General features: G+C 64.8%; 54 protein-coding genes (1 of these 54 running past the window's edge). 18 read left to right on the top strand and 36 right to left on the bottom strand.

Annotated elements, in window-relative coordinates:
* Both CT676_RS34660 and glpD read right to left on the bottom strand, forming a co-directional pair.
* Positions 1–753: the 5' portion of an ABC transporter ATP-binding protein gene (locus tag CT676_RS34660; RefSeq protein ID WP_135216340.1), read on the bottom strand. 324 nt of this gene lie to the left of the window's left edge; only the first 753 of its 1,077 coding nucleotides appear in the window; its start codon is at positions 751–753; its stop codon lies beyond the left edge, outside the window.
* Positions 750–2,300 carry a glycerol-3-phosphate dehydrogenase gene (glpD, locus tag CT676_RS34655; RefSeq protein WP_135216339.1) on the bottom strand — a complete coding sequence of 517 codons (1,551 nt, stop codon included), beginning with the start codon at positions 2,298–2,300 and terminating at the stop codon, positions 750–752. The genes CT676_RS34660 and glpD overlap by 4 nt, the downstream gene beginning before the upstream one ends.
* A gap of 229 nt (positions 2,301–2,529) precedes the next feature.
* Here glpD and CT676_RS34650 point away from each other — a divergent pair, with 229 nt between their 5' ends.
* Both CT676_RS34650 and CT676_RS34645 read left to right on the top strand, forming a co-directional pair.
* The gene (locus tag CT676_RS34650) at positions 2,530–2,811 is read left to right on the top strand and encodes a type II toxin-antitoxin system Phd/YefM family antitoxin (RefSeq protein ID WP_135216338.1); all 282 of its coding nucleotides are present in this window, start codon (positions 2,530–2,532) and stop codon (positions 2,809–2,811) included.
* A complete protein-coding gene (locus CT676_RS34645) occupies positions 2,808–3,233 on the top strand; it encodes a type II toxin-antitoxin system VapC family toxin (RefSeq protein ID WP_135216337.1) in 426 nt (141 codons plus the stop codon). Before CT676_RS34650 ends, CT676_RS34645 begins: the two co-directional genes overlap by 4 nt.
* A 4-nt stretch (positions 3,234–3,237) precedes the next feature.
* Here CT676_RS34645 and CT676_RS34640 read toward each other — a convergent pair whose 3' ends face one another.
* Both CT676_RS34640 and CT676_RS34635 read right to left on the bottom strand, forming a co-directional pair.
* Complete coding sequence (locus CT676_RS34640) at positions 3,238–4,086, bottom strand: DeoR/GlpR family DNA-binding transcription regulator (RefSeq protein ID WP_135216336.1); 849 nt, start codon at positions 4,084–4,086, stop codon at positions 3,238–3,240.
* Positions 4,087–4,177: 91 nt separating this feature from the next.
* A complete protein-coding gene (locus CT676_RS34635) occupies positions 4,178–4,876 on the bottom strand; it encodes an HAD-IA family hydrolase (RefSeq protein WP_167768262.1) in 699 nt (232 codons plus the stop codon).
* Positions 4,877–5,030: 154 nt separating this feature from the next.
* On the opposite strand from CT676_RS34635, the gene CT676_RS34630 reads away from it, so the two are divergent.
* Positions 5,031–5,498: a nuclear transport factor 2 family protein gene (locus tag CT676_RS34630; protein WP_085398540.1), complete on the top strand. Its 468-nt coding sequence runs from the start codon at positions 5,031–5,033 to the stop codon at positions 5,496–5,498.
* A 327-nt stretch (positions 5,499–5,825) separates the two neighbouring features.
* Positions 5,826–6,221 (top strand): nuclear transport factor 2 family protein, encoded by a 396-nt coding sequence (locus CT676_RS34625; protein ID WP_135216334.1) that lies wholly within the window; start codon positions 5,826–5,828, stop codon positions 6,219–6,221.
* A 267-nt stretch (positions 6,222–6,488) separates the two neighbouring features.
* Here the strand turns inward: CT676_RS34625 and CT676_RS34620 are convergent, their stop codons facing one another.
* The 10 genes from CT676_RS34620 to CT676_RS34575 form a co-directional block, all read right to left on the bottom strand.
* Entirely contained in the window at positions 6,489–6,680 is a 192-nt protein-coding gene (locus CT676_RS34620) for a hypothetical protein (protein ID WP_028134810.1), read from the bottom strand.
* 220 nt (positions 6,681–6,900) lie between these two features.
* Positions 6,901–7,311 (bottom strand): acyl-CoA thioesterase, encoded by a 411-nt coding sequence (locus CT676_RS34615; RefSeq protein WP_063985193.1) that lies wholly within the window; start codon positions 7,309–7,311, stop codon positions 6,901–6,903.
* A gap of 7 nt (positions 7,312–7,318) precedes the next feature.
* Entirely contained in the window at positions 7,319–9,415 is a 2,097-nt protein-coding gene (locus CT676_RS34610) for a 3-hydroxyacyl-CoA dehydrogenase NAD-binding domain-containing protein (RefSeq protein WP_167768261.1), read from the bottom strand.
* 2 nt (positions 9,416–9,417) lie between these two features.
* Positions 9,418–10,701, bottom strand: coding sequence for an acetyl-CoA C-acetyltransferase (locus tag CT676_RS34605; protein WP_135216332.1), 1,284 nt, complete (start codon positions 10,699–10,701; stop codon positions 9,418–9,420).
* On the bottom strand, positions 10,701–12,968 hold the full coding sequence (locus CT676_RS34600) for an acyl-CoA dehydrogenase (protein WP_167768260.1): 2,268 nt from the start codon (positions 12,966–12,968) through the stop codon (positions 10,701–10,703). Before CT676_RS34600 ends, CT676_RS34605 begins: the two co-directional genes overlap by 1 nt.
* A gap of 309 nt (positions 12,969–13,277) precedes the next feature.
* Positions 13,278–13,901 carry a flavin reductase family protein gene (locus tag CT676_RS34595; protein WP_071916221.1) on the bottom strand — a complete coding sequence of 208 codons (624 nt, stop codon included), beginning with the start codon at positions 13,899–13,901 and terminating at the stop codon, positions 13,278–13,280.
* Between the two features lie 176 nt (positions 13,902–14,077).
* Positions 14,078–14,677 (bottom strand): TetR family transcriptional regulator, encoded by a 600-nt coding sequence (locus tag CT676_RS34590; protein ID WP_071916222.1) that lies wholly within the window; start codon positions 14,675–14,677, stop codon positions 14,078–14,080.
* Positions 14,678–14,710: 33 nt separating this feature from the next.
* Positions 14,711–17,848: an efflux RND transporter permease subunit gene (locus CT676_RS34585; protein ID WP_071916223.1), complete on the bottom strand. Its 3,138-nt coding sequence runs from the start codon at positions 17,846–17,848 to the stop codon at positions 14,711–14,713.
* Between the two features lie 176 nt (positions 17,849–18,024).
* Entirely contained in the window at positions 18,025–19,131 is a 1,107-nt protein-coding gene (locus CT676_RS34580; RefSeq protein WP_135216330.1) for an efflux RND transporter periplasmic adaptor subunit, read from the bottom strand.
* Positions 19,132–19,472: 341 nt separating this feature from the next.
* Entirely contained in the window at positions 19,473–20,804 is a 1,332-nt protein-coding gene (locus tag CT676_RS34575; RefSeq protein WP_135216329.1) for an MFS transporter, read from the bottom strand.
* Between the two features lie 77 nt (positions 20,805–20,881).
* On the opposite strand from CT676_RS34575, the gene CT676_RS34570 reads away from it, so the two are divergent.
* On the top strand, positions 20,882–21,310 hold the full coding sequence (locus CT676_RS34570; protein WP_167768263.1) for a DUF2809 domain-containing protein: 429 nt from the start codon (positions 20,882–20,884) through the stop codon (positions 21,308–21,310).
* Positions 21,311–21,400: 90 nt separating this feature from the next.
* Here CT676_RS34570 and CT676_RS34565 read toward each other — a convergent pair whose 3' ends face one another.
* The 3 genes from CT676_RS34565 to CT676_RS34555 form a co-directional block, all read right to left on the bottom strand.
* A complete protein-coding gene (locus tag CT676_RS34565) occupies positions 21,401–22,564 on the bottom strand; it encodes a crosslink repair DNA glycosylase YcaQ family protein (protein WP_135216327.1) in 1,164 nt (387 codons plus the stop codon).
* A gap of 233 nt (positions 22,565–22,797) precedes the next feature.
* Positions 22,798–23,043: a hypothetical protein gene (locus CT676_RS34560; RefSeq protein ID WP_071916227.1), complete on the bottom strand. Its 246-nt coding sequence runs from the start codon at positions 23,041–23,043 to the stop codon at positions 22,798–22,800.
* 252 nt (positions 23,044–23,295) lie between these two features.
* Positions 23,296–24,708: a caspase family protein gene (locus CT676_RS34555; protein WP_167768259.1), complete on the bottom strand. Its 1,413-nt coding sequence runs from the start codon at positions 24,706–24,708 to the stop codon at positions 23,296–23,298.
* Between the two features lie 460 nt (positions 24,709–25,168).
* On the opposite strand from CT676_RS34555, the gene CT676_RS34550 reads away from it, so the two are divergent.
* Complete coding sequence (locus tag CT676_RS34550) at positions 25,169–25,810, top strand: OmpA family protein (RefSeq protein ID WP_135216325.1); 642 nt, start codon at positions 25,169–25,171, stop codon at positions 25,808–25,810.
* Positions 25,811–25,893: 83 nt separating this feature from the next.
* On the opposite strand, the gene CT676_RS34545 is transcribed toward CT676_RS34550, so the two are convergent.
* Positions 25,894–27,324, bottom strand: a complete 1,431-nt coding sequence (locus CT676_RS34545) for a phospholipid carrier-dependent glycosyltransferase (protein WP_135216324.1) — start codon at positions 27,322–27,324, stop codon at positions 25,894–25,896.
* Positions 27,325–27,375: 51 nt separating this feature from the next.
* On the opposite strand from CT676_RS34545, the gene CT676_RS34540 reads away from it, so the two are divergent.
* Both CT676_RS34540 and CT676_RS34535 read left to right on the top strand, forming a co-directional pair.
* Positions 27,376–28,077 (top strand): FecR family protein, encoded by a 702-nt coding sequence (locus CT676_RS34540; protein WP_167768257.1) that lies wholly within the window; start codon positions 27,376–27,378, stop codon positions 28,075–28,077.
* Positions 28,078–28,079: 2 nt separating this feature from the next.
* Complete coding sequence (locus CT676_RS34535) at positions 28,080–29,231, top strand: hypothetical protein (protein ID WP_167768256.1); 1,152 nt, start codon at positions 28,080–28,082, stop codon at positions 29,229–29,231.
* Positions 29,232–29,386: 155 nt separating this feature from the next.
* On the opposite strand, the gene CT676_RS34530 is transcribed toward CT676_RS34535, so the two are convergent.
* The 3 genes from CT676_RS34530 to CT676_RS34520 all read right to left on the bottom strand — a co-directional run bounded on the left by CT676_RS34530 (position 29,387) and on the right by CT676_RS34520 (position 30,990).
* Complete coding sequence (locus CT676_RS34530) at positions 29,387–29,875, bottom strand: VOC family protein (RefSeq protein WP_071916231.1); 489 nt, start codon at positions 29,873–29,875, stop codon at positions 29,387–29,389.
* A gap of 43 nt (positions 29,876–29,918) precedes the next feature.
* Positions 29,919–30,347 (bottom strand): VOC family protein, encoded by a 429-nt coding sequence (locus tag CT676_RS34525; protein ID WP_085399112.1) that lies wholly within the window; start codon positions 30,345–30,347, stop codon positions 29,919–29,921.
* A gap of 130 nt (positions 30,348–30,477) precedes the next feature.
* Complete coding sequence (locus CT676_RS34520; protein WP_028148584.1) at positions 30,478–30,990, bottom strand: cupin domain-containing protein; 513 nt, start codon at positions 30,988–30,990, stop codon at positions 30,478–30,480.
* 128 nt (positions 30,991–31,118) lie between these two features.
* On the opposite strand from CT676_RS34520, the gene CT676_RS34515 reads away from it, so the two are divergent.
* The gene (locus tag CT676_RS34515) at positions 31,119–31,337 is read left to right on the top strand and encodes a CsbD family protein (protein ID WP_028148583.1); all 219 of its coding nucleotides are present in this window, start codon (positions 31,119–31,121) and stop codon (positions 31,335–31,337) included.
* A 164-nt stretch (positions 31,338–31,501) separates the two neighbouring features.
* Here CT676_RS34515 and CT676_RS34510 read toward each other — a convergent pair whose 3' ends face one another.
* The gene (locus tag CT676_RS34510; protein WP_028148582.1) at positions 31,502–31,966 is read right to left on the bottom strand and encodes an FKBP-type peptidyl-prolyl cis-trans isomerase; all 465 of its coding nucleotides are present in this window, start codon (positions 31,964–31,966) and stop codon (positions 31,502–31,504) included.
* 67 nt (positions 31,967–32,033) lie between these two features.
* The gene (gene ggt / locus CT676_RS34505) at positions 32,034–33,620 is read right to left on the bottom strand and encodes a gamma-glutamyltransferase (RefSeq protein WP_135216321.1); all 1,587 of its coding nucleotides are present in this window, start codon (positions 33,618–33,620) and stop codon (positions 32,034–32,036) included.
* Positions 33,621–33,842: 222 nt separating this feature from the next.
* Here ggt and CT676_RS34500 point away from each other — a divergent pair, with 222 nt between their 5' ends.
* Positions 33,843–34,610: a rhodanese-related sulfurtransferase gene (locus tag CT676_RS34500; RefSeq protein WP_135216320.1), complete on the top strand. Its 768-nt coding sequence runs from the start codon at positions 33,843–33,845 to the stop codon at positions 34,608–34,610.
* Complete coding sequence (locus tag CT676_RS34495; RefSeq protein WP_063985210.1) at positions 34,600–34,818, top strand: SlyX family protein; 219 nt, start codon at positions 34,600–34,602, stop codon at positions 34,816–34,818. Before CT676_RS34500 ends, CT676_RS34495 begins: the two co-directional genes overlap by 11 nt.
* 10 nt (positions 34,819–34,828) lie before the next feature.
* On the opposite strand, the gene CT676_RS34490 is transcribed toward CT676_RS34495, so the two are convergent.
* Positions 34,829–36,733 (bottom strand): diguanylate cyclase, encoded by a 1,905-nt coding sequence (locus CT676_RS34490; protein WP_135216319.1) that lies wholly within the window; start codon positions 36,731–36,733, stop codon positions 34,829–34,831.
* 188 nt (positions 36,734–36,921) lie between these two features.
* Positions 36,922–37,137, bottom strand: a complete 216-nt coding sequence (locus CT676_RS34485) for a hypothetical protein (protein WP_014497480.1) — start codon at positions 37,135–37,137, stop codon at positions 36,922–36,924.
* A 108-nt stretch (positions 37,138–37,245) separates the two neighbouring features.
* Between CT676_RS34485 and hemE the strand changes: the two genes are divergently transcribed.
* Positions 37,246–38,280, top strand: coding sequence for a uroporphyrinogen decarboxylase (gene hemE, locus CT676_RS34480; protein ID WP_135216318.1), 1,035 nt, complete (start codon positions 37,246–37,248; stop codon positions 38,278–38,280).
* Between the two features lie 118 nt (positions 38,281–38,398).
* Here the strand turns inward: hemE and hemC are convergent, their stop codons facing one another.
* The 3 genes from hemC to CT676_RS34465 are packed head-to-tail and all read right to left on the bottom strand — an operon-like array spanning position 38,399 to position 41,672.
* Entirely contained in the window at positions 38,399–39,379 is a 981-nt protein-coding gene (gene hemC, locus CT676_RS34475) for a hydroxymethylbilane synthase (RefSeq protein WP_135216317.1), read from the bottom strand.
* 25 nt (positions 39,380–39,404) lie between these two features.
* Positions 39,405–41,030, bottom strand: coding sequence for a choline dehydrogenase (locus CT676_RS34470; protein ID WP_135216316.1), 1,626 nt, complete (start codon positions 41,028–41,030; stop codon positions 39,405–39,407).
* Between the two features lie 51 nt (positions 41,031–41,081).
* Positions 41,082–41,672 carry a TetR/AcrR family transcriptional regulator gene (locus tag CT676_RS34465; RefSeq protein ID WP_135216315.1) on the bottom strand — a complete coding sequence of 197 codons (591 nt, stop codon included), beginning with the start codon at positions 41,670–41,672 and terminating at the stop codon, positions 41,082–41,084.
* A 100-nt stretch (positions 41,673–41,772) separates the two neighbouring features.
* On the opposite strand from CT676_RS34465, the gene CT676_RS34460 reads away from it, so the two are divergent.
* The 3 genes from CT676_RS34460 (at position 41,773) to CT676_RS44470 (ending at position 44,913) form a co-directional block, all read left to right on the top strand.
* Positions 41,773–42,138 carry a nuclear transport factor 2 family protein gene (locus CT676_RS34460; RefSeq protein ID WP_135216314.1) on the top strand — a complete coding sequence of 122 codons (366 nt, stop codon included), beginning with the start codon at positions 41,773–41,775 and terminating at the stop codon, positions 42,136–42,138.
* 370 nt (positions 42,139–42,508) lie between these two features.
* Entirely contained in the window at positions 42,509–44,470 is a 1,962-nt protein-coding gene (locus CT676_RS34455) for an EAL domain-containing protein (protein ID WP_135216313.1), read from the top strand.
* A gap of 293 nt (positions 44,471–44,763) precedes the next feature.
* Positions 44,764–44,913, top strand: coding sequence for a hypothetical protein (locus CT676_RS44470; RefSeq protein ID WP_167768255.1), 150 nt, complete (start codon positions 44,764–44,766; stop codon positions 44,911–44,913).
* 6 nt (positions 44,914–44,919) lie between these two features.
* On the opposite strand, the gene CT676_RS34450 is transcribed toward CT676_RS44470, so the two are convergent.
* The 5 genes from CT676_RS34450 to pgm form a co-directional block, all read right to left on the bottom strand.
* A complete protein-coding gene (locus CT676_RS34450) occupies positions 44,920–45,363 on the bottom strand; it encodes a DoxX family protein (protein WP_071917677.1) in 444 nt (147 codons plus the stop codon).
* Positions 45,364–45,603: 240 nt separating this feature from the next.
* Positions 45,604–46,584, bottom strand: coding sequence for a PDR/VanB family oxidoreductase (locus tag CT676_RS34445; protein WP_135216311.1), 981 nt, complete (start codon positions 46,582–46,584; stop codon positions 45,604–45,606).
* A gap of 9 nt (positions 46,585–46,593) precedes the next feature.
* Positions 46,594–47,355 carry a GntR family transcriptional regulator gene (locus CT676_RS34440; RefSeq protein WP_028148569.1) on the bottom strand — a complete coding sequence of 254 codons (762 nt, stop codon included), beginning with the start codon at positions 47,353–47,355 and terminating at the stop codon, positions 46,594–46,596.
* Between the two features lie 5 nt (positions 47,356–47,360).
* Positions 47,361–48,410: an aromatic ring-hydroxylating dioxygenase subunit alpha gene (locus CT676_RS34435; protein ID WP_167768254.1), complete on the bottom strand. Its 1,050-nt coding sequence runs from the start codon at positions 48,408–48,410 to the stop codon at positions 47,361–47,363.
* Positions 48,411–48,698: 288 nt separating this feature from the next.
* Positions 48,699–50,345 (bottom strand): phosphoglucomutase (alpha-D-glucose-1,6-bisphosphate-dependent), encoded by a 1,647-nt coding sequence (pgm, locus tag CT676_RS34430; protein WP_167768253.1) that lies wholly within the window; start codon positions 50,343–50,345, stop codon positions 48,699–48,701.
* A gap of 146 nt (positions 50,346–50,491) precedes the next feature.
* On the opposite strand from pgm, the gene CT676_RS34425 reads away from it, so the two are divergent.
* Positions 50,492–51,634 carry an alpha/beta hydrolase gene (locus CT676_RS34425; RefSeq protein WP_135216308.1) on the top strand — a complete coding sequence of 381 codons (1,143 nt, stop codon included), beginning with the start codon at positions 50,492–50,494 and terminating at the stop codon, positions 51,632–51,634.
* A gap of 35 nt (positions 51,635–51,669) precedes the next feature.
* On the opposite strand, the gene CT676_RS34420 is transcribed toward CT676_RS34425, so the two are convergent.
* Positions 51,670–52,485 carry a response regulator transcription factor gene (locus tag CT676_RS34420; protein ID WP_063979731.1) on the bottom strand — a complete coding sequence of 272 codons (816 nt, stop codon included), beginning with the start codon at positions 52,483–52,485 and terminating at the stop codon, positions 51,670–51,672.
* Between the two features lie 297 nt (positions 52,486–52,782).
* Here CT676_RS34420 and CT676_RS34415 point away from each other — a divergent pair, with 297 nt between their 5' ends.
* Entirely contained in the window at positions 52,783–53,940 is a 1,158-nt protein-coding gene (locus tag CT676_RS34415) for an acyltransferase (RefSeq protein ID WP_135216307.1), read from the top strand.
* Positions 53,941–54,051: 111 nt separating this feature from the next.
* Positions 54,052–54,900 carry an MBL fold metallo-hydrolase gene (locus tag CT676_RS34410; protein WP_135216306.1) on the top strand — a complete coding sequence of 283 codons (849 nt, stop codon included), beginning with the start codon at positions 54,052–54,054 and terminating at the stop codon, positions 54,898–54,900.
* A 25-nt stretch (positions 54,901–54,925) separates the two neighbouring features.
* Here the strand turns inward: CT676_RS34410 and CT676_RS34405 are convergent, their stop codons facing one another.
* The gene (locus CT676_RS34405) at positions 54,926–55,810 is read right to left on the bottom strand and encodes an aldose 1-epimerase family protein (protein WP_167768252.1); all 885 of its coding nucleotides are present in this window, start codon (positions 55,808–55,810) and stop codon (positions 54,926–54,928) included.
* A 124-nt stretch (positions 55,811–55,934) separates the two neighbouring features.
* Positions 55,935–56,141 (bottom strand): UDP binding domain-containing protein (locus CT676_RS34400; RefSeq protein ID WP_244623358.1); only part of this gene is annotated, 207 nt, incomplete at its 5' end.

The following is a 56,141-nucleotide window of genomic DNA, read 5'->3' as shown; positions in this document are numbered from 1 at the left end:
TTGCACAGAGCCGTTCTTCTTCTCGATGCCGACGAGGTTGAGCGGCGGATCGGAGAACACCTGGGCGACCCGCAGCGTCTGCGGACGGCGGTAGACGTTCGGCGTCTCGCCGATCTGGAGCGCCTGCCCCTCCCACATGCAGACCGTGTTGCCGCCAAGCAGCAGCGCCTCGGTCGGCTCGGTGGTGGCATAGACGAAGATCGCGCCGGACGCCTCGAAGATGCGCGGCAGCTCGGTACGCAGCTCCTCGCGCAGCTTGTAGTCGAGATTGGCGAGCGGCTCGTCGAGCAGCACGAGATCGGCGCCCTTGACCAGCGCGCGCGCCATCGCAGTGCGCTGCTGCTGGCCACCGGAGAGCTGGAGCGGCGTGCGTTTCAGGAACGGCTCGAGCCGGAGCAGCCGCGCGGCTTCCGCGACACGCTTCTCGATCTCCTCGCGCGGCTTGCCCTGCACGCGCAGCGGCGAGGCGATGTTCTCGTAGACCGTCAGCGAGGGATAGTTGATGAACTGCTGATAGACCATCGCGACCGAACGCTTGCGCACGTCGACGCCGGTGACGTCCTTGCCGTTGACCAGCACCTTGCCCGTCGTCGGCTTGTCGAGGCCGGCGAGCAGCCGCATGATCGAGGTCTTGCCTGACAGCGTCGGCCCGAGCAGCACGTTGAGCGTGCCGCTCTCGAGCGTCAGCGAGACGTCGCGGATGTGCGATATCCCCTCGACGGTCCGGGTCACATGATCGAGCGTCACGGTCATGAGCGTCCTCCCGCTTCCAGCAGGGGACTTTGCGGCACAGCGTGGGTTGCAATCCAGTCGTTCAATGCAGCAACCTCGTCGGCAGATAGTCGCAGGCCAAGTTTGGAGCGGCGCCAGACGATGTCTTCCGCCGTGACCGCCCATTCATTGGCCATGAGGTAGCGGACCTCGCGTTCGGTCAGTGTCGCGCCGAAGGCCTGGCCGAGATCGGCGGCCGACTTGGCATCGCCAAGCAGCTTGATGGCGCGGGTACCATAGGCGCGCGCGAGGCGCCGCGCATGCTCATGGCTGAGGAAGGGATAGCCGCGCTGGAGTTCGGCGATCAGGCCGTCGACGTCGGACACGCCCATGTCGCCGCCGGGCAGCGGCCATTTGCCGGTCCAGCCTTCGCGCGCTTTCGCACTGCGAAGATAGGGTGCGAGCCGTTCCAACGCCTCTTCGGCGAGCCGGCGGTAGGTCGTGATCTTGCCGCCATAGATCGAGAGCAGCGGCACGCCGCCGGGTGTGTCGAGCTCAAACACGTAGTCGCGCGTCGCGGCCTTGGCTTCGCTGGCGCCGTCGTCATAGAGCGGTCGCACGCCGGAATAGGTCCAGACCACGTCCGCTGAAGTCACCGGCTTGGCCAGATACTCGCTCGCGGCGGCGCAAAGGTACTCGATCTCTTCGGGCGTCGCCTTCACCTTGGCGGGATCGCCGTCATAATCGCGATCGGTGGTGCCGATTAGCGTGAAATCGTCCTGGTACGGAATCACGAAGATGATGCGGCCGTCGGCGTTCTGGAACATGTAGGCGCGGTCGTGGTCGTAGAGCTTTTTGACTACGATGTGCGACCCCTGCACCAGGCGCACCTTGGCCTTCGCGTTCACGCCGGCGCCGCGGCCGAGCACATCCTCGACCCAGGGGCCGCCGGCATTGACCACCGCGCGGGCCTGGACCTGCGAACGCTCGCCGGTCAGCGTGTTGAGCATGCTGACGGTCCAGATGCCGCCGGACTGCTTGATATCCGTCGCGCGGGTGCGGGTGCGGATCTCGGCGCCCTTGTCCGCGGCATCGCGCGCGTTGAGCACGACGAGACGGGCGTCGTCGACGAAGCAGTCGGAATATTCGAACGCGCGGCTGTAGCGGTTCGGGATCAGCGGACGGCCGACCTCGTCGCGCCTGAGATCGACCGAACGCGTCGCCGGCAACAGGTGCCGGCCGCCGATATGGTCATAGAGGAAGAGGCCGAGGCGCAGCAGCCAGGCCGGGCGCAGGCCGGCGTGATGCGGCAAAACGAAACGCAGGGGACGGATGATATGGGGCGCGATGCCCCAGAGGATCTCGCGCTCGATCAGCGCCTCGCGGACCAGACGAAACTCATAATATTCGAGATAGCGCAGGCCGCCATGCACCAGCTTGGTCGACCAGGACGAGGTCCCGCTCGCCAAATCGTTCATTTCGCACAGGAAAACCGTGTTGCCCCGGCCCACCGCGTCGCGCGCGATGCCGCAGCCGTTAACACCGCCTCCGATAATGGCGAGGTCGAAAATACGCTCCAACAGACGCATCCCCCGGCGACCGCTCGTTCCTTCGAGCGACTACTTTCGTTTTTGATTAGATCACACCGAAAAACGAAAGCAAGATGAAAGAGAGGCGAAAGGAAGTGAAAGAGGAACTTTCTGGTGGGCAATCAGCCGTGGAAATGGGCAGTTCGGACGCCAATCGAAACCGCAATACGATCTTGAATAGTCACGTAGAGCCAATATAGTCATAATAGTCACATTAGTTATATTCGGCATGACAGACCGCAGCACCGCCCCCGATTCGCCCCCGGCTGACACGTGGACGCTCGCCAATGCCAAGGCACGCCTGTCCGAGGTGGTCGATCGCGCCCAAACTGGCCCCCAGATCATCACCCGACACGGCAGGCCCAATGCCGTGGTCGTTTCCGCGGATGAATGGGCGCGAAAGACGGCGCGCAAAGGCACGCTGGCCGAATTCCTGCTGGCGTCGCCGCTGCGCGGTGCCGACCTCGAACTTGAACGGGTGCAGGATGAACCGCGCGACGAGATGCCGTGAACCTGCTCCTCGACACCAACGTGCTGTCGGAGGTTCAGCGGCCGGCGCCTTCCCCGAAAGTCCTGGCATGGCTCGATACGGTCGATGAGGATCGCGCGTTCATCAGCGTTGCCTCGATCGCCGAGCTTCGCCGCGGTATCGCCCTGCTGGATGACGGCCGTCGGCGCGCCGCGCTGGCCGCTTGGCTCGCCCACGACCTGCCGGCTCGGTTCGCGCAGCGCATCCTGCCGATCGACCACGCGGTCGCCGAGCGCTGGGGCGACCTGATGGCGCAGAGCCGTCGCAATGGCGTCGCGTTGTCCGTGATGGACGGCTTCTTTGCGGCCACCGCGCTCGCCAACGATCTCACGCTCGTCACACGCAATGTGAAAGATTTTGCGGCCTTCGGCGTTCCGCTGCTCGACCCATGGAGCGACGCCTAAGCCGCTATCTCAGCCGGACCACCGGCGCGGCTTCGGGCGCGGCATCCTGCGCTTCGGCCTGCGCATCATCGATATCCGCCGCATCCTTCGGCATCGCCGCCATCACCTCGATGCCCTTGCTGTGGCAGATGGTGGCGAGGCGCTCGGGCAGCTCCTGGTCGGTCACGAAGGTCTGGATCTGGGTGATATGGGCGATGCGCACCGGCGCGCTGCGGCGCAGCTTGGTGGAGTCGGCAACCAGCATGACGCTGCGGGCATTGGCGATGATGGCTTGCGCCACCTGCACCTCGCGATAGTCGAAGTCGAGCAGCGCGCCCTCCTCGTCGATCGCGGACGCCCCGATGATGGCATAGTCGACCTTGAACTGGCCGATGAGCTGCGTCGCGGTCGAGCCGACCACGGCACCGTCGGCCCGCCGCACCGTGCCGCCGGCGACCACCACCTCGATGCGGGGATGGCGGTAGAGCAGCATCGCGACGTTGAGATTGTTGGTGATGACGAGGAGGTCCTCGTGCGAGGTCAGCGCGCTCGCCACCTCCTCGGTCGTGGTACCGATATTGATGAAGAGCGAGCAGCCGTTCGGGATCAGCGAGGCCGCCGCGACCCCGATCGCCTTCTTTTCGTCGGCGGCGACGAACCGCCTCGCCTCGTAGGCGAGGTTTTCGACGCCGGAGGCGATGATGGCGCCGCCGTGGATACGGGTCAGCGAGCGGCGCTCGCAGAGATCGTTGAGATCCTTGCGGATCGTCTGCGCCGAGACCTCGAACCGGCGCGCGAGCTCCTCGACCATGACGCGCCCCGAGGCGCGCGCGATGTTGAGGATTTCGGCTTGGCGATGGGTCAATCCGGTCACGGCGATGGCCTCAAATCAGGAAAGCGCATGGTGCGGCGGTTCGCACGTTCGGTCAATGCGCTCAGCGATCACGGTTAACGGACAAAGCCTCTCACCATGCCATCGCGGCGGCGAGACGCGCGAGCAGTTCCGGATCGTCGAACGCGCTGGCGGAGGCAACCGCGCCGGCGCCAACAAGGTCGGCATGGCTGAGGCTCGTCCGGATGCCGATGGTCGGAATGCCGGCGGCCGTCGCCGACTGCACGCCGGAGCGGGAATCCTCGAACGCGATCGAAGCCGTCGCGCTGCCGCCGACGAAACGCAGCCCCTCCTGATAGGGCAGTGGGTGCGGCTTGCCGTGCGCCAGCTCGTCGCCGATCACAAGCGCCCTGAAGCGGTGCGTGATGCCGAGACCGGAGAGCAACAGCTCGGCATTCAGACGCGGCGCGTTGGTCACCGCGACCATGGGAATGCCGGCGGCATCCGCGCGGTCGAGCAGCGCCATCAGACCCGGAAGCGGCTCGATCTGTCCGGCGACAAGTGTGCGGAAGACGACCTCCTTCTCTCCGAGGATCACGGCGCGCCGTTCCACGGTTTCGTCGGGCAGAAAGCGCTCGCCGATCGACGCATTGGCGAAGCCTTGCAGCTCCCTCGAAAAGCGCGCGTGATCGAACACATGGCCGCGCGGCCCAAGCACCTGGTTGAACGCCTTGGGGTGCAGCGGGTCGGTGTTGGCCAGCGTGCCGTCGATGTCGAACAGCAGCGCCCTGCCCGTCACTTGCCCCCGCGCCTGCCCTTTGGCCTCGATCATTTCCGTACTTTCCCGAATGCACGATGCATCAATGCGAAACACGTATCAATGCAGCCCCGATCGCGCAATGACGCATCGACATGACCGCCACGCGACACTCGACAAAGTCGCGCGCGGCTGCAACACTCCGCGCAAGACCAAAAAGGAGGAAACGATGACGATCAACCGACGCGATCTGGCTCTCTCGACTCTTGCCGTCTCAACCCTTGCCGTCTCCGCGCTTGCTCTCACAGCACCGGCGTTGGCGGCCGCGGCGGATGAGGAAGCCGTGGCGAAAAAGGTCGAGGCCTTCCGCCTTGCCCAGATCGCGGCCGATCCCAAGGCGCTCGGCGCGCTCTGCGCCGACGAGGTGAGCTACAGCCATTCCAACGGCAAGGTCGAGGACAAGGCGACCTTCGTCACCAACGCCACCGACGGCAAATCAAAATTCCTGTCGATCGAGTACAAGGACCCGACCATCAAGGTCGTCGGCCCCGCCGCGATCGTGCGCTTCCACTGGATGGGCGAACAGGAAATGGCGGCCGATGGGAAAAAAGTATCGACCAATCTTCACATCCTGATGAACTGGCAGAAGCAGGGCGACGATTGGAAGCTGCTGTCCCGGGCGGCAACGAAGTTGTGATGGCGACTCTTACCCTCTCCCCCTGTGGGAGAGGGTGGCTCGCCGCGCAGCGGCGAGACGGGTGAGGGGTATGCTTCGGCGAGTAACTCTCTCGCTTCCGAATGCGCCGATAGAACCCCTCATCCGGCGCTTCGCGCCACCTTCTCCCACAAGGGGAGAAGGAAAAGGCAGCGGCATCAAGGGCTGCAAAAAATTCCGACCACGCTTTGCGCGTCAGAAATCGCGCCGCCTGGCGCAATGCAGCGTATTGCGACGACGATTGCGACCTGGCGCTCGACACAATCAAGTGCGGCTGCAACAGTGGGCGCAAGATCAAGGACGGAGGATATGATGACACTCAATCACGACCATGCTGCCACGACGGACCACGAGGCGGTGGCAAAGAACGTCGAGGCATTTCGCCTCGCCCAGATCGCGGCCGATCCGAAGGCCCTCGGCGCGCTGTGCGCGGACGATCTGAGCTACAGCCATTCCAGCGGCTTCCTCGAGGATAAGGCGGCCTTTATCGCCAACGCCACCGACGGCAAGACGGAGTTCCTGTCGATTACGTACAAGGACCCGACCATCAAGATCGTCGGCCCCGTCGCGATCGTGCGCTTCCATTGGCTGGCCGAGATGATGACCGGCGGACAGAAAGTGGCAAACAGCCTTCATATCCTGATGAACTGGCTGAAGCAGGGCGACGATTGGAAGCTGTTGTCACGCTCCGCGACGAAGTTGTGATCGACGCTCTTACCCCCTCCCCCTGTGGGAGAGGGTGGCTCGCCGCGACAACGGCGAGACGGATGAGGGGTTGCCCCCGCGGGCGACCCTCTCACGATTGAATTCGCGGAAACAACCCCTCATCCGGCGCTTCGCGCCACCTTCTCCCACATCCGCCTTCGCCAAGGCTTCGGCGGACATGAAGGGAGAAGGAAAAGGCAGCGGCATCAAGGGCTGCAAAAAATTCCGACCACGCTTTGCGCGTCAGAAATCACCAGCGGAAGGCGCCTACGCCGCTTCCTTCACATCGCCATTAACCAGCTTGCGCGCGGCACGCTCGGCTTCGCGTGCGTTGCGGAAGAGCTGGCCTTCAAGGCGATTGAAGCGGTGGGACGAGGCGAAGAAACAATAGCCTCCCTGAGAACGAACGACGATACCTGCGGTTTGCGAGTCGACTTCGATAATGTAGCTGTCCGGCATGGTCCGTAGATTCCTCAGTGCGGGCAAATAACGGCAATCCTGCCCAAAGGTTCCTGAGCACTTGAGGCCGTTTCCACCCCGAATCGACACGCAATTGAGTACGCCGGGACCTCATCCGTTTTATGACTTGTTCTAGGCGAAGCCGCGACGCGGTGACTCAGTCGCGCCGCGTTTGGCGTGCCGCAAGTTTGCGTGAGATGGGGCAGAGCGTCGCGCGCGATTACGTCGCGATCGGCGGATCGTTGCGCTGGATCGCTTGCGGACGGCCGTCATCATCGATCGAGACGTAGGTGAAATGACCGTCGGTGACGAGGATCGGCTGGAGCTCCCTGCGCCGTAGCGCCCAGGCTTCGAGATGCACGGTCATCGAGGTGCGGCCCACGCGGACGAGATTGGCATAGACCGAAACGAGATCGCCGACATAGACCGCTTTGCGAAAATTCATCGCCTCGATCGCCACGGTGACCGTACGCGACCTCGCGAGCTTCGATGCGAACACGCCGCCGCCGACATCCATCTGGCTGAGCAGCCAACCGCCGAAGATGTCGCCGTTGGCGTTGGTGTCGGCGGGCATTGCCAGCGTGCGAATGCAGAGATCGCCGCGCGGCTCGGTGTCGGACTTCTCGGTCATGTCGGTCTCACCTAAAATTGTCCCAGCCCGGATCGGGCGCAAAGCGCCCGCCGAATCGCTCGGCCAGCGCGCGCAGGGTGGATACGACATTTTCCACGCCGCGCGTGCGCGCGTAGTTCAGCGGACCGCCGCGGAACGGTGCATATCCAGTGCCGAAGATCATGGCGCCGTCGACCGCATCGGCATCGTCGACGATACCTTCGCGGAGTGCCGCGACGCAGACATTGGACATCGGCAGCACCAGGCGGTCGATCATCGGGTCGGTGACGCGCGGGCCGGTCTCGGGCAACGGCGCCTTCTCCGCCTTGCCGTCCTTCCAGGTGTAGAATCCCTTGCCCGTCTTGCGGCCGAGCTCGCCCTTGGCGACCTTCTCGCGCAGCCAAGCCGGCGTCGGCGGGAGCAGATCGCCGAACTTGGTCCGCAGCATGTCACCGACGTCGAGGCAGATGTCGAGCCCGACCTGGTCGGCGAGCTCGATCGGCCCCATCGGCATGCCGAACTGCTCGGCCGCCGCGTCGATCAGGCGCTGGTCGATCCTCTCATCCAGCATCACCATCGCCTCCAGCATGTAGGGCGTCAGCGCACGGTTGACGAGGAAGCCGGGCGAGCTCTTCACGGAGAGCGGCAGACGGTCGATCGCGCCGACGAAGGCGAGCGCCTCCTTCAGCACCTGCGCGTCGTTGCCGTCATGGCTGACGACTTCGACCAGCTGCAGCCGCGACACCGGGTTGAAGAAGTGCAGGCCGACGAGACGATCGGGCCGCGCCAGCGTGGTGCGCAGATCCTGGAGCGGAATGCTCGACGTGTTGGTCGCAAGGATCGCGCCCGGCTTCATCTTCGGCTCGAGGCCCGCATAGACCTTCTGCTTCAGCTCGAGCTTTTCCGGCACCGCCTCGATGATCAGATCGGCGTTGCGAACGCCCTCGCCGTCCATGTCGGGGATCAGACGATCAAGCGCATCGCGCACCTCGGTCGGCCTGCGAATGATCTTGCCGTAAAGCTCGGCCGCGCGCTTCACCGCGCCGGCGACCGGCTCCGGCTTCATGTCCGCGAGCGAGACGCGCAGCCCCTGCCCCGCACACCACGCCGCGATATCACCACCCATGGCGCCGACGCCGATGACATGGACGTGCTTGATCGTGTTGCCGCCGCCGGCCGTCTTCTTCATCTGCTCGCGCAGGAAGAACACGCGGATCAAATTCTGCGCGGTCGGCGTCACCATCAGCCTGGCGAACGAGGCCTGCTCGGCCTTCAGCATCGCGGCCTTGCTGCCGCCATGGGTCTCCCAGAGATCGATCAGCGCGTAAGGCGCCGGATAATGCTCGCGGGGCGCGGCCTTCGCCGCCTCCGAGCGCATGCGCCTGGCCAGCAGCCCGCGCACGGGACCGAAATTGGCCGCGTGAGTCAGAAGGCCCGGACGCGCCCGCTTCAAGCGGCCGAACAGCGCATCCTTCACCGCGTTGCGGACGTGCCGCTCCTGCGTCACGGTATCGACGAGGCCGAGCGATCTGGCGCGGCGCGCATCGATGGTGCGGCCGGTCAGCATCAGCGCCATCGACTGCGTCGGGTTCACCAGCGCGGTGAAGCGCGCGGTGCCGCCGAGGCCGGGATGCAGGCCGAGCATCACCTCCGGGAAGCCGAAGCGCGCGCCGTCGATCGCAATGCGCGACTGGCAGGCCAGCGCGACCTCGAGCCCGCCGCCGAGACAGAAGCCGTGGATGACCGCGACTGTCGGCAGCTTCAGCGCCTCCAGATGATCGACCACCGCATGCGCCGCGCGGATGCGTGTCTCGACCATTTCAGGGTCGCTGGCGCCGCGGAATTCGTTGACGTCGGCTCCGGCAATGAAGCCGGACGGCTTTGCCGAACGGATCACGAGGCCTGCGGGACGTTCGGTCTCGATCGCCGCGAGCACGGCATCGAACTCCTCCATCACGTCCGCGGACAGCGTGTTGGCGCTGCCATCTGCGCGGTCGAACAGCAGCCAGGCGACGCCGTCGGCATCGCGCGTCAGCTTGAAGTGCTTGTAGGGGCTGTCGGTCGCGGGCCTGGGCCCAAGCTCCAGCACGCGGTCGCCGAGCGCGGTCATGATCCTGGAATCCATGGTCACACCGCCTCGATCAGCATGGCGCCGCCGAGTCCGCCGCCAATGCATTCGGTCGCGACGCCGCGGCGCGTGCCGAGCCGCTTCATCGCGTTGACGAGATGCAGCACGATGCGGTTGCCGGACGTGCCGACGGGATGGCCGAGCGAGATGGCGCCGCCATCGACATTGAGTTTGTCACGGTCGATCTCGCCGGCCGCGCCGTCGAGGCCCAGGATCTCGCGACAGAATTTGTCGTCGTTCCAGGCGGCGAGACAGCCGAGCACCTGCGTCGCGAAGGCTTCGTTCAGCTCCCAGGTCTCGACGTCCTTGACGGTGAGGTCGTTGCGCTGGAGCAGCGGCGTCGCCGACATCACGGGTCCCAGTCCCATGATGCTGGGATCGAGCGCGGCCCAGTGGCTGTCCACGATGACAGCCTTCGGCGTCAATTTGTGCTTTGCGACCGCCGCGTCGGAGGCGAGGATCACCCAGGACGCACCGTCGGTGATCTGCGACGAATTGCCGGCGGTGACCTGGCCCCAGGGGCGCTCGAACACCGGCCGCAGCTTTGCGAGCGTCTCGGCCGTCGAGTCCGGCCGCACGCCGTCGTCATGGTCGAAGAATTTTCCGTCGCGGGAGAATGCGGTCTCGACCTCGCCCTTGAGAAAACCTTCGGCCTGCGCATGCGCGAGCCGGCGATGACTCTCGGCGGCATAGGCGTCGGACTGTGCCCGCGTGATACCGAACAGATGGCCGACGACCTCGGCGGTCTGGCCCATGTTCAAGTCGGTGATGGGATCGGTCAGGCCGCGCTCGAGCCCGATGATCGGCTTGAGATAGCGCGGCCGCAGCTTGAAGGCGGCAGCGAGCTTCGCGGCCACGCCCTTGGCGGTGGCAAGGCCGGCGAACCAGCGCACACCGGAGTTCGGCCAGACCAGCGGCGCGTGGCTCAGCGCCTCGGTGCCACCGGCGAGGACCATGTCGGCATGGCCCTCGCGAATGTAGCGGTAGGCCGTGTCGATCGACTGCATGCCGGAGCCGCAATTGATCTGCACGGTGAAGGCGACCATGTCCTCGCCCATGCCGAGCCGGAGCGCGGTGACGCGGGCCGGGTTCATCTCGTCTGCGATCACGTTGACGCAGCCGAGGATGACCTGGTCGAAATCATCGGGTGAAAACGGCTGGCGCGCCAGCAACGGTCGGCCGCATTGGACGGCGAGATCGACCGGCGTGAACGGCCCCGGCCCCGAACGCGCTTTGAGAAACGGCGTCCGGCTGCCGTCGACGATGAAAACCGGTCGTGCCATCAGCTCGCCGCCCTCTGTTCACCGAGTTCCTGGAAGAACTGATGCACATCTCCGGTTTTCTTGTAAATCGGCGACAGCGCTTCGGGCGCAAAATCATCGACCTCGATCACTTTTGTGACGGCCTCATGAGCGGCCGCAAGCTGTTCACCCTCGGCCTGCGTGATCACGCCCTTGGCGACGCCATCCTTCCAGTCGCGGATGTGCGCGGCGCGCATGCGCTTGGCGATGGCATCGGTGGCCGCAACGAGCTTGAACGCGCGCTCCAGCCGGGCAAAGCCGCCGTCGTCGTCGACATGGGCGAGATCCGGCGTGAGACGCTCGCGCGCGGCCGACGGCTCCAGCACGAGACTGGCGCATTGGTGCACGACACGGTCGGACGGGCCGAGCACCCGCGCGCCGAAGGGCTGGACCACGAGCTTGAGGATTAAAGCGACAAAACGGTTGGGCAGATTGGCGAGGATTTCGGCAAGCCGGTTCTCGATGGTTTTGAAGCCGGTCGCCATGCACCATTCCAGCGCAGCGAAGTCTTCCTTCTGCCGGCCCTCGTCCTGCCAGCGTTTCAGCGCGGCCGAGAGCAGATAGAGCTCGGAGAGGATGTCGCCAAAGCGCGCCGACAGCATCTCCTTGCGCTTGAGCGCGCCGCCGAGCGTGAGCAGCGCCATGTCGGCGCAGAGCGCAAAGGCCGCAGAGTAGCGCGCGAGCTGGCGGTAGAATGGCGTTGCATCGCCCGCATCCGGCGCAAGCGCGAAGGCGCCGAAGCTCCAGCTGCGGCCGAACGCACGCAACAGCGTTTGGAAGCTATGGCTGACATGTTTCCAGAACGCCTTGTCGAACGCGGTGAGCCCGCGTTCGCGATCGGTGTCGGCCAGCGCGTTCATCTCGTCGAGCAGATAGGGATGCGCGCGGATGGCACCCTGCCCGAACACGATGAGGTTGCGGGTCAGGATGTTGGCGCCCTCGACCGTGATACCGACAGGCACGGCGCGGTGCAGATTGCCGAGATAGTTTTGCGGACCGTCGATCACGGCCTTGCCGCCATGGATGTCCATGGCGTCGTCGACCGCGGTGCGCATCCGCTCGGTCGCGTGCAGCTTCATGATGCCGGAGATGACGGCGGGATGGATGCCGGCATTCAGCGCCGCGCAGGTCAGCCGGCGCGCCGCGTCGAGCTGGTAGGCGGTCGCGACGATGCGCGCGAGCGGCTCCTCGACGCCCTCGAATTTGGAGATGGAGATGCCGAACTGCTCGCGGATGCGGGCATAGGCGCCGGTGGTGCGGGCGGCATAGGCAGCGCCGGCCGCCGACAGCGACGGCAGCGAGATGCCGCGGCCGGCGGCGAGCGCCGTCATCAGCATCTTCCAGCCCTGCCCGAGTCTCTCCTTGCCGCCGATGACGTAGTCGAGCGGGATGAAGACGTCGCGGCCCCAGTTCGGGCCATTCTGGAACACCTGCATCGACGGCAGATGACGATGGCCGATCTTGACGCCGGGCAGATTGGTCGGGATCAGCGCGACGGTGATGCCGAGCTCTTCCTGGCTCCCGACGAGGTGGTCGGGGTCATAGGCCTTGAAGGCGAGGCCCAGCAGCGTTGCGACCGGGCCGAGCGTGATATAGCGCTTGTGCCAGTTGAGCCTGAGGCCAATGACCTCGCGGCCCTCGAAATCGCCCTTGCAGATGATCCCGGTGTCGACCATCGAGGCGGCGTCGGAGCCGGCTTCGGGGCTGGTGAGGCCGAAGCAGGGAATGTCGCGGCCGTCGGCAAGGCGCGGCAACCAGCGCTCCTGCTGCTCCTTCGTGCCGAAGCGCATCAGGAGCTCGCCGGGGCCGAGCGAGTTCGGCACCATCACGGTGACGGCCGCCGCGATCGAGCGGGTCGAGATCTTGCGCACCACTTCCGAATGGGCATAGGGCGAGAAGCCGAGACCACCGAATTCCTTCGGAATGATCATGCCGAAGAATTTTTCGCGTTTGACGAAGTGCCAGACGTCTGGCGGCAGGTCACGCCATTCCCAGAAGATCTTCCACTCGTCGAGCATGGCGCAGAGCGCGTCGACCGGGCCGTTGAGAAAGGCCTGCTCCTCGGGGGTCAGCGTCGCCTGAGGCACCTTCAGCAGCTTCGACCAATCGGGGTTGCCGGTGAAGAGATCGGCATCCCACCAGACGTCACCGGCCTCCAGCGCCTCGCGCTCGGTGTCGGACATCGCCGGCAGCACGCCGCGCGCCCAGGAGAAGATCGGCTTTGTGATGGTGTCGCGGCGGAAGCTCATGGCTGACCTCATGCATCGGCGCGGTTATCGGCATTTTAGCGGAAAGTGGCCGGGGTAAGTGAACACTTCGCGAGCAAAAAGACGCGAATTGACGCGGCCGGGCGACCGCCCCGGAGGCCATAACGGCCGGGGCGTGGGGGCAGTTCCGGGGAGGCGAATCGGGCTGAATGCCCCGTCGTCATTCCGGGGCGACGCGCAAGCGTCGAGCCCGGAATCCATAACCACCATCGGGAGTATGGATTCCGGGCTCGCGCCTGACGGCGCGCCCCGGAATGACGATGCGGAGAGAGTGGCTTAACCTGGATCAGATCAGTCCGGCCGCACCATCTCGAACATGTTTTCCGGCTTGATCTCGAAATAGTCGCCGCGACGGCCGGCGCGGACGATGGGGTGGGCGGCGGCGGTCTGGTAGACGCCGTCCTTGATCATGGCCTTGTCGATATGGACGGCGACGACCTCGCCCAGCGTCAGCCAGGCGTCGGCCTCCTTGCCGTCGGCGCCCTTGAGGCGGACGATGTCAGACACCTTGCACTCGAAGGCGACGGGGCTCTCAGCCACGCGCGGCACGTTGACGAGCTTGCCGGGCACGGCGGTGAGGCCCGCGATCTCGAACTCGTCGACCTCGGGGGCGACATGCGCGGCGGTCGCGTTCATGTGCCTGGCAAGGTCCATGGTGGCGAGATTCCAGACGAACTCGCCGGTCTGCTCCATGTTCGAGACCGTGTCCTTCCAGTTGGTGGAGGAGAAGCCGATGATCGGCGGCACGTAGCAGAACGCGTTGAAGAAGCTGTAGGGCGCGAGATTGACGTGGCCCTTGGTGTCGCGGGAGGAGATCCAGCCGATCGGCCGCGGCGCGATGATGGCGTTGAAGGGATCGTGCTTGAGGCCGTGGCCCTTGGAGGGCTCGTAGAAGTAGAGGTCTTTGTCGGTCACGCGCTGCTTCCTTTTCGTCATTGCGAGCGCAGCGAAGCAATCCAGAATCCCTCCGCGGAGACAGTCTGGATTGCTTCGCTGCGCTCGCAATGACGGAGTTTGTTGGTCCGTCATTGCCCGCCATCCACCCGTTAAGGGCGGCGCTAAGCAGTTTATAGGGGAAATTCCAGCGCCCGTCAGTGGCGCGGCGACAGACCCGCGATGACGAAATCGATCATCTGGTCGATGGTCGGGCCCGGCTTGGTGGCGCACTGGGCGATCATCTGGGGGTGGAAGAAGCGCATCATCGCGGTGCAGGCGCACATCGAGGCCAGTTGCAGGTCCGGCGCTTCGAACTCGCCGGACGCGACCCCTTGCGCGATCACCAGGCCGATGACACCGGCAATGCACTCCATATGGGCGACGCAGACGTCCCAGTCCTCCTGCATCGCGATCTCGACCATCTCATGCAGCTTGTTATCGCCGACATAGCGCTCGGTGTTCATGCGATGGATGGTGGTCAGCAGCTCGCGGAAGCGCGGGAGCACCGGACCAGGCCTCGCCACGATCCGCTGCGCTTCGATCTCGACCTCGCCCATCAAGGCCCGCGCCACCGACTGGTGAATCGCCTTCTTCGATTCGAAGAAGCGATAGACATTGGCGGGGCTCATCCTGAGCTCCTTGGCGATGTCCCCGACCGTGGTCTTCTGGTACCCGATCTGGCGGAACAGCCGCTCAGCCACCTCGAGGATACGATCCCGGGTGTCGCCTTCGATATGTTCCGCAACCAGTGTCATGTGTCAGGACTCGTCCATCAGCAGTCTTCTCATTTATTCAGCCGCTTCAGCAAGCGGAATTGCGTGCTGGTCATCGCTCCCATGCTGCGGCGCGGCAGGCTGCTCGGGGGTGCCCGCCTCGTCCAGGCTCTTCCTGAACCACAGGGCGTAGAGGCCCGGCAGGTACAGCAGCGTCAGGAAGGTCGCGACGAACAGGCCTCCCATGATCGTGATCGCCATCGGGCCCCAGAAGGCCGAGCGCGACAACGGGATCATGGCCAGGATCGCGGCGAGCGCCGTCAGCACCACCGGCCGGGCGCGGCGGACAGTTGCCTCCACGATCGCCTCACGGCGGGTCAGGCCGTGGGAGACGTCGGTCTCGATCTGGTCGACCAGGATGACGGTGTTGCGCATGATCATGCCGGCGAGTGCGATCAGGCCGAGCAGCGCCACGAAGCCGAACGGGGCATTGGCGACGTTGAGGCCGAACGAGGCACCGACGATGCCGAGCGGCGCGGTGAGGAACACCAGGATCAGGCGCGAGAAGCTCTGCAGCTGGAACATCAGCAGCGTCAGCATCACCATGACCATCAGCGGGAAGAGGATGAAGATCGAGGCGTTGCCCTTGGCGGATTCCTCGAACGCCCCACCCGGCTCGATACGGTAGGCCGGCTCGAGATTGTCCTTGATCGCCTTCAGCTTCGGCGTGATCTGGCTGGTGACGTCGGGCGCCTGCACGCCGTCGACGACGTCGGAGCGCACGGTGATCGCCATGTCGCGGTTACGCCGCCACATGATCGGCTCCTCATGGGCATACTCAATCTTGGCGATCTGCTGGAGCGGCACGGCGACGCCGTTCTTCGAGGTGATGGTCAGATCGCCGACGCCGCCGAGATCGAGACGTTCGGACGGGACCGCACGAGCGACCACGGCCACCTTCTCGATGCCGTCGCGAATGGTCGTGACCTGCGCGCCCGAGATCAGCATGGACAGCGCCTGCGAGACGTCCTGCGGGGTCAGGCCCATGGCGCGGGCACGATCCTGGTCGACGACGAGCTTGAGGTAAGGCGACTGCTCGTTCCAGTCGAGCTGGACGTCCTTGACGCTCTTGTTCTGCCGCATGACGTCGCGGACCTGATAGGCGATCTCGCGCACCTTGTTGGCGTCGGGGCCGATCACGCGGAACTGGACGGGGAATCCGACCGGCGGACCGAAGTTGAAGCGGTCGACGCGCACGCGCGCTTCCGTCAGCATGCCCTCCGCAGCCGCGTTCTCGATCTTGGCCTTGATGCGCTCGCGCGCCTCGACGCCCTTGGCGACGATGACGATCTCGGCAAAGGCCTCGTTCGGAAGCTGCGGATTGAGGCCGAGCCAGAAGCGCGGCGAGCCCTGGCCGACATAGGACGTATAGGTCTCGATGTCCTTGTCGTCCTTGAGCAGCGTCTCGGCCTTCTTCACCGCCTTCTCGGTGACGTTGAAGGCGGTGCCCTCGGGCAGGCGGAGCTGGAGGAACAGCTCGGGCCGCTCCGACAGCGGGAAGAACTGCTGCTGGACATGGCCGAAGCCGACGATCGAGGCGATGAAGACGCCGACGGTCGCGGCCACCACGGTGATGCGGTGGTTGACGCACCATTGCACGATGGCGCGCAGGCCGCGGTACATGCGGGTCTCGTAGACCGCGTGCGGATCGTGATTGTGGTGCACCTTGATGTTGGGCAGCAGCATGACGCCGATATAGGGCGTGAAGATCACCGCCACGAACCAGGAGGCGACCAGCGCGATCGCCACGATCCAGAAGATGCTGCCGGCATATTCGCCGACCGCGGAATTGGCAAAGCCGATGGGGAGGAAGCCAGCGGCCGTGACCAGCGTTCCCGTGAGCATCGGAAACGCAGTGGATTCCCAGGCAAAGGAGGCCGCGCGGAAACGGTCCCAGCCCTGCTCCATCTTCACCACCATCATCTCGACCGCGATGATCGCGTCATCCACCAGCAGGCCGAGCGCGATGATCAGCGCACCGAGCGTGATGCGGTGCAGATCGAGCGACATCATGTTCATGACGACGAAGACGATACCGAGCACCAGCGGCACCGACAGCGCGACCACGATGCCGGTGCGCCAGCCGAGTGCCAGGAACGAGACGAACAGCACGATGACGAGGGCTTCCATGAAGGAGTGCACGAACTCGCCGACGGCGTGCTCGACCACCTTGGGCTGGTCGGCGATGAGCTTGACGTCGATGCCCTGCGGCACCGCCTTCATGAACTCGGCGGTGGCCTTCTCGACCTCCTTGCCGAGATCGAGGATGTTGGCGCCCTTGGCGGTAACGACACCGATGCCGATCGCGGCCTTGCCTTCCTGGCGCACGATGAAGCTCGGCGGGTCGACATAGCCGTGGGTGACGGTGGCGATATCACCTAAACGGAACACGCGGCCGTTGCTCTCGACCGGCGTCTCGGCGACGGCCTTGGCGCCATCGAGCGCGCCGGTGACGCGCAGCGGCACGCGCTGCGACGAGGTCTCGACCGTGCCGGCGGGCACGACGTTGTTCTGCTTGGCGAGCGAATCGAACAGGGCCTGCGGCGTGATGCCGAGGGTGGCGAGCTTGGCGTGCGAGAATTCGACGAAGATGCGCTCGTCCTGGTTGCCGTAGACGTCAACCTTGGTCACGCCCGGCACCTTCAACAGGCGCTGGCGGAAGCCTTCCGAGACCTTCTTGAGCTGGGCATAGTCGGCGCCGTCGCCGGTCATCATGTAGAGGATGGAATCGACGTCGGAGAACTCGTCGTTGACGACGGGTCCCAGAATGCCCGAAGGCAACTGGCCCTGCACGTCGGCGAGCTTCTTGCGCAAGAGATAGAAGAGATACGGCACGTCCTTTGGCGGCGTGGAATCGCGGAAGGTCACCTGGAGCGCGGTGAAGGCCGGCTTGGAATAGGTCTGCACCTTCTCGAAATAGGGCAGCTCCTGGATCTTCTTCTCGATGGGGTCGGCGACCTGCGTCTGCATCTCCTGCGCAGTCGCGCCCGGCCAGATCACGGAGACGTTGACCACCTTCACCGTGAAGAACGGATCCTCAGCCCGCCCGAGCTTCTGATAGGAGAAGAAGCCGGCGACGCCGAGTATGATCATCAGGAACAGGACCAGCGTCGGATGGCTGACGGCCCAGGCCGAAAGGTTGAAGCGCTTCATCGCACTCTCCAAAGATGGTCCAATTGCAAAAAAACCACAGCCACTCTGTTCAAACCGTCGTCGCGAGGCAGCGAAGCAATCCAGGGGGCTGGGCAGGTTCTGGATCGCTTCGCCGCTTCAGCCCCGGCATTTGCGCTTGGGCCGAAACTCACCTCACACGACGTGACTCGTAAACTCTAGAAGGACAGCGACGAGACGATCCGCACCCGCTGGCTTGGATCGAGCTTCTGCACGCCGAGGGCCACGATCTTGGCGCCCTCGTCGACACCGCTGGTGATGATGACGTCGTTGCTCTCGTAGGACTTCACCACGACCGGCTTGAGCGTGACGGCGCCATTGTCGTCGACGACGTAGAAGGAGGGCTTGCCGCCTTCGTTGAACAGCGCCGACAGCGGCAGCCGCGCGACGCGCTCGGTCGCGGCATCCGACAGCGTCAGCGTCGCGGTCATGCCGAGCGAAACCTTGTCGTCGGCCTCGGGCAGCGAGAATTTTGCTAGATAGGTGCGCGTCGACGGATCGGCCGTCGGCGCGATCTCGCGCAGCTTGGCCGCATACTTCTTGTCCGGCTCCGACCAAAGAGTGACGCTGGCGGCGCCCGACTTGGCACGTCCAACCAGCGTCTCAGGGATCGCGACGACCGCTTCCTTCTCGGCAAAGCGGGCGACACGGATCGAAGTCTGGCCTGCGGCAACCACCTGGCCGGGCTCGATCAGCGTTGCGGTGACGACGCCACGGGCGTCGGCGTTGAGCGTCGCGTAGGAAAGAGAATTCTTGGTCAGCTCGACTGAGCGCACGGCTCGGTCCAGACGCGCGCGGGCCTCATCGGCGGCGGCGCGGCTCGAATCCATCGCCGCATCCGTAGTCCAGCCCTTGGCCTTCAGATCCTTGGCGCGCTGCTCGGCCGCGGCGGCCTGGGCCAGCACGCCGGTCGCGGCGGTCTGCTCGGCGACGGACTGTTCAGCCTGGAGCTTCAGATCGACCTCGTCGAGGGTCGCGAGCGGCTGGCCGATTTCGACGGTCTGGCCGACCTCGACCAGGCGCTTGGCAACCTTGCCGGCCACGCGGAAACCGAGATCGCTCTCGATCCGGGGCCTGACGGTGCCGACGAAGCTGCGCTCCGGCGTCTCGGCATCATAATGGGCGGTCGCGACCAGAACCGGCCGCGGCGGCTCGGCCTTTTCAGCGACGGTGTCATTGCACCCGGCCAGCGCAGCGGCCATCAGGGCCAGCGACACACCCGCCAAGAGCTTGGAATAGCTGGACAAAACTGATCGAACGAACATCGGAGGACACTCCCGCGACTGCAATGAGAGGAATGTCGACTAATCACTGATGAAAGTCAATAATCGTCAGTCATCAGGAAAGCGTGATCGTTAAGGGGCGGTAAGGATTTGGATGGCGGTTGCCGGGAGGGTGCGATCGTAGGGTGGGCAAAGCGGAGCGTGCCCACCATGCCTGCCGGAATCGGGAAAATGGTGGGCACGGCGCGAAGCGCGCCTTTGCCCACCCTACGAGAGCCCGTAGCCCGGATGGAGCGGAGCGTAATCCGGGGCCTGCAGGCTGTAGCTGGAGTGCTCCCGGATTTCGCTTCGCTCCATCCGGGCTACGCAGCGGTGCGGGCGGCCTACCGCCCCTGCCCGGCGAACTCGTGCTTGCTCTCGTGGCCGCCGACAAACACTAGGATGCCGGCGATCAGGGGCAGGACGGCCAGCACCAGCAAGCCGGTCGAGGTCTGGCCGGTGGCTTCCTTGACCCAGCCGATCAGGTACGGCCCGCCGAAGCCGGCGAGATTGCCGATCGAGTTGATCAGCGCGATGGCGCCGGCCGCCGCCGTGCCGGAGAGCCAGGCGGTCGGTAGCGTCCAGAACACGCCGAAGCAGCAGAACACGCCGATCGCCGCGACGGTGAGCACCACCATCGTCATGGTGGGATCGGTGAGATAGGAGGAGATGGCCAGCGCGACGGCGGTGAGCAGCAGCGGCGCGCCGACATGCATCACGCGCTCGCGCGTCGCATCCGAATGCCGCGCCCACAGGATCATAGCGATGGTGCCGAACAGATACGGGATCGCTGTGACAAAGCCGGTCTGGGCGTTGGTGAGGCCGAACGCCTTGACGATCTGCGGCAGCCAGAACTGCATGCCATAGAGCGCGCCGACGAAGCCGAAATAGACCAGGCTCAGCATGATCACCTTCGGCGACGACAGCGCCTCGCCGAGCGACAGATGCTTCACCGCCTGCTTGGCCGCGATTTCCGAATCGAGCCTGGACTTGAGCCAGGCCTTCTGATCGGCCGAGAGCCAGTCCGCCTTCTCCGGCCTGTCGGTGAGATAGAACCAGGTGACGATGCCCAGCAGCACCGAGGGGATGCCCTCGATGATGAACAGCCACTGCCAGCCCTTCAGCCCCATCGCGCCGTCGAGCCCGAGCAGCAGGCCCGAGACCGGCGCGCCGATCACGGTGGAGACCGGGACGGCGATGGCGAAGGCGGCGAGGAAGCGGGCGCGATACTCGGCCGGGTACCAGTAGGTGAGATAGAGGATGATGCCGGGGAAGAAGCCGGCCTCGGCGACGCCGAGCAGGAAGCGCAGCACGTAGAAGCTCGTCACCCCGCTGACCAGCGCCATCAGCGCCGAGATGATGCCCCAGGTCACCATGATGCGGGCGATCCAGCGGCTCGCGCCGAACTTCTCCAGCGCCAGATTGCTCGGCACCTCGAAAATGAAATAGCCGATGAAGAAGATGCCGGCGCCCCAGGAGAAGATCAGCGGCGTGAACTTGAGCTCGGCGTTCATGGTCAGCGCGGCGAAGCCGAGATTGACGCGGTCGAGATAGGAGAAGAAGTAGGCCAGCACCAGGAACGGAATCAGGCGCCAGGAGATGGCGCGGATCGTCGAGGTCTCGATTTCCGACTTGGCTGCGCCGGCGGAACCGGCATAGGTCGTGGTCTGGCTCATGGCTTCCCCCCGGGGTTGTTGCTTTTATGGGCTAATGCGCGGTTTTCAGCATCGTGGGCAAAGAGTCAATGGAAGCAATGCAGGTCGCGCAGCCGGTCAACATGATTGCGCTGCGACAGCGATCGCTGATCCGTGCCGCCCTGGCGCTGGTCGTGATCGCGTGCGGGCTGTCGTTGCGCTGGTACGGCTTTCCGCTCGGGCTTCCCGCCTTCGTCGTGAAGTATGGCGGCTCGCTGCTGTGGGCGACGATGGTGCTTTTGCTGGTCGGGGTTTTGCTGCCGGGGCTGTCGCGAAGCCGACTTGCAGCCATCGCCGTGGCGATCGCGATCGCCGTCGAGTTCTCCCGGCTGGTGCATGCGCCCTGGCTCGATGCGTTTCGGCTCACCACCGCGGGCGCGCTGCTGTTAGGACGGATCTTCTCGCTGTGGAATCTGGTGGCCTATGCGGTCGGGGTTGCGTTCGGCGTTTGGATTGATGGTCTTGTAGGGTGGGCAAAGGCGCGTTAGCGCCGTGCCCACCATTCTCCTTCGCAGACCACGATGGTGGGCACGCTTCGCTTTGCCCACCCTACGAGACCGACGCCAAGTGGCCGGCCTTCACTCCGCGAGCTGAAACCGCTCGAAGCGATCGAGCTCCTCCTCGATCACGCGCTTCAGCTCCTTGCGCCCCGCCGTCTTCTTCCCCTGCCCGACCCAGGTCCATTTCTGCATCAACAGCTTCTTCGCCTGCCTATCGGTCTTGAGGTCAAGCGCCGCGACGATCTCGTCGCCCACCAGCACGGGCAACGCGAAATAGCCGAGCTTGCGCTTGGCCTTCGGCACATAGGCTTCGAACAGATGGTTGTAGCCGAAGAACAGATTGGTGCGCTTGCGCTGGATGATCAGGGGATCGAACGGCGAGAGGATGTGAACGAGATCGGGCGCGGCGCCCTCACCCGGCTCCAGCGCCGCGGGCGCGGCCCAATGCTCCTGCTTGCCGGCGCCCTCGATCGCAACGGGCACGAGCTCGCCGCGGCGGACGCGTGAGGCGACCAGCTGCGCGATCGCCTTCTTGCTCGGCGCATCGAGGTGGCAGATCGAATCCAGACTGACCACGCCCTGTGACCGCAGTGCGCGGTCGAGCAGATAGGCCGTGATGTCTCTCGCCGACGCCGGCTTCGGCAGCTTGTCCCAGCCGAAGTGCCGCGTCATCAGCTCATAGGTCTTGAGCATGCCCTGGCGCGCGCTGACGGTCGCGACGCCGGTGTAGAAGGCCAGCTGCAAAGCCCGCTTCGAGGGTTTTCGGCTTTGCCAGAGATGCTCCTTCTCGGTGAGCACGTCGTCCTCGATGTCGCGGATCGTCAGCGGACCGGCGCGCAGGAGCCGCATCACCTTGCGCGTATCGGCCGGCTTGACCGAGGCGTACCATCTGTGTCCCTCGCGCCGGTGCTCGCGCATCGCCGGCAGGAAGAAGCGAAAATCGTTCGCCGGCACATAGGACAGCGCATGGGTCCAGTATTCGAACACGCTCCTGTCGACGCTCTGGGCCTGGCGCAGATCGGCACGCCGGTAGGACGGAATGCGGCTGAACAGGATGTGGTGGTGGCTGCGCTCGATGACGTTGATGGTGTCGATCTGCACATAACCGAGATGGTCGATCGCATCCGCCACCGCGCGCGCGCCCTCCCCGAACGGCGCGCGCTCGTCCAGCCGCTGGGCATGCAGCCAGATCTGCCGGGCCTGTGTCGTGGGGATCGGAAAGGGTTTGGGCGCGCGTGACATTGCAGGAGGCAATGTAGCCGGATTCGCGCCAGGAAAAAGAGAGACGCCAAAGAAGCTTTCTCAAGAAAAAGCCGCGCTGCCAACTGCTGACAGCGCGGCCGAACCGTGCGCGCCTCGCGCCTCACTTCATCGACATGGCCTTCTGCGCCTTCATGTAATGCGTGCAGGCGCTCTTCATCTTGCCGTTGCTCATAACGGTGTTGGCCATGGCTGCGCTGCGAGGGTGAAAGGCCTCAATTGCCGTTCTTTTGCACCTTGGGCCGGTCACCGAGGCTGCCGGTGGCAACGTCAGGCTCGCAGGACGCTTTGCCACGCACCTCCGCCTGGCAGCGATAGACGCTGCCGGTGAGGCGGTCGACCAGCCACATGTTCTCGTCGTTCGGACCGTCGAGGCCGACATAGCGGCTGGTCAGCCCGGTGATCAGCGTGGACAGCAGGATCGCCACCGCGATCATCGCCGCACCGACATAGATGGGCATTGAGCTCAGAAAGACTGTCCGATCCGGCGGCCCGCCACGATAGAACTGGTAATCACTCGGCCTGGGCACTGGACTGAACTCGGCTCCGTTCCTCGGCGGTTATTGGACGCGGAGTCCTGCTAGGCGCCCAACTGGCCGAATTCTTGTTCGCACGCAGGCCATCACGCGACGGCTTTGCGACGATCGGTGAGCAAGGGTTTCCGGAACAAAATTGGCGGCCCGAACCGGGCCGCCTGTTGCTTGCCTGCCGGCTCAGCGGCGGCCGAACAACCCGCCCATCATACCGCCGAACAGACCGCCGGGGCCGCCTGGCGGACCGGCACCGCCACCGCCGTAATGGCGCCGGCCGCCACCGCCGGAGGACCGGCGACGCGCCGGCTCGTCGTCTGCCTGTTCGGAGGAGGCCGCGCGGGTCGAGACAATCTCCGACAGCAGGGCCTTGTGCTGGAGCTTGTTGAGGTAACCAGTCGCAGGATAGCCACGGGCAGCCTGCCACCGCCTCATCACGGAACGGGTCTCGTCGTCGAACTTGCCCGTCGCCTTGACGTCGAAGCCGAGCCCGGTGAGGCGGCGCTGCACGTCGCGGCGCTGGTTCTTGTCCAGACCGATCTGGTCTTCAGACACCTGGTTGGCTTCTTCCGTAAAGGTCGCGGGATCGATCCCGGCCGAGAGGTTGCGGGTGGTGATGGATGGACCATCCTGCAACGCCGCGATGCGGGCGAGCGCGATCGATTTGAACGTGCCGTTGGGATAGCTGGTGAGATAGGCGTTGAGCTCCTCGACCTTGTTGGAGTCCCTGATCGAGCGCCAGAACTCGAGCTCGACGTCGGAGCCTTGCTTGCTCGCGGCCAACGCCGGTGCGTTCGACGGATCGGTCGTGGCCGCAGCCGGCACGCCGACCGGATTGAGATAGACGTTGCCCGTGAGGTTGGTGTGCCCCCAGGGCAATTGCCCCTTGCTGGTCTCGTCACTGACCTGGGCGCGGACCTTGGTCATCGCCTGCTGGATCTCGATCCCGGGCTGGGCAATGTTGGCGATGAGCGCGCGGGTGAACGGGCTGTTGGTGCCGGCCTCGCCGTCGAGCGCGGTCTGGCCGGGGCCGGTGGCAAAGGCAATCAGCGTGCCCTCGCCCGACTTCATCTCGGCAAGACCGGTCTGGACGTTGACGGAGCGGGTGGCCTTGGCCGAGCGGATCTTTGCCGCGAACGGATTGTCGCGGCAGGCGTCCAGGAACACGAGCTTCACCTTCGCGTCCGACATGGTCTGATCGAGCGTGAGGTCGACATTGATCGCCGCGCCGAGCTTGACGTCCATCTCGGATTTCAGGTCGGCGTCGACCGGCAACAGGTAGTTGACGCCGTTCACGGCAATCCCGTGGCCGGCATAGAAGAACACCGCGACGTCGGCGCCTTCGCTCTTCTTGCCGAACTCCAGCAGCTTCGCGGTCATGGCGTCGCGGGTGAGGTTGGCGCCCTCGACGACGTCGAAGCCGACATTGCGCAGCACCCTGGCCATCGCCTTGGAATCGATCGCGGGGTTGGGAAGCTGCGGGACATTCTTGTAGGCGGCGTTGCCGACCACGAAGGCGACGCGCTTGTCCGCGAAGGCCGCGTTGCCGCTGACGAGAAATACTGCGATTGAAATTGCTGCGATCAAGAAGCGCATGATCATTCTCCCCTGATCCAAACTTCCTCGCTGCTCTCGGTTCGGCCTGAGCCGATCCGATGAGAGCAATCTGATCCAGTTCACAACGACGCACTGTGATCTGGATCACTCGGGGATTTCTGCTGCTCGAACCGAGCTGAGAGTCGCTGCGACGGTCGCTTTTTGGGCTGCTGACGCAGCGGGCAATACGGCTGGTGACGAACAATGGCCGAAAGATTGTACCTGCGCGGGCTGCGAGTCCAGCCGGTTCAGCTGTCGATGCCGAATGAGACGGGCTTCTTCCCGGTGGCAGGGCACCGCCGCTGGCCCGACATGCCATGGATGCCGATCGGCGCCGGCGCTAGGATGCACGGGTCATTTCGGTCGTCTGGAATGTGACCCGCATCACATCGAGGCTGTTGAACCTTCCCTACGCTCGCAACATCAAATCGCCATCAGGCGTAACAGCGAGGATACGACAATGACCCGTTTTGATAAGTTTTTTGGACTTAAGGCGATTACCCTCACTGCCGCGCTGTCGATGACCGCCGGCCTGGCTTTCGCCGGCGATAACGTCTCCGCCAACCAGATCCTGGATGCGCTGAAGCCGAAGCCGGCGACCCGCGGCCTGTCCGTCGGTCCGCAGGCCGATCCGGCCGTGCAGGCCAAGGAAGCGACCTTCCTGAACACCGTTCGCAACCGCTCGACCCGGTCGCTCTCGATGGGCGAGCGCGAGCAAATCGCCGAGCTCGCCGCGACCAAGCCGAAGATCGATCTGGAGATCCAGTTCGACTACAACTCGGCCGACATCGCCAAGACGTCGGTGCCGTCGGTGCAGGCGCTCGGCAAGGCGCTGTCCGATCCGTCGCTGAAGGGCTCGACCTTCGTGGTCGCCGGCCACACCGATGCGATCGGCGGCGAGGAGTACAATCAAGGCCTCTCCGAACGGCGCGCCGACACCATCAAGAAGTACCTGGTGCAGAACTATGGTCTCAACGGCACAGAGCTCGTCACCGTCGGCTATGGCAAAACCAAGCTGAAGGACACCGCCAATGGCGCCGACCCGATCAACCGCCGCGTCCAGGTCGTCAACATGGAAGCCAAGACGACGGCGTCCAAGTAGATTGTCCAAGTGAACTTCAAGTGAACTTCAAATCATCGCCGCGCGAAACACGACGCCTGCCACGATCGTGACAGGCGGCGATTTCATATCCAGCTCTGGAACAGCATCAACCGGTTGAACGTCTGCATGGACGTGCCGATGAAGGCCGCCGAGATCGGCAGCATCACCGCAAAGCCGATCGCCGCGACCCCGACATAGGCCCACAGCAGCCAGCGCGGCAGCCCCTCTCGTCGCAGCACATAGACCAGCGCAAGCGACGCCACGGTTGCGGCCGGCAGATAATAGTAGAGGAAGCCGAGCGTGCGCGGCAGCAAAGCCCAGGCGAGCCAGGAGCCGAAATAGAACGCCGCGATCAGGAACGCATCCCAGCGCCGCGCGACGATGAAGTCGCGCAGCACGACGGCGAGCGCGAGCAGCGCCGGCCACGCGACCAGCGGATTGCCGAGGAAGACGATCGCGGAGACATTGTTCTCCGAGGTCTTGTCGAACAGGAACCACACCGGGCGCGCGAGCAGCGGCCAGGATGGCCACGCGCTCATATAGGTATGACCGGCGATCGCGGTCGTGGTGTTGTCGGCGAATATCCGGCGCTGCGCCTCGATCAGATCCGGCATCGACGCTCCGTAGAGCGGCACGAAAGCGGCAAGATATGTCAGCGCCGGCAGCACGGCGAAGCAGAGCGCGACATGCTGCGCGCGAAGATCGGGCCAGAGATCGGGCCGATACCAGTCGCTCGGCTTCGCGTCGGCGAACAGCGTGCGCCAGCCCTGCATCAGCCGGATCACCGCAACCACAACGATGCAGATGCCGAGCGGAAACAGGCCGCTCCATTTGCAAGCCGCGGCAAGGCCAAACAAGGCGCCCGCGAGCGCGAACAACGCATGCGGGCGCTCTCTTCGAAAGCCGTGCATGAAGGCGGCAATCGCGAGCAGGCCGAATCCGAGCGCGTAAATGTCGAGCATGGCGATACGCGCCTGCACGTAAAGCATCTGGTTGAAGCCCGCGATCGCCGCGGCGGCGATCGCGGGCCCCTGCGCGGAGAACAGCGCGAGCCCGCACAGATAGATCGCGACGATCGCGAGCGCGCCGAACAAGGTCGACGGATAGCGCCAGCCCAGCGCATTGTCGCCGAAGGCTGCGATCGATGCCGCGATCAGCTCCTTGGCCAGCGGCGGATGCATCGGATTGAGCGTTGGTTGCGAGATCGTGGGTGCCAGCATCTGCCGTGCCGCCGGCACGTAATGCACCTCGTCGAAGACGAACTTCTCCGGCGCCGTCAGGCCGATCAGCAGCGCGAGATGCGCGACCAGGAAAATCGCGACAGCGATCACTGCGCTCTGCGACACCTTCGGAACCGCGGGCAATTCGAACGGCTGCTGTGGGGCTATTTTGCGTGGCAAATCTGCTTCACCGCGGAGAAAAACAAAGACGGCACTTTTCATTGAACGCATTCTGCCGCAACTGTCACTAAGCATAACGCACGTCCAGCGCCGCTTGTGATAATTTCGCCACATCAGAAGCGCGCGCGATCCGGTACGATCAGGGACATATCGATCGGTTGCGAAATGAATTTGCGTTTCTGGCTTTTCCCAACTCTGTTGTCGGCACTCGTCTGCGCGGCGCCTTGCGCGCAGGCGCAGACGCGCGTCGGCGAAGCCGTCGTGATCCAGAACGACGTGGTGCGCGTGGCCACGACCACGACGCCGATCAGTGTCGGCGACAGCATGCTGCGCGACGAGACCGTGCGCACCGGTGCCGACAGCGCCGCGCGCTTCGTCATGGCCGACAGCACCAACCTCTCGCTGGGCCCGAGCGCCACGCTGAAGCTCGACCGCACCGTCTTCAACGACGAGCACAGCTATCGCGACGTCGCGATCCGCATGACCACGGGCGCATTCCGTTTCGTCACCGGACATTCGGAAAAGACCGCCTACAAGATCACGACACCGCTCGCGACCATCGGCGTGCGCGGCACCACGCTCGACATCCTCTCCCAGCGCGGCCGCTCCGTCGTCGTGCTCCAGGATGGCGCCGCCGGCGTCTGCACGACGAGCTCCCAATGCGTGCAGCTCACCCAGCCCGGCGACACCGCAATCATCACCTCGGCCGGCGGCAAGGTCAGCATCACCAAGACCAACGCGCCCCCCTGGACCTTTGCCGCCAATTGCGCCGCAAGCGCCGGGCTGTGCTCGGTCAACCAGTACGCGGACGCCTCGCCGACCATCACGCCTGCCGTCCACGACGACGGCATGCTGTGCGGGCGGTGATGATGGCGAAACTCGACGTCAGACGTCTCGTCCTCGCCGCCGCGCTGACCGCAACCGCTGCGTTTGCGTTCTTCGCGTTCAATGCGCGACCGGCGGCAGCGCAGGCGGCTTGCGAATCCGGATGCGGTGGGCCGACGCCCTCTCCGTCGCCGACCTATTCACCGTCGCCGACACCCACACCGACCCCCTCGCCTTCGCCGAGCCCCTATCCGTCGTCCTCGCCGAGCCCGTATCCACCGCCTCCACCTTCGGGCCCGACCGGCGCGGACTCCAGCGGCAATTCGATCGGCGGCCTCGCCAACCAGCGCTTCAACCAGATGATCACCAACCGGGTGCTCGGCACGGTGCTGCTCGGCGTCAACGAGCAGGTCAATTGCAGCGACTGCATCAGCGCATTCGGCTCCGCCGGCTCGTTCTCGGCCGGCATCCACGGCCGCAAGGAGCTCACCAACAACCTGTCGCTGCTCGCCGGCATCGCCTACACGCAATACAGCGAGGGCGGCTACAACATCACCAGCGCGCCGATCGGCGCCTTCGCTCTGCGCTATGATTTCACCGACTGGGGCTCGTCGCGCCCGTTCTTCGACGTCGGCACCATCCTGACGCCGTGGGAGAAGGCGCGCTACACACGCAGCTACAACACCAGCCTCGGGCCGGTGAGCGTCACGGGCTCGACCAACGCGTCGAACTACGCCGTCTATGGCCGTGCCGGCTGGATGAGCCGCGTGTCCCCGCGCGACGAATTCGCGGCCTCGATCGAAGTCTGGCAGCTCTGGCAACGCGTCTCCGGCTATTCGGACAGCGCCGTGGCGTTCAATCCGTTCGACGCCACCATTGCGACCGGCACCGACCGCACCAGCCTGGTCAAGATCGGCGGCCAGTGGACGCACCTCTTCGGCAGCAACATCGAGACCAACATCAATGGCGGCTGGGTGCAGTCCTTCGCCAGCCATAGCGGCATCATTGCCACCGTGACCGGCGACGGCCTAGTGGTGCCGACCATGGGCAACCAGGGTTGGTTCGAATATGGCGGCCGCCTCGGCTTCCGCGTGCAGAAGGGCTGGATCGTCGACCTGTTCGCCAACGGCACGCTGGGCCCGCAGCCGGTGGGCAACACCATCCATGGCGGCGTGGGGCTGCGGATTAATTACTAGGGCGGGATCTCGCCCCAAATTCCGCTGTCGTGCCCCGGCTTGACCGGGGCATCCAGTACGCCGCGGCTTCTCCGCATCACTCAAACGTCTCTGGAATACTGGATCGCCCGGTCAAGCCGGGCGATGACCGTAAGTATGTGGCAAGGCCATAGGCCTCACGCCGCCGACTTGCCCTCGAACGCCCGCCGGAGCACTTCCACATCGAGCTTCACCATCTTCATCATGGCTTGCATCGCGCGCGCAGCCGCGGCCTTGTCAGGGCTCGACAGGAATTCGAACATCACCTTCGGCACCACCTGCCAGGATACGCCCCAGCGATCGCTGATCCAGCCGCACTGCTGCTCCTTGCCGCCATGAGCAAGGAACGCGCTCCAGACGCTGTCGACCTGAGCCTGGTCGTCGCAATGGATCATCAGGGAGATTGCGTGGGTATATTCCACCTTCATGCCGCCGTTGAGCGCGACCAGGGGCTGCCCGGCCACCGTGAACTCGACGACGAGCACGGAGCCTGTCTTGCCGGACGGGCCGTCCGAAACGTTGCGCTGGACGTGCGTGATTTCCGAGTTCGGAACGAGCGACACGTAGAACTTCGCGGCTTCCTCGGCATCGCCGTTGAACCACATGCAGGGCACGAGCTTGGACATCGTGAATGCTCCTCTTCAGATGGTCGATGTTCGTTGGCTTCGGTCAGGCGTTCGCCATGTCGGACTGCGCGGCGAAGGCTGCCATGTCCATCCAGTTCACGCCCCACATATGACCGTCCGGATCCTCGAAGCTGCGGCCGTACATAAAGCTGTATTCGTCCTTCGGGCTTGGATCGGCCACACCGCCCGCGGCCTCGGCCTTGCCGACGACGTCATCGACCTCGACGCGGCTGTCGGCCGAGAGGCAGAGCAGCACCTGGTTGGAGGTCTTGGCATCCGCGATCGGCTTCGGCGTGAACTTGCGGAATTTGTCGTGGGTCAGGAGCATGGCGAAAATGGTCTCGGAGAAGACCATACAGCTCGCCGTCTCGTCGCTGAATTGCGGGTTCCTGACCGCGCCGACCGCCTCGTAAAAGGCCGTCGCGCGCTTGAGGTCGGTCACCGGCAGATTGACGAAAATCATTTTGGGCATCGGAGGCTCCTTGGGCGGGGTTCTGCCCAAGGACGGATGGCCCGACGGCCATCCGACACGGCTTCCGAATATTTTTTAAAGGCTATGCCTGCGTGATTCTGCCGCACAAAACCAGCAGGCTTTCAGGCCCTTACTTCTTCTCGTTGGGATCCCGGTGCACGGGGTCGATCCACAGCACGGTCTCGGGCTTCTCGACCGGCTCGATGTCGAGGTTGATCGCGACCGCCTCGCCGTCGCTGCGCACCAGCACGCATTCCAGCACCTCGTCCCGGCTGGCGTTGATCTCCTGATGCGGCACGTAAGGCGGGACGAAGATGAAATCGCCGGGGCCGGCCTCCGCCGTGAATTGCAGGCTCTCGCCCCAGCGCATCCGCGCCTTGCCCTTCACCACGTAGATGACGCTTTCGAGATGGCCGTGGTGATGCGCACCGGTCTTGGCGTCCGGCTTGATGCTGACCGTGCCCGCCCACAATTTCTGCGCGCCGACGCGCGCGAAATTGATCGCGGCCGCACGGTCCATGCCCGCCGTCGACGGCACGTTGGTATCGAGCTGATTGCCGGGAATGACGCGCACGCCGTCATGTTTCCAGCGATCGTCATGATCGTGGTCATGGTGGGAATGCGTGTGGTCATGGCCGGTCATGGGACTTGCTTTCTGTTGGTTCCGTGCGCGGCAAGCTAACCAAAGCGGGCCTATCAAGCCATACCCAAAATCGGAACTCTCGTAGTCGGCAGGCGTTGTTTTCGCGAGCCAACTGGAAGGAGAGTTTCATGGGTAGCACGAGCGACAAGATCAAGGGCACCGCCAACGAGGCCATCGGCAAGGCCAAGCAGGGCATCGGTGAAGCCACCGGTTCCGATCGCCTGAAGGGCGAAGGCGTGGTCCAGGAAGTGAAGGGCAAGGGCCAGCAGGCCATGGGCGACGCCAAGGACGCCGCGAAGGAAGCAATCGATCGCGCCGCGGCTGCGGCAAAGCGCGCGGCGGAGTGACCCGCGTCAATCTGAAAGCGAAAAGACCGGCCGCGAGGCCGGTCTTTTTGTTTTGCGCTGATCTCTATCCGTCATGGCCGGGCCTGTCCCGGCCATCCACGTCTTGGCTGCACGAAGGAAAGAACGTGGATGCCCGGGACAAGCCCGGGCATGACGACGTAGGTTCACTTCACCGCGAGCAATTCCACGTCGAACATCAATGTCGCGTTCGGCGGGATCACGCCGCCGGCGCCGCGCGCGCCATAGCCGAGCTGCGGCGGGATGATCAGCGTACGCTTGCCGCCGACCTTCATCGTGGCAACGCCCTCGTCCCAGCCGGCGATGACGCGGCCCTTGCCGATCGGAAACTCGAACGGCTCGTTCCGGTCGACCGACGAGTCGAATTTCTTGCCCTTCTGGCCGTTCTCGTAGAGCCAGCCGGTGTAGTGCATCACGCAGATCTGGCCGGGTTTCGGCGAGGCGCCGGTGCCGACAACACTATCAATGGTCTGCAAGCCTGAAGCTGTGGTCATGGGTTTTCCTGCGGTCTGGGCCGAGGCCGTGGTGGAAACGAATGTCGACACGCTGCCGATCACGGTGATCGCGAGTGCCGACATGATGGCGAGGAGCGCGCGCTGGAAACGCTGCATAAGAGACCTTCCGTTTGAGGCGGAAGGTGTCTAGCGCAACGAAGCAATCGTTTCCAGCCCTCGGCCCTTAATAGCCCAGCGCGCAGCCGTCCTTGCGCGGATCGGAACCGCCGGTGAGCGTGCCCTTGTCCCAGTCGATCCAGATCGCCTGGGCGCCGCCGAGCGGGCCGACCACGCTGGTGGTCTTGTGGCCGAGCTTCTTCAGGCCTTCGACGATATCGGCAGGCACGCTGTCCTCGAGCTGGTACTGGCCCTCGTAGTGCAGACCGCGCGGCATGTCGATCGCCTCCTGCACGTCGCAGCCATAGTCGAGGATGTTGGTCACGACGTGGGTCTGGCCGACCGGCTGGTACTGTCCGCCCATCACCGCGAACGGCATCACGGAGCGGCCGCCCTTGGTGAGGAGGCTCGGCATGATCGTGTGCAGCGGGCGCTTGCCGCCGGCGATGCAATTGGGATGGCCGGGCTGGATGCGGAAGCCGCCGGCGCGGTTCTGGAACAGCACGCCGGTCTTGTTCGAGACGATCGCCGAGCCGAACGAATGCGCGATCGAGTTGATGAACGAGCAGACGTTGCGGTCCTTGTCCACGACCGTGATGTAGATGGTCGAGGGATTCATCGGCGGCGCGACGTTCGGCAGGTCGAGCATGCCGTCCATGCGGATCTTGCTGATGTACTCATCGGCAAAGCCCTTCGCGAGCATTTCGGCGACGTCGATCTTCATATGCTCGGGATCGGCGACATGCATCTCGCGATTCATGTAGGCGATGCGCGCGGCTTCGGCTTCGAGATGGAAGCGCTCGATGCTGAGCGGCGCGTACTTGGTCAGGTCGAACCGCGACAGGATGTTGAGCATCAAGAGCGCGGTGACGCCCGGGCCGTTCGGCGGGCACTGCCAGACGTCGTAACCCTTGTAATTGGTGCCGATCGGCGTCGTCGTCTCGGTGGTGTGGGCGGCGAAATCGTCGAGCGTGTGCAGGCCGCCGATCTCCCTGAGGGTCTCGACCATGTCCTCCGCGATCGCGCCCTTGTAGAACGCGTCGCGGCCGTCCTTGGCGATCGCGCGCAGCGTCTTGCCGAGTTCGGCCTGGCGGATGATGTCGCCGGCGACCGGCGGCTTGCCACCCGGCAACAGGTAACGCACCGTGTTGGTGCCACCCTTCAGCTTCTCGAACTGGTTCTTCCAGTCGAAGGCGATGCGCGGGGCGACGACGTAACCCTCTTCCGCCGCCTTGATCGCGGGCTGGAGCAGGCGGTCGAAGCCGAACTTGCCGTGATCGCGCAGCACGGTCGCGAAGGCGTCGATCACGCCGGGGATCGAGACCGCATGCGCCGAGGTCAGCGGCACGGAATTGATCTTGCGCTCGAGATACCAGTCGGCGTTCGCCGCCTTCGGGGCCCGGCCGGAGCCGTTATAGGCGATGATCTTGCCCTCGCCGCGCGGCTGGATCAGCGCAAAGCAGTCGCCGCCGATGCCGGTCGATTGCGGCTCGATCACGCCGAGCAGCGCCGAACCCGCCACCGCCGCGTCCACCGCCGAGCCGCCCTCGCGCAGCACCTCGATCGCGGCCAGGGAGGCCTGCGGATGCGAGGTCGCGACCATCGCGTTGGTGGCGTGGACCGTGGACCTGCCGGGGAAATGGAAGTTTCTCATCGAAGTTTTGCTCTCTCAGGGCTCTCTTGGGGGGCTCTCTTGGGCCGTCGGCGCGGAGGGCGCGCCGTCTCGGAAAAACCGGGCCTACATGACACATTCCGGCCCGCCGGGGCAATGCTGGCATACCAGCGAAATAGCTGCCATCCGCTGGGCGTATAGACCTTTTGCCGTCCGGGACCATGCGGGTTTTCTGGGCGGCGGCCGCCTGCTAAACGAGCCGCCATGATCCACAAGGTCGCCGCCTTTTACCAATTCGCCGCCCTGCCCGATTACCGCGCGCTGCGCGAGCCGTTGCGCGCGTTCTGCGCAGGCCTCGCGCTCAAGGGCAGCGTGCTGCTCGCCCAGGAAGGCATCAACGGCACGATTGCGGGTGCGCCCGAGGCGATCGACGCCTTCGTCCACGAGCTCGCGCACGGCGCCCTGTTCGGCGGCCGGCTGAACAATCTCGAGCTGAAATTCTCGACCGCCGAAGCGATGCCGTTCGGCCGGCTCAAGGTGCGGCTGAAGAAGGAGATCGTCACGCTCGGCGACGAGGCCGCCGATCCGACGCGGCAGGTCGGCACTTACGTCGAGGCCGCCGAATGGAACGCGCTGATCGCAGCACCCGACACGCTGGTGCTCGACACCCGCAACGCCTTCGAGGTCGCGATGGGCACGTTCGAGGGTGCGGTCGATCCCGAGATCAAGAGCTTTGGCCAGTTCAAGGATTTTGCCGCCGAGCAGCTCGATCCGGCAAAGCACCGCAGGATCGCGATGTTCTGCACCGGCGGCATCCGCTGCGAGAAGGCGAGCGCGCATCTGCTCGCGCGCGGCTTTGCTGAGGTCTATCACCTCAAGGGCGGTATCCTCAAATATCTCGAAGAGGTGCCGGAGGCGCAGAGCCGCTGGCGCGGCGAATGTTTTGTATTCGACGAGCGCGTCGCACTCAGTCATGGCTTGCGCGAACGGGGCCTACGCGAACAGGAATTGGGGCACGACCGTGACGAGTGACATCAAGACGCTGGGCGAGCGCATCGACACGCTGGAGACGCGCATCGCCTATCAGGACGATACGATCGAGACACTCAACCAGACGATCACCGCGCAGTGGAAGCAGATCGACGCGCTGACGCGGAAGATCGCAGAGCTCGGCGAGCGACTTCAGGAAGCCGAGACGAATGCGCCGGGCCCTGCCAACGAGCCCCCGCCGCATTATTGAGGATGATGGTCTATAGCCCTGACGCCTTCGGCAGCAGGCTCGCCACCTCGACCGACATCATCAGGCGGTCGCGCCCGCCTTGCTTCGCCGCATAGAGCGCCTGATCGGCAGCCTCGACGAGCGAGCCCACGCCGGCGGTGCGTTCCAGCGCGGGCCGGCAGGCCGCGCCGCCGAGCGAAGCGGTGACGCATCCCGACGCGTGATTGGTGCTGTGGACGAGGCCCGCCTCGCGGATCGCCCGGCGAATCCGCTCGCCGATCCGCGCGCAGCCGGCGGCATCGGTGTTCGGCAGCAGCATGGCGAATTCCTCACCGCCATAGCGCGCAGCCAGATCTCCGGCGCGCTGCATCTCGGCCGCGATGACCTTCGCCACCACGCGCAGACAGGCATCGCCTGCGGGGTGGCCGTATTCGTCGTTGTAGGCCTTGAAGTGATCGACGTCGATCATCAGCAAAGCGAGGCTGGAGCGGTCGCGGTAGGCGCGCGCCCATTCCTCCTTCAACCGTTCGTCGAAGCGGCGGCGGTTGGCGAGCCCGGTGAGGCTATCCTCGATCGCGAGCGTCTCGAGCCTGGTCTCCAGCTTCTTCTGCTCGGTGATGTCGCGCGAGATCGCGACCACCCCGTCGACGTTGCCGTTTTCCTTGCGCGTCACCCGCATGGTCGATTCGAGCCAGACTTCCGAGTTTTGCCGGTGCGCGTTGCGATAGGTGACGCGCGCCTCGTCCTTTTCGCCACGCTTCATGGCATCGACGAACGCCTGGACCTGCGGCCGATCATCCGCATGGATGCCGGCGAGCGCCGGCGTTCCGATCAGCTGATTGGGCCGCCAGCCGACGACACGAACCGACGAGGGCGAGACATAGCGCAGCCGCTCGTCGAGCCCGATGCGGGTCACCATGTCGCTGGAGCCTTCGGCGAGCAGGCGGAAATGCGCCTCTTTCTCGACCAGGGCCGCGGCCATGCGCTGGCCCCGCTGCAACTGCCGCACCAGCACCGCACCGATGACCGCGATCAGCACGACCAGCGCGAGCACGTAGAGCATGCGAGAGATCGCCGCGGCTCGCCAGGGCGCCAGCAGCTCGGCCTTGTCGACCATGGCAAGCAGGACGAGCGGATAACGGCCAGAGCGCTTGAAGAAGCTGACGCGCTCGGCGCCGTCCAGCGGCGACCTGAAATGGTATGCGCCGCCCGGCTGCTGCAGGCTCGCGTCGCGGAATAGCGGGGTGTCGGCGACGCTGCGGCCGACGAACCTGTCGTTGCTTGGATTGCGCGCGATGATCATGCCGTCGCCATGCACGAGCGCCACGGAGCTGTTGCGGCCGAGTTCGAACTGCTCGTAGAAATGCGCGAGATAGTTCGCACTGATGGTCGCAAGCACGACGCCGCCGAAGCTGCCGTCCTGCTTGTTGAAGCGGCGCGACAGGGTGACGACCCATTCGCCATCGAGCTGGCTCCGCACCGGATGGCCGACATGAGGCTCGCGTTTCGAGGACAGCTGGTGATGACGGAAGAAAGCGTCGTCGCTCAGCGTCGAGCCGATCGTGCCCGGCGAGGTCAGCCAGTTGCCCTGGTCGTCGATAATGGCGAGGCTGTGAATGCGCGCGATCGCCTTCTTGCGTGCCTCCAGCAAATTCCTGAGCTTGGCGATCGTGGCGGGTTCGGCGCCGTCCATCTCCAGCCGACTGACGACGCCGACGACGCCGGAATCCAGCAGGTCGAGGCTGTCCTCCGCATGCTGCGTCAGCGAGCGCGCAACATTCGCCATCTCGGTCTCGGCGCCCTTGAGCACGGCATCGCGCGCGGCCCATTCGCGCCAGCCGCTGACGCCGAGGATGGTCGCACAAGTGAGCACGACGAACGCCGCCGCGCGCAACGGCAGGCGGCTCCATCCGGCTCTTTGTGAGGCGACGGTCATGCGGCAGAAATCTCCGATCGCCGGAACTTCCACCGCTTCTGTTATTGAACCCTGAAACGCTTGAGGACATTCGCAGCGTTATGCGGGTTTTCCCGTACTCCTACGGACTGGAGCGTCGCTGGATCGCTAACAATGCGTTAGCGACCCTATCGGAAACCGAGCGCCCCGGCGCTCGCTGAACGTCGGCCTTAGCTGAAGATCGACTTAACCTTGTCCCAGAGCGAGGGACTGTCGGCGTCCGCATCGGCCTTCGACGGTGTCGGCTGCGCGGCGCTGACGGGATCGGACGCAGGGAAACTGTCCTCCAGCCCGGCTTCAAGCTTGGTATGGCGATCGGCGGCCAGCGCCTTGCCAAGATCATCAGCGTGCTTGTCGTGCGGCGCGGGATTGAATGTCTCAGCCATGGAGTCCTCCTCGATTGGGAGGTCAACGCGGCGCATTTGCGCTGGTTCCACTGTTCCGCTCCGGCTCTCGGCGGTGTATCAGGAACCTCAATCTTGATAGGAACGTCCGTGCCCCAGTCTGCGACAAAGCCCTTCATCGACGTGCTCTCCGGCCAGCGCCAGGCTACCCCGCCCATGTGGATGATGCGGCAGGCCGGGCGTTATCTGCCGGAATATCGCGAGGTGCGAGCCAAGGCCGGCGGCTTCCTCGATCTCTGCTTCAACCCGGAGCTTGCCGCCGAAGTGACGCTGCAGCCGATCCGCAGGTTCGGCTTCGATGCGGCGATCATCTTCTCCGACATCCTCGTGATCCCCTATGCGCTCGGCCGTTCCGTGCGGTTCGAGGTTGGCGAGGGTCCGCGGCTGGAGCCGTTGGATGATCCCGCAAAAGTCGCGACACTCGCCGCGCACGCCGACTTCGGCAAGCTCAAGCCGGTGTTCGAGGCGCTCAGAATCGTGCGCGGTGCGCTCGATCCCAAGACCGCACTGATCGGCTTCTGCGGAGCGCCGTGGACGGTGGCGACCTACATGGTCGCAGGCCAGGGCACGCCCGACCAGGCGCCGGCGCGGATGATGGCCTACCGGCATCCGGAGGCGTTTGCGAAAATCATCGACGTGCTCGTGGAGAACTCGATCGAATATCTGCTGGCGCAACTCGCGGCCGGCGCCGATGCGTTGCAGATCTTCGACACCTGGGCCGGCGTGCTGCCGCCGGCCGAGTTCGCGCGCTGGTCGGTCGAGCCGACCCGGCGCATCGTCGAAGGCGTGCGCGCAAAAGTGCCCGATGCGAAGATCATCGGTTTTCCGCGCGGCGCCGGCGCGCAACTGCCCGGTTATGTCGAAGCGACCGGCGTCAACGGCGTCAGCATCGATTGGACTGCCGAGCCGGCCTTCATCCGCGAGCGCGTGCAGAGCCGCGTCGCCGTGCAGGGCAATCTCGATCCGCTGGTGCTGATCACGGGCGGCGCGGCGCTCGACCGCGCAGTGGACAACGTGCTGGCGAACTTTGCGCAAGGGCGCTTCATCTTCAATCTCGGCCACGGCATCCAGCCGGAAACGCCGATCGCCCATGTCGAGCAGATGCTGAAGCGCGTGCGGGGCTGAGGCTCCGCGCCGTCATTGCGAGCGCAGCGAAGCAATCCAGAATCTCTCCGCGGTGACAGCCTGGATTGCTTCGCTACGCTCGCAATGACGGATGCTGCACGTACTGCGCTCTCAAAATTTAGCGCGGCCGGCTGCGCTCGATGATCTCGGCGGCGCCCTTCGCCAGCAGATCCAGTCCCACCGCACGGCCGAGCTCGCGCGGGCGGTTGGCGGGGCCCGTGTGCGAGGCTTCGATGATGGTGTTGCCGGAGAGGTCGAGCACGGACGCCGTCAGCGACATCTGATCGCCTGCGATGGTCGAAAAACCCGCCACCGGCGAATTGCAATGGCCGTTGAGCACCCACAGCACCTCGCGCTCGGCATCGGCAGAAGCGTGCGCAGAGGGATCGTCGATCGATGCCAGGATCTGCCGCGTCTGCCAGTCCTGCGCGGCGCATTCCACGGCGACGATGCCCTGGCCTGCCGCGGGCAGCATCTCCGCCGCGGTGAATTCATAGGCGATACGGTGCGAGAGGCCGACGCGGTCGAGGCCGGAACGCGCCATGATCAACGCATCGGCGGGACCAACCGCGCCGCCATCCGGCAACTTCTGCTTCTCGCCATTGTCGAGCTTGCGCACACGCGTGTCGGCGGCGCCGCGGAAGTGGATCACCTCGACATCGGGAAACAGCCGCCGCGCATAGGCGGCGCGACGCACGGCGTTGGTGCCGACCTTGAAACCCTTGCCACGGGACTGGCGCAGCGCTTCCAGCGTCACCCCATCGCGCAGCACCAGTGCGTCACTCGGCGGATCGCGCGACAGGGTCGCACCGATGACGAGGCCCGGCGTGTCCTCGTTGCCCGGCATGTCCTTCAGCGAATGCATCGCGGCCTGCAATTCGCCGGAGAGCACGGCAGCGCGGATCTGCGCCACGAAGGCGCCGCCCTTGCCGCCATGCGGCAGCAGCTTGCTGGTCTGGTCGAGATCGCCCGTGGTGTCGAACTTGACGATCTCGACATCGAGATCGGGCATGGCGGCGGTCAGGCGGCGCGCAATCTCTTCCGTCTGTGCCAGCGCCATCGCGCTCTTGCGTGTGCCGATCTTCAGTCGCGTAGCCAAGTCGAATGTCCTTTCAGCGCAATGTTTATCGCGCATCCTCCAATATCATGTCGGAGGCCTTTTCGGCGATCATGATGATCGGCGCGTTGGTATTCCCCGACACGAGGTCCGGCATGATCGAACCGTCGACGATGCGAAGGCCTTCGAGCCCCCTCACCTTCAGCCGCTGGTCCACCACCGCCAGCGCGTCATTGCCCATACGACAGGTCGAGGTCGGATGGTAGATGGTGCTGCCGCGCTCGCGGCAATAATCGAGCAGCTCTCCATCCGTGGATACCTTCGCGCCAGGATCGTACTCGCTGACCACGAACGGCTTCAGCGCCGGCGCATTCAGGATCTTGCGCAGGATCTTGAGACCTTCGACGTTGGTGGTGCGATCGGTCTCGGTGGACATGTAGTTGATGCGGATCTCCGGCGGCACGGTCGGGTCCGCACTTTTGATGCGCAAGGTCCCGCGGCTTTCGGGCCGGAGCTGGCACACCGACGCCGTGAACCCGGAAAAATCATGCAGCTTCTCCCCCATCTTGTCGGTCGAGAACGGCAGGAAATGCACCTGGATGTCGGGCGAAGCAAGCCGCGGACTGGTCTTGAAGAAGGCGCCGGCCGTGCCGGCCGCGATGGTCAGCCAGCCCTTCCGGAACAGCGCATAGCGCGCGCCGGCCAGCGTGCGGCGGAACGGATTATTGACGGTGTCGTTGAGCGTGATCTTCTGCGAGCAGCGCATCACGATGCGGACCTGCATGTGGTCCTGGAGATCGTGGCCGACGCCCGGCGCGTCCAGCACGACATCGATGCCGTGCTTGCGCAAGAGATCGGCAGGGCCGACGCCGGAGAGCTGAAGGAGCTGCGGCGAGTTGTAGGCGCCGCTCGACAGCACGACCTCCTTGCGCGCGCGGGCCCGGCGCACGGTTGTGCCTTGCCGATATTCGACGCCGACCGCGCGGCGTCCCTCGAACAGCACGCGCTGGCCGAGCGCCTCGGTCTCGACCTTGAGATTGCTGCGCGTCTTCGCGGGTCCAAGATAGGCCACCGCCGTCGAGGCACGGCGGCCGTTGCGCGTCGTGGTCTGGAACAGGCCGACGCCCTCCTGCGTGGCGCCGTTGAAATCGGGATTGTAGGGCAGACCGGTCTGGACCGCGGCTTCCATGAAGGCCTTCGACAGCGGATCGGTCACGACCATGTTGGAGACCGGCAGCGGGCCGCCGCTGCCGTGATATTGATCGGCGCCGCGCGCCTGGTTCTCGGCCTTCTTGAAATAGGGCAGCACGTCGTCATAGCCCCAGCCGGCATTGCCGTGCTGGCGCCAGCGATCGTAATCCTCGTGCTGGCCGCGGACATAAAGCAGGCCGTTGATCGAGCTCGATCCGCCCAGCGTCTTGCCGCGCGGCTGGAACACCTGGCGCCCCTTCAATTCGGGCTCCGGCTCGGTCTGATACATCCAGTTGACCGTCTTCTCCTTGAACAGTTTTCCGTAGCCGAGCGGCACGTGGATCCAGATGTTGGAATCCTTAGGTCCCGCCTCGAGCAGCAGCACGCTGTGCTTGCCGTTCGCAGACAGCCTGTTGGCGAGCACGCAGCCGGCGGAGCCGGCGCCGACGATGATGTAGTCGAACTCAGGATCGGACGGCGCGAGGGAGGAATTTGCGTTCATGCGCTACTGTTCTTCTTGTTGGTGGGCGTTTCCGGTTCGTCACTAGCACAATCATGCGCGCAGACGCAGCGCCTCGACCAGCGACTTGAACGCACGGGCGTATTCCGCGCCCGCCCTTGCGATATCCGCGCGTCCGACGCAGGCGACCGCGGCCTCCGTCACCGCGCCGAGCAGCAGCCGCGCCAGCGGCTCGACCGGCTGCTTTGCGATGAGGCCGGCCTCCATCGCCACCGACAGCGCGCGCGGCATCTTACCGCCAAAATGCTGCGCGTCGATCTCGCGCCAGCGCTCCCAGCCGAGCACGGCCGGGCCGTCGCGCAGAATGATCTGACCTGTCGGGCCCTTGGCGGTCGCCGCAAAGTAATGCTGGGTGCCCGCGACCATCGCGGCGAGCACGTCCTTCTCGGCGCGCGCGGTCCGGTCGATCTCGGCGACGAGATCGCGCGAGACAGAATCGAACACCGCTTCGAACACCGCCTCCTTGGTCTTGAAGTGATGATAGACCGCGCCCTTGGCGACGCCCGCGGCCTCCGCGATGTCGTCCATGGTGGTCGCGGCAAAGCCCTGCGTCCCGAACAGGCGGCGCGCCGCCGTCAGGATCGCCTCCGATGTCGCCGCCCGCCGCTCCGCCTGCTTTACCATGGCTCCCGTCTAGTCCAATTCGTCGCACCCGGCCAGTTGACTTTTCGACTACCGGTCGGTATTTACCGACTATCAGTCGGTTTTAATCGTGAGGTGATCCATGCCGAGCCGTGATGTCGTTGAAGCTTTTGCCAAGCGGCTGGAGGATGGGGACTTCATCGGAGCGATAGAACAATTCTATACGCCGGATGCCGCGACCTATGAGAACAACGCCGCCCCGACGGTCGGCCGCGACAAGCTCGTCGCCAAGGAGCGCGGCGTGCTCGCGGCATCCAGAGAGGTGAAGGCCGTCCGCATCGGGCCGAGCCTGATCGAGGGCCACCACGTCGCGACCCGCTGGAGCTTCAGCTTCACGAATGCCGAAGGCGTCGTCCGAACGCTGGATGAGATCGCGTGGCAGACCTGGCGGGGCGATCAGCTGATCGAAGAACGGTTCTATTATGATCCGAAGCAACTCGGGCGGTGACGTTCGGCACATTTGGCAACAGAGCGGGCTGGCAGCCTCCTCGCGGCCATCCTTCGAGACGCCCGCCTTCAGCGAGCTCCTCAGGATGAGGTCTGCTCCGCGGCAACATCTTAGACGCTCATGGTGAGGAGCGCCGCCTTGCGGCGCGTCTCGAACCATGAAGGCCGAGCGCGTTCTGCGATCGGCCCACTGTTACAACCGTAACGCGGGGCGCCGCATTTGTATCGATTTGTTATCGATACCCTCGCTTGAACACGCAGAAGTGGCCACGGTGATCGTGGCCAGCGGGGATAATTCATATTTCGTCAAAGGTTTGCAGCGAATCCTCCTGATCGAGCCGGACAAACGGCCCATGCTGCTAGGCTCTCGAATGCGGACTCAAACGACCAGCTATTTCGCGCGGCTGTTCGCCGGCGATCTGTCGGCCTTTGGCGGTCCTGCAACCGACGAACCCGTCGCCGGACATATCCGCGCCGATCAGATGTCACTGGTGCTCGGCTACTCCGTCGGCATCATGCTTGCCAATGCCTGCAACGCGGCCGTGCTCGCCATCGCGCTCTGGCATTCGCCGGACTGGAAGTTTGCACTGGCCTGGGCCGCGATCGTGGCCGGCGCCGCGATTGCGTTCGGCCTGCAATCCCACGCCTCGCGCCGGATCACAAAACCGCAATTCGTTTCGCGTCGGGCGATGCATCGGCTGGTGCGCAACGCCTTCGTGCTCGGCGTTGCCTGGGGCATCGTCCCGGTCGCCTTCTTCGCGAATGCCGCGACCGGCGGCCAGCTCGTCATCACCTGCCTTTGCTCGGGGATGCTGGCCGGCGGCGCACTAGCCTTCGCCACGATCCCGATTGCGGCCATCGCTTTCACGAGCCCCATCTTCGTCGGCATCGCCATCTGCCTCGGCCGCGACGGCGATCCCGCCTATGTGCTGATGGCCATCCTGGTGGTGGTTTACGGCAGCGTGCTGCTGCGTGCGGTGTTCGTCAATTCATTCGCTTTCGCGCGGCGCGTGATCCGGCAGATCGAGGCCGAGCGCACGGTCCGGCAGGATCCCCTCACGCTGTTGCCCAACCGCTTCGCCTTCAACGAGACGCTCGAAGCCGCGCTCCGGCGGATGGCCCTGTCCGGCGAGGAATTCGCGGTGCTCCTGCTCGACCTCGACCGCTTCAAGGAGGTCAACGACAAGTTCGGCCACCCCGCCGGCGACGAATTCCTGGTCCAGGTCGCAAGCCGGCTGCAACGCTGCACGCGCGCGGCCGAGCACGTCGCGCGAATCGGCGGCGACGAGTTCGCGCTGGTGATGGCCAATCTGGCGCGGCCCGAGGATGCGCTCGAGATCGCCGAACGCTTCGTCGCGGCCTTCGACGAACCGTTCCGGATCGAGGGCCGCCAGATCGCCGGCGCGACCAGCGTCGGCATCGTGCTGGCGCCGCGCGACGGCACCACGCAGCTCGACATCATGAAGAATGCCGACGCCGCTTTGTATCGCGCCAAGAAGGCAGGTCCCGGCACGGTCTGCTTCTTCGAGGAAGCCGATGACAGGGTGTCACGCGATCGCAAGGCGCTGCAAGCGGACCTCGAAGGCGCCATCGCCAGGGACGAGCTGTTCCTGGTGTTCCAGCCGTTCCTCGATCTCGGCGAGAACCGCATCACCGGCTTCGAGGCGCTGCTGCGCTGGCAGCATCCCCGGCGCGGACTGGTGCCGCCGAGCGAATTCATCCCGATCGCCGAGGAGACCGGGCTGATCCACGAGATCGGTGAATGGGTGATCCGGCGCGCCTGCGCGACGCTTTCGGACTGGCCGGAAGACATCAGGGTCGCCGTGAACTTCTCTGCCGCGCAGTTTCACAGCACCGGCATCCTCCAGACCATCGTGCAGGCGCTCGCGGACGCGAAGGTCGCCCCGCACCGGCTCGAGATCGAGATCACGGAATCGATGCTGCTGTCGAAATACGGCTCCGCGGCGTCGATCCTGAACGCGCTGCTCGAGCTCGGCATCACGGTGGCGCTGGACGATTTCGGCACCGGCTTCTCCTCCCTCACCTATCTGCGCAAGCTGCCGTTCAGCCGTATCAAGATCGACCAGTCCTTCATCCGCGACATGCTGGTGCAGCCCGACTGCGCCGCGATCGTGAAGTCTGTGATCTCGCTGGCGCGCGACCTCCGCATCGGCGTGGTTGCCGAAGGCGTCGAAACCGCCGACCAGCTCGAGTTTCTGCGCCAGTTCGGTTGCGACGAAGCGCAGGGCTATCTGATCAGCCGGCCGGTGTCGGCCGATGGCGTTCTGGCGCTGTTGAACACGAAGAAGCTGCGGGCGACTTACGCGGCGTAGGGAAATACTCGCAAATGTGAGGCGGTCCGCTTCCAGGGGTGAAGCAGACTCGCGCAGGGCAGAATTTCTTCAAGCCACCCTTTGCAAATGAATCGCTGCCAGGCAGTTCTGCATCCCGCGCCAGTCTTCGCGGTCATAGGGTTGGTCTGCATCCCTGACCTAAGGCTGTCCGCTGTTTTGAGAGCGTTTCCGAGTGTTTCGGCGCGCTACCACTCTCAAGACGGCTTGCCGTGTCGGCCCCATTAAGCAACACTTGCCGCATTTCAAAGTAATTATTTTTGAGGGGCATCATCATGCCTGAGATATTGGAAGTCGTACTGTGGTGTGCCGCGCTTGCGACTTGGTTGATGCTTCTCTTCGCCCTCGTGAGCAAGACCCTGAAGCAGCTCTCAAAGAGCATCCGCCGCGCGATAGAGGAAGTTTTCAAGCCCGACTTGAAGTGATCTCGGCTACGATGCTCGATCGAAACTGAACCGGCCCGCCCCGGTGACGAAGATCAACATCGCGCCTCCCATGATCGAGACGTTCTTCAAGAAGTGGTTGTATTGACCGATCTGCTGCGCACCCGCGGGATACTCCCAGTAGCGGTGCGCAATAGCCGTTGCCGCCAATACGAACACAAACGTCAGAATTGCGCAGTAGCGCGTACCGACGCCCAATATCAAACCAACGGATATCAATACTTCCAGTACGATGTTCGTCATCGTGAACAGCTCAGGTGCTGGAAGGTTCAGGGACCTGAAGTAACCCACAGAGCCGCTGAAGTTGGATATTGCTCCATACGCGCTTCCGACGAATACCCACGCGAGGAGAATGCGGCCGATCAAAATCAGCGCGTCAGCTCGCCCTGTGGCGAACGCATCGACTGCCAGCGAGACAGAATTGGATTTCATGGCAGAATCTCCACCCTTGCTGTCCAAGACCGGCTGAACACTTTTATTGCCGAGAGCAAGCCTATCATGATTGGCGGACCGCACGAAGCGCTCTTGCCGGCCCGTTGGCGCTGCAAACGAAGCCCGCTTCGTGGCCGCCCTTAGCTGCCTCGCCAGGACGACCTGCGCCCATCCGCTCCCGAGAGGAGAGCCGATGCGCTCAGGCTGATCGCGTTTTCCGAGTACGCCTTCCAGCCCCGGTCAGACCGCGTCCGCCCGCAGCAGCGTGTCCACGGTGATGGTGCCGCGGGCGCGGGAGACGCAGGCGCAGATCTTCTGATTGCTTTGCTTCTGGTGATCACTGAAGAAGACGTCGCGATGGTCGATCTCGCCGTCGACCTCGACCACGTCGATGGCGCACAGGCCGCATTCGCCGCGCTTGCAATCGTACATCACGTCGTGGCCGCTGGCATTGAGCACATCAAGCATCGAGCGCTCGCGCGGGATTTCGAGCTCGACATCGGTCCCCTTCAGGCGCACGCGAAACGTCTCGGTCGGCAGCGTGCCGCTGGAGCCGAAGGTCTCGTAGCGGAGATCGGGAAGCGGATGGCCGGCGCCGATCCAGGCGTGGCGCGCGGCATCCAGCATCCGCATCGGGCCGCAAAACAGCGCCAGCGCACCTTGCGGCAATGATCCGAACAGCGCATCGAGGTCGAGCCGCCGGCCCTCGTCGCTCGCGTGAACGACCAGGCGCTCACCGAGCATTTTGGCGAGATCGTCGAGATAGGCGGCATCGGTGCGCGAGCGGACGGCATAATGCAGCGTGACATCAGCGCCGCGACGCGCCAGCGCCTGTGCGGCACCAAGGATCGGCGTGATGCCGATGCCGCCGGCGATCAGGCAATAGTTTTCGCGCGTCCAGTCGACCGCGAGCAGCGAAGCCGGCCGGGTGATGTCGAGCCGAGCGCCGGGTGCGAGCTGCCACATATAGCGCGAGCCGCCGCGGGAATCCTCGGCGCGACGCACCGCGATCCTGAAACCGCGCGAGGACGCCTCGCCGACCAGCGAATAGGATCGCGTCTCCGGCAGGCCGTCGATGGTCACGCTGATATTGATGTGGCTGCCGACCGGATAGGCTGTGCCGTCGAACTGATCCGGCAGGATCAGGAATTCGCGGATGCCCGGCGCAAGATCGCGCGTCGCGACCAGCGTTGCCGGAATCCAGGTTTCGATGAAGCGCATGGTGACACCCTAGTCGGTTGCGGTCCTGATCAGCGCGAGCGCCGGCAAGAGGTCGAGATGGGTGCGGTTGCGCAACGCAAGCCGCAAGTTTCGCACCGCGAGCCGCGCGTGCTCGCGCATCACGGCTTCGGCGCGGGCGCCTTCGCGGTTCTCGATGGCGTCGATCACGACGCGATGGTGCTCCTGCCCGATGATCAGAATCTGCTGCGCCTCGGGCAGCGCCGATTGCGCCATCACGAAACCGCTGGGCGAGGCGAACGGCAGCGCCGAGGCGCGGTCGATCTGCCGGATCAGCGGCGGGCTGCGCGACAGTTCCGTGAGCAGTGCGTGGAAGCGCGCGTTCAGCGTGACATAGGACGAGAAGGCATCGACCGAGATCGGCACCTGACGCAGCAACTCGTCGATCGCGGCAAGACATTCCTTGAGCGGTTCGAGCTCGCGCGCGGAAACGCCGCGCTCGGCGGCGAAGCGCGCGGCGAGCCCTTCCAGCGTGCCGCGCAGCTCGATGGAATCGGAGATGTCGCGTTCGGAGAACGCCTTCACCATGAAGCCGCCGGAGGGAATCGCCTCCAGCAGGCCTTCCTCCTCGAGCCGCACCAGCGCCATGCGCACCGGCGTACGCGAGGCGCCGGTCGTCTCCACCGCCTGCAGCTCGGAGATGCGCTCGCCGGGCCGTAAGCGACCCGACAGGATCTGGTCGCGCAGCGCGAGCTGCGCCTTCACGGTCTGCGAGACGGAGCGGTCGACCTCACGCTCGGGCGCTGCTTTCACCTGGGCTACTCCGCGGCCTGGAGCTGCTGCGGCGCGCTTTCCTTCGCCACCATCCTGTCGATCAGCTTGCGCGTCCACATCGCACCGGCGTCGATGTTGAGGTTGTAGAAGATCCGATCGGGGTTCTCGTCCATGGCGCGCTGCTGCGCCTCGAGGATTAGCTCGTCCTCGTGGAAGATCCCGGAGACGCCCTCGCGGATCTCGGTGGTGATGCGCTGCTCGCCGATCTGATAGTTGCGGACGAACGCCCAGAAATAGTGGCAGGTCTTCTCGGTCTCCGGCGTGATGGTGTTGAGCACGAAACCGTTGACGCCCTGCGAGCGGTCGCCTTCCGGCGCGCCGGTGCCTGTCGGCGCCACGCCGACATCGATCGCGATCGTGCACGGGGCTTCGAAGCGGATGATCTGCCAGCGGTCGACGAGGCCGGATTTGCCGAGCTGCTTGGCCCAGAACGGCGGCGCTTCGATGCCGCGCATCCAGCGCGTCACCGTCACCGTCTTCTCACCGTGGGTGACATCGAACGGCGCTTCGGCGACCGCGTCGTTCCCAATCGAGGAGCCGTGCACAAAGGTCTCGTGGGTGAGGTCCATGAGATTGTCGAGCACGAGGCGGTAGTCGCAATTGACGTGGATGGTTTTGCCATCGCCGGCCCAGGCCGGATCGTGATTCCAGTGCATGTCAGGGACGAGCGCGGGATCGGCGAGCGCGGGGTCTCCCATCCAGAGCCAGATGTAGCGATGACGCTCGACCACGGGATAGGCGCGGACGCAGGCCGACGGATTGATGGTCTCCTGCGAGGGCATGAAGGTGCAGCGCCCCTGCGCATTGTATTTCAGGCCGTGATAGCCGCAGACGACGGTGTCGCCTTCCAGCCGTCCCTTGGACAGCGGCACCAGGCGGTGCCAGCAGGCATCCTCCAGCGCGGCCACCGAGCCATCGGCCTTGCGGTACATCACGACATGCTTGCCGCAGATCGTCCGCGGCAACAGCGCCGGCTTGACGTCAGCGTCCCAGGCCGCGGCGTACCACGCGTTCATCGGGAAGGGTTTTGTCACGGGTCGCTCTCCCAAGGCTTATGAATACGTTATGTATACAATAGCGGAGGGATAGAATCGTTCAAGGCCAAATTGGCGTATTTTGATACCTATTATCTTTACGGTGTATACAATTTTACCAGAAGGTCATTCCCCGCGAAGGCGGGGAATCCAGTACGCCGCGGCTCCTCCGCATCACGGCACGGCCGCGGCGTACCGGATCACCCGCTTTCGCGGGTGATGACAGCGGAGAATGCGGCAAACACTTCCTCGGAGCAGCAACCGAAGAGTCGTCCTGGGCTCAGTGCCCTACGCCCCGAACACCCTCTTCAGGCCCGCCTGGGCCTCTTCCTGAATCCGCTTCAGGTGCTCGGTGCTGCGGAAGCTTTCCGCGTAGATCTTGTAGACGTCCTCGGTGCCCGACGGCCTTGCGGCGAACCAGCCGAAATCGGTTTCGACCTTGATGCCGCCGAACGGCTGGCCGTTGCCCGGCGCCTTGCTCAGCGTGGCGCGGACGGGATCGCCGGCGAGGTCCTTGAGACCGAGCTGCTCGGGCGTGACGGACTTAAGGATGTTCTTCTGGGGAGCGGTGGCGGCGACGTCGATGCGCGCATAGTGCGGCACGCCGAGCTCGGCAGTGAGATCGCCGAAGAGCTGGCTGGGATCGCGGCCGGTCTTGGCCATGATCTCGGCTGCGAGCAAGCCGAGGATGATGCCGTCCTTGTCGGTGGTCCACACCCCGCCGTCGCGGCGCAGGAACGAGGCCCCTGCACTCTCCTCGCCGCCGAAGCCGAAGCCGCCCGTGACGAGGCCGTCGACGAACCATTTGAAGCCGACCGGCGTCTCGACCAGCCTGCGGCCGAGCTTCTTGGCGACGCGGTCGATGATCGAGCTCGACACCACGGTCTTGCCGATCGCGGCATCCTTGCCCCAATTCGGGCGGTTCGCGAACAGATAGGAGATCGCGGTCGCAAGGTAATGGTTCGGATTCATCAGGCCGCCGGTGCGCGTCACGATGCCGTGGCGGTCGGCATCGGTGTCGTTGGCAAAGGCGACGTCGAAGCGGTCGCGCATCGCGATCAGGCTCGCCATCGCGTAAGGCGAGGAGCAATCCATGCGGATCTTGCCGTCCCAGTCGACGGTCATGAAGCGGAAGGTCGGATCGATCGCCTCGTTCACGACGGTGGCCTTCAGGCCGTAGCGCTCGATGATCGGATGCCAGTAATGCACGGCGGCGCCGCCGAGCGGATCGATCCCGATATTGATTCCGGCGGATTTGACGAGATCGAGATCGACGACATTGCCGAGATCGGCGACGTAGGGCGTGATGAAGTCGTAGGCGTGCACGTTCGCGGATTTGCGCACCTTGGCGTAGTCGATACGCTTCACGCCCTTCAGGCCGTCGGCGAGATAGGCATTGGCGCGCTTCTCGACGACGGAGGTCGCGTCGGTGTCGGCCGGGCCGCCATGCGGCGGATTGTATTTGTAGCCGCCGTCCTCGGGGGGATTGTGCGAGGGCGTGACGACGACGCCGTCGGCAAGGCCGCTAGTGCGGCCCTTGTTGTAGGTCAGGATCGCATGCGAGATGACAGGCGTCGGGCTGTAGCCGCCGTCCTTGTCGATCATGATGTCGACGCCGTTGGCGGCGAACACCTCGACGGCGCTGACCAGCGCCGGCTCGGCCAGCGCATGGGTGTCGATGCCGATGAAGAGCGGGCCGGTCAGGCCCTTTTCAGTTCTGTAGTCACAAATTGCCTGCGTAGTCGCGAGGATGTGGCCCTCGTTGAAGCTGTTCTTGAACGACGTGCCGCGATGGCCGGAGGTTCCGAACGCCACCCGCTGCGCGGGATCGCCGACATCGGGCTTGCCGGCGAAATAGGCCGTCACCAGCCGCGGAACGTTGGTGAGCGCGTCCGGCGAGACCAGCTTGCCCGCCTCGGGATGAACATCAGCCACTGAAATATCCTCGTCCTGTCGTGCAGAGTTTGTGGAGTACCATAGCATCGGCCGGACCCCCGCCAAGGGCACAACACGCGCGGCGGGCTGGCCGTTCCCGAGATCATGCTATGGTCTTTCAAATCGGGGCTTTTTCGAGTCGGGGCATGACGCTGTTTCACAGGCTCTTGGTTGTGCTGATGGCCTGGCTTGCGACGGCTGGCATCGCGCGCAATGCGATCGCCGCGGAGTTCTACACGGAAGACCTGCGCATTCCGATGGCGGAGGCCGGGCCGCAGGGGCTGGAGGCCTTTCTGGTCCGGCCGGCCGGAACGAAGCGCTATCCGCTCGCGCTGCTCAACCACGGCTCGCCGCGCAGTTTCGACGACCGCGCGACCATGTCGGCGCACAAATATTACGGGATCGCGCTCGAATATGCCCGGCGCGGCTTTGCCGCGCTGATCGTGATGCGGCGCGGCTACGGCACCTCGCCCGGCGGACGCGTCGACAGCGTCGGCGGCTGCGCCAATGCCGCCTATCTGCCGGCGGCGGCGGTTGCAGTCGCGGATTTGCGCGCGGCGATCGATGCGATGGGGCGCAGGGCCGACGTCACGACATCGGGCATGATCGCGGCCGGCCATTCCGCCGGCGGGCTTGCCACCGTCGCGCTGACCGCGCAGGCACCGCCGGGTCTAATCGCCGCGATCAGCTTTGCCGGCGGCCGCGGCTCGCGCGATGACGACGACGTCTGCAACGAGGACGGGCTGGTGCAGGCCTTCGCCACGTTCGGCAAGACGTCGCGCGTGCCGATGCTGTGGGTCTATGCGGCCAACGACTCGTTCTTCGGTCCCGATCTCGCGCGCCGCCTCTATGACGGGTTTCGCGGCAACGGCGGTCACACGAAATTCATCGCGGCGCCGCCGTATGGCGATGACGGCCACTATCTCTATTCGGTGGTGGGCCGGCCGCAATGGACGCCCTATCTCGACGCCTTCCTGCGCGAGCGCGGGCTCGGCCACGACATCCTGAGCGTTCCCGATCCGCTGCCGCCGCCGGGCCAGCTCAACGAGGCCGCGCGCGCCGAATTCTCCCGCTATCTCGCCAGCACCATGCCGCACAAGGCTTTTGCGGTGTCGGCGAACGGCGGTTACGGCTGGCGTTCGGGCCGCACGACCGCCGACGACGCCCGGCGCGATTCGCTTAGCGCCTGCATGAAATGGTCGCCGACCTGCACGCTGTATGCGGTCGATGACCAGCTGGCCGGGGCGGCGCAAAGGACATCGACGGACCAGAGCGCCCGCGCGCGATAGGCACGAGGGTGATCGGATCTTTCGACGGATGAGGGCTAGAGCCGCTCGCTGAGCGCGAGCTTGTAGCCGACGCCGGTGACGGTCGCGATCACGGGCGTGCCGCTGCCGACGAGCTTGCGCCGCAGCCGCGCCACCAGCGCATCGACCGTGCGGATATCGACCTCGGCCTGGCGGTTGCTCACGACCTCGATCAGATAATCGCGGCTGAGCGGCCGGCCGTCGGCGCCGACCAGCGCCGCGAGCAGGTCGAATTCGGCGCGCGTCAACGCCACCGGCTTGCCGTCGCTGCCGAGCAGCTCGCGCCGGGTCAGGTCGATGATCCAGTCGCCGAAGGCGATCGAATTGTGGTTGCGCGCCGCCTTGCGGTCGATCGAGCGCCGCCGCAGCACGCTGCGCGCACGCGCGAGCAGGTCGCGCAGATTGATCGGCTTGGTGACGTAATGGTCGCCGGCGATCTCGAGCCCGAGGATGCGATCGACGTCGGTGTCGCGGCGCGTCACGAAGATGATGCCCGCGTTGCTGGTCGCCTGGATCTCCTTGGCGAGCTCGAAGCCGTCGCCGTCAGGCAACTGCACGTCGAGGAAGACGAGATCCGTGCGCGAGCGCAGCGCCTGGCGGCATTCCGCGCAGGAGCCGGCGCCGACCACGTCGAAATTGTTCTCGCTGAAATAGCCGACCAGCATCGTCCGCGTCACGGGATCGTCTTCGACGACGATCAGCCGTTCGCGGCCGGCAGGCCTTAATTCCTGACGTGCGGAATCAACCACGTTGTTGGATGTCCTGTGTGCTTGTGGCGCGGCTTGAAAGTTCAAGTCGTCGCGCAGCGCACTGTCCTGTGAACGAACATTCACGACTTATTCGAGCCCCCGAAATTGCCTGCTGGAATACTAGGCGTGTTGTGCTGCCCGAACAATATTGGTCATGGTATTGGCGTATTAAGTATGAATTGCCCCACAATTCTCATCGCGCGCATCATCATGCCGGCGTGGCGCGTGCGAGCGCCGACCGGGACCCTCGACACCGCCGATCCCGTACATTCGGCATCGGACTCAACCGCTGGTTAACGTAAAGAAAGGCTTCGGCTTCGAAACAGCCGGCCGCGCCTCTATGGTCTCCGCTTGCAGATGCGAAACCACGGAGCAGGCGTGATGCAGGGGCAGGCCCGGTTGGCCGCCGAACGAACCGAGCAAGGTGCAACGCCTTTCGGCCGTTCTCACACGCTCGACGTCCTGCGCGGCCTCGCCATCGTCGGCGTGATGGCGATCCACGTTTCACAATCCTTTCCTTCAAAGATCCACGCCGTCGACTTCGCCTTCATGTGCGGCTGGACCGGCGTCAACGTGTTCTACTTCGTCAGCGCCATGACGATGTGCCTGATGTGGACGCAGCGCACCGAAACCGACCCGACGCGCAAATTCTACATCCGGCGCTTCCTGCGCATCGCGCCGCTGTTCTGGCTCGCGATCCCGGTTTACCTCGCCGTCAACGGCACGGGTCCCAGCTACAACGCGCCCAACGGCATCGGGCCGCTCCAGGTGATCCTGACCGCGACGTTCCTGCACGGCTTCTGGCCGGACAGCGTCAACAGCGTCGTGCCGGGCGACTGGTCGATTGCGGCGGAAATGACGTTCTATCTCGTCTTCCCCTTCGTGATCACGGCCTTCGGATCTCGCCGCCACCTCTATCTTGCGCTCGCGATCGTGCTGCATCTCGTCAATGTCTGCCTGTTCAAGCCGTGGGCGTTCGCGCTGTTCTCCGCTTATTATGGTCCCGGCCACGAAGCGTTCGTGTGGAACGCATTGCACATCAGCTTCCTGAGCCAGCTTCCGGTCTTCCTCGTGGGTTGCGCGCTGTTCTTCTCGCTGCGCGACGGCTTTGCGAAGTCGGACGCCGCGATCTTCGCCGCCTTCATCGCGCTGTCCTTCATTGCCGACCGCGCGACCGGCTCGCATGAATTCAACTACCTGATGATCAACCTCGTGCTCGGCGCGCTGGTTGCAGGTTGCATCCGCCTCGCGATCCGCTGCCGGCCGATCGAGGCGCTCGGCCGCAACTCCTATTCGATGTACCTGTCGCACTTCGCGGTGATCTACGGCCTGCGCCAGATCTGGCCGCTTACGGACGGACTGGTCTCGCTGCTGATCGCCTATGCCGTCACCGCCGCGCTCAGCTATCTCGTCGCACGCGCGACCTGGCATCTGGTCGAACGGCGCGCGCAGGATTTTGCGCATCGCCTGACGTCCGCGGGATCGGACCGGTCAACGATCCGGCCGACCATCGCCGCCACTGCGGCCGGTCTGCACTGACGCGCGACTTGTCTAGCTGACGCCTTCGAATCTAAAGTACGCCACGAAAGATCTTCAGACACGCCGGGGCGGCGTGATCAGGTCGACCGGCTTCACGCTGGAGTAGGCGCCATGGAAGTCATACTGCTCGGTACCGGCGGCCCACGCCCGGACCCGCGCCGCATGGCGACGACCACGCTGATCAGGCTTGGCGAGGAGAATATCCTGTTCGACGCGGGCCGCGGCGTCATGGTGCAGCTCCACAAAGCCGGCGTGCCGCTCGGCGCCATCAACACGGTCTTTCTCACCCATCACCACTTCGACCACATCAGCGACCTCTATGATGTGATGCTGAATTCGTGGATGCATGGGCGCAAGGACGATCTGCGCATCTACGGTCCGCCCGATACCGAACGGCTCGTCAACACGCTGATCACACAGGTCTACGACAAGGACATCGCCTGGCGGGATCAGGGCGAGCCGACCTTTGGCGGATGGAAGCCGGTCGTCGCGACGGACATCATTCCCGGCCCCGTCCTCGACACCGGTCGCTGGAAGATCAGCGCCGAGCTCGTCTCACATGGCGACGGTCTCGACATGTCGCCGGCGTTTCTCGCGCGTTGGATGTGTCTCGGCTTCCGCTTCGAAGCCGAGGGCAAGGTCATTGCGATCTCCGGCGACACGGTGCCCTGCCCCGGTCTCGAGCGGCTGGCTGAAGGAGCCGACCTACTGGTGCAGTGCTGCTTTCTCGCGACGCCTGAGATCACCAACGACCATCTCCGCCGGCTCGCGAAATACACGATCGCCTGCGGCGATACGGTCGGCAAGGTTGCCGCCAAGGCCGGCGTCAAGAAGCTTGCGCTGACCCATCACCGTCCGCGCACCGACGATGCCATGCTGGATGCGTTGCTCGCGGACGTCAGGAAGGACTATTCGGGTCCCGTTGTGCTCGGCGAGGATCTCACGCGGATCGAGGTCTGAGGGCTGCGCGATGCGCCGTCCGGTCTCAGGACGATCCAACCTCGATCCGGTACGACAGTTCTTCGTTCGCGCCGGCCGCGATGTGCATCAGACCCGGCTTGTCGCTGAACTCGCCTTCGAAACCGACGGGACTGGCATAGCCGCGCCAGGGCTCGATGCAGAGAAACGGCGCGCCTGTCGGTTTCGACCAGACGCCGAGCTCGCGAAAGCCGCGCCATGACATTTTGAGCCAGGGCCCGCCCCCCTGCCCGGCCGCATAGCGGACCGCATGGCTGTTGACGGGGTCGAGGATGACGGCGTCATTGGTGAACAGGGACTCCGACAAAGGAAGCACGGTGCCTCTGACGGGGCTCGGATCCGTTGCCGCGAGCAGGAGTCCGCCCTCGACACGGCGAACCGGAGATGGCTCCTCGTTCGTGAACGTCAGCGCGTAGCTCTCTTTCGACATTCCAGGCTGAAGCGGCCAGTTGAAGGCGGGATGGCCACCGAGCGACACCGGCAATGTCTCCTTGCCGGTGTTCACGACCGTGAGCGAGAGATCGAGACCAGCGTCGTCGATCGCATAGGTGGCCCTCAGGCGAAATGCGAACGGATAGAGCGCGCGCGTTGTCTCGCTGTCTTCGAGCGCCAGCGTGCAACGGTTCTCGCCGCGCTCTACCCACACGAACCGGCTGTCGCGCGCAAAACCGTGCTGGGTCATCCGGTAGGTCTTGTCCCGGTGCCGCATTTCGTCATTGGCGAGACGCCCGACGATCGGAAACAGCAGCGGCGCGTGGCGTGGCCAGGCCGGCCCCGCCTGCCAGACAAATTCGACACCGCTGCCGTCCTTCAACGAGCACAGCTCGGCGCCGTGTGCCTTGATGGTCGCGGTGAGCCCGCCACTGCGGATCGTGTGCGTGTCGTCGGTCATGACAATCTCCATCGCGGCAACGAGGCCAAACGCGGCGACCTGATGCGACCGGATCATATCGCATCAGAAACGATTTCGCCCGCCCCAGGATGAGGCGGGCGAAGCCGAACATCAAACGACTGGCTTAAGCCTGGGACGATCGCCCGATGCTCTCGTAGGTGAAGCCGGCGGCTTGCATCTCTTCGGGCGGGTAGATGTTGCGGAGATCGACGACGACGGGCTGGGTCATGGCCGCCTTCAGCCGGCCGAGATCGAGCGCGCGGAACTGCACCCATTCGGTGACGATGACGAGCGCATCGGCGCCTTGCGCGCAGGAATAGGCGTCCTCGCA

Source organism: Bradyrhizobium sp. MOS001 (assembly GCF_004634465.1).
In the GTDB taxonomy this organism is placed as follows: domain Bacteria; phylum Pseudomonadota; class Alphaproteobacteria; order Rhizobiales; family Xanthobacteraceae; genus Bradyrhizobium; species Bradyrhizobium barranii.
Note: the sequence above shows the minus strand (reverse complement) of the source record. Positions and strands in the feature narration are given on the sequence as shown.

What these genes read in the sequence shown, in the direction of transcription:
- glpD (WP_135216339.1), bottom strand. Translation starts at nt 2,300, where the DNA reads ATGCGTCTGTTGGAGCGTATTTTCGACCTCGCCATTATCGGAGGCGGT.
- CT676_RS34650 (WP_135216338.1), top strand. Translation starts at nt 2,530, where the DNA reads ATGACAGACCGCAGCACCGCCCCCGATTCGCCCCCGGCTGACACGTGG.
- CT676_RS34635 (WP_167768262.1), bottom strand. Translation starts at nt 4,876, where the DNA reads ATGATCGAGGCCAAAGGGCAGGCGCGGGGGCAAGTGACGGGCAGGGCG.
- CT676_RS34630 (WP_085398540.1), top strand. Translation starts at nt 5,031, where the DNA reads ATGACGATCAACCGACGCGATCTGGCTCTCTCGACTCTTGCCGTCTCA.
- CT676_RS34625 (WP_135216334.1), top strand. Translation starts at nt 5,826, where the DNA reads ATGATGACACTCAATCACGACCATGCTGCCACGACGGACCACGAGGCG.
- CT676_RS34620 (WP_028134810.1), bottom strand. Translation starts at nt 6,680, where the DNA reads ATGCCGGACAGCTACATTATCGAAGTCGACTCGCAAACCGCAGGTATC.
- CT676_RS34615 (WP_063985193.1), bottom strand. Translation starts at nt 7,311, where the DNA reads ATGACCGAGAAGTCCGACACCGAGCCGCGCGGCGATCTCTGCATTCGC.
- CT676_RS34610 (WP_167768261.1), bottom strand. Translation starts at nt 9,415, where the DNA reads ATGGATTCCAGGATCATGACCGCGCTCGGCGACCGCGTGCTGGAGCTT.
- CT676_RS34605 (WP_135216332.1), bottom strand. Translation starts at nt 10,701, where the DNA reads ATGGCACGACCGGTTTTCATCGTCGACGGCAGCCGGACGCCGTTTCTC.
- CT676_RS34600 (WP_167768260.1), bottom strand. Translation starts at nt 12,968, where the DNA reads ATGAGCTTCCGCCGCGACACCATCACAAAGCCGATCTTCTCCTGGGCG.
- CT676_RS34590 (WP_071916222.1), bottom strand. Translation starts at nt 14,677, where the DNA reads ATGACACTGGTTGCGGAACATATCGAAGGCGACACCCGGGATCGTATC.
- CT676_RS34585 (WP_071916223.1), bottom strand. Translation starts at nt 17,848, where the DNA reads ATGAAGCGCTTCAACCTTTCGGCCTGGGCCGTCAGCCATCCGACGCTG.
- CT676_RS34580 (WP_135216330.1), bottom strand. Translation starts at nt 19,131, where the DNA reads ATGTTCGTTCGATCAGTTTTGTCCAGCTATTCCAAGCTCTTGGCGGGT.
- CT676_RS34575 (WP_135216329.1), bottom strand. Translation starts at nt 20,804, where the DNA reads ATGAGCCAGACCACGACCTATGCCGGTTCCGCCGGCGCAGCCAAGTCG.
- CT676_RS34570 (WP_167768263.1), top strand. Translation starts at nt 20,882, where the DNA reads ATGCAGGTCGCGCAGCCGGTCAACATGATTGCGCTGCGACAGCGATCG.
- CT676_RS34565 (WP_135216327.1), bottom strand. Translation starts at nt 22,564, where the DNA reads ATGTCACGCGCGCCCAAACCCTTTCCGATCCCCACGACACAGGCCCGG.
- CT676_RS34560 (WP_071916227.1), bottom strand. Translation starts at nt 23,043, where the DNA reads ATGCCCATCTATGTCGGTGCGGCGATGATCGCGGTGGCGATCCTGCTG.
- CT676_RS34555 (WP_167768259.1), bottom strand. Translation starts at nt 24,708, where the DNA reads ATGCGCTTCTTGATCGCAGCAATTTCAATCGCAGTATTTCTCGTCAGC.
- CT676_RS34550 (WP_135216325.1), top strand. Translation starts at nt 25,169, where the DNA reads ATGACCCGTTTTGATAAGTTTTTTGGACTTAAGGCGATTACCCTCACT.
- CT676_RS34545 (WP_135216324.1), bottom strand. Translation starts at nt 27,324, where the DNA reads ATGTGGCGAAATTATCACAAGCGGCGCTGGACGTGCGTTATGCTTAGT.
- CT676_RS34540 (WP_167768257.1), top strand. Translation starts at nt 27,376, where the DNA reads ATGAATTTGCGTTTCTGGCTTTTCCCAACTCTGTTGTCGGCACTCGTC.
- CT676_RS34535 (WP_167768256.1), top strand. Translation starts at nt 28,080, where the DNA reads ATGGCGAAACTCGACGTCAGACGTCTCGTCCTCGCCGCCGCGCTGACC.
- CT676_RS34530 (WP_071916231.1), bottom strand. Translation starts at nt 29,875, where the DNA reads ATGTCCAAGCTCGTGCCCTGCATGTGGTTCAACGGCGATGCCGAGGAA.
- CT676_RS34525 (WP_085399112.1), bottom strand. Translation starts at nt 30,347, where the DNA reads ATGCCCAAAATGATTTTCGTCAATCTGCCGGTGACCGACCTCAAGCGC.
- CT676_RS34520 (WP_028148584.1), bottom strand. Translation starts at nt 30,990, where the DNA reads ATGACCGGCCATGACCACACGCATTCCCACCATGACCACGATCATGAC.
- CT676_RS34515 (WP_028148583.1), top strand. Translation starts at nt 31,119, where the DNA reads ATGGGTAGCACGAGCGACAAGATCAAGGGCACCGCCAACGAGGCCATC.
- CT676_RS34510 (WP_028148582.1), bottom strand. Translation starts at nt 31,966, where the DNA reads ATGCAGCGTTTCCAGCGCGCGCTCCTCGCCATCATGTCGGCACTCGCG.
- ggt (WP_135216321.1), bottom strand. Translation starts at nt 33,620, where the DNA reads ATGAGAAACTTCCATTTCCCCGGCAGGTCCACGGTCCACGCCACCAAC.
- CT676_RS34500 (WP_135216320.1), top strand. Translation starts at nt 33,843, where the DNA reads ATGATCCACAAGGTCGCCGCCTTTTACCAATTCGCCGCCCTGCCCGAT.
- CT676_RS34490 (WP_135216319.1), bottom strand. Translation starts at nt 36,733, where the DNA reads ATGACCGTCGCCTCACAAAGAGCCGGATGGAGCCGCCTGCCGTTGCGC.
- CT676_RS34485 (WP_014497480.1), bottom strand. Translation starts at nt 37,137, where the DNA reads ATGGCTGAGACATTCAATCCCGCGCCGCACGACAAGCACGCTGATGAT.
- CT676_RS34470 (WP_135216316.1), bottom strand. Translation starts at nt 41,030, where the DNA reads ATGAACGCAAATTCCTCCCTCGCGCCGTCCGATCCTGAGTTCGACTAC.
- CT676_RS34465 (WP_135216315.1), bottom strand. Translation starts at nt 41,672, where the DNA reads ATGGTAAAGCAGGCGGAGCGGCGGGCGGCGACATCGGAGGCGATCCTG.
- CT676_RS34460 (WP_135216314.1), top strand. Translation starts at nt 41,773, where the DNA reads ATGCCGAGCCGTGATGTCGTTGAAGCTTTTGCCAAGCGGCTGGAGGAT.
- CT676_RS34455 (WP_135216313.1), top strand. Translation starts at nt 42,509, where the DNA reads ATGCGGACTCAAACGACCAGCTATTTCGCGCGGCTGTTCGCCGGCGAT.
- CT676_RS44470 (WP_167768255.1), top strand. Translation starts at nt 44,764, where the DNA reads ATGCCTGAGATATTGGAAGTCGTACTGTGGTGTGCCGCGCTTGCGACT.
- CT676_RS34450 (WP_071917677.1), bottom strand. Translation starts at nt 45,363, where the DNA reads ATGAAATCCAATTCTGTCTCGCTGGCAGTCGATGCGTTCGCCACAGGG.
- CT676_RS34445 (WP_135216311.1), bottom strand. Translation starts at nt 46,584, where the DNA reads ATGCGCTTCATCGAAACCTGGATTCCGGCAACGCTGGTCGCGACGCGC.
- CT676_RS34425 (WP_135216308.1), top strand. Translation starts at nt 50,492, where the DNA reads ATGACGCTGTTTCACAGGCTCTTGGTTGTGCTGATGGCCTGGCTTGCG.
- CT676_RS34415 (WP_135216307.1), top strand. Translation starts at nt 52,783, where the DNA reads ATGCAGGGGCAGGCCCGGTTGGCCGCCGAACGAACCGAGCAAGGTGCA.
- CT676_RS34410 (WP_135216306.1), top strand. Translation starts at nt 54,052, where the DNA reads ATGGAAGTCATACTGCTCGGTACCGGCGGCCCACGCCCGGACCCGCGC.
- CT676_RS34405 (WP_167768252.1), bottom strand. Translation starts at nt 55,810, where the DNA reads ATGACCGACGACACGCACACGATCCGCAGTGGCGGGCTCACCGCGACC.